We start from the raw sequence: 55,421 nt of genomic DNA, 5'->3' as shown, positions 1-55,421 counted from the left end.
GCTACGCCCAGCGCCGCGAGATCCGGAACGGGCAGTTCTACGCCGAGGGCGAGGCGGCCTGGGAGACCGAGGCGGTCACCGCGCAGGCGAGCTACGATCCCGCCGACCCGCGGCGGCTTACCGGCGTGACGAACGCCGCCAACGTGCCCGTGGGCGCGCTGGTGGAGGGCGCGGGCGTGGGGCGCGAGATCTACGTGGTCTCGAAGAACGTGGCGGCGCAGGAACTCACGATCACCGATCCGCTCTGGGGCGCGGCCGGAACGCAGACCTACACCTTCCGCCGCTTCCGCTACCTGCTCGATTTCAGCGGGTTCGGCCGGCTCGACAAGTTCGGGATGACCGACATCGAATTCCAGTGCAACGGCGTGGCGAGCGGGATCCTGCTGGCGCCGACGGGGGTGGGGTTCCGGCTCGAGAACTGCTTCTTCACGCGCCCGAAGCACCGCGGCATCACCTCTGCCGGGCAGGGCTGCCAGGGGATGCTGGTGGATCGCTGCCAGTTCCTGACGGACGAGAACGACAGGCCCGCGCAGGACCGCGTGTCGATCGCGCTCAACGCCAACGCCAACGACGTGAAGCTTCGCAACAACCGCTCGACGCAGTTTCGCCATTTCGCGGTGCTCGCCGGGGCCAACAACGTCATCTCCGGCAACCATTTCTTCCAGGGCGATTCGGTCTCGGGCGGGCTGCGGATGGCGGGGCTCGCTCTGTTGCGGCCGAACGTCACCACGACGATCGTGGGCAACTACGTGGACAACTGCTTCATCGAGTGGACCAACGAGCGCGACCCGGAGCCCGCCTTCACCGGGGGTTTCGGCTTCTCCGCGCTCAGCATCACCAACAACATCTTCCTGTCGGGCGACGTGGCGCCCTGGTTTTCCTACCTGGTGCTCCGGCCGCACGGGCCGGGGCACTTCGTCCATGGTCTCAACGTCACCGGCAACCTCTTCCGCTCGCTCAACGGGCGGATCGATCGGGTGGACCGGATCGACACGAGTTTCGCGGAGATGGACATGGGGCGGATGCGTAACGTCACCGTGGCCGCCAATGCCTTCAACAACGTGGACGTGGCGATCGAGAATCCGCTGCGCCTTACCCATGCGGAGAACAGCGCCTCGGACACCTGGACGATCGACGGCGCGCCGCGCCTGCCCTTCGGCGGCTGGGCGCGTGCCGTGGAGTCCGTGATCCCGCGCGGTTCCATCACGAACGCATCGGGCAGCGAGGTCTTCGCCCTGCCGCATGTCGAGGTGGAGGAGGGGCCGAGTCGCGATCAGGTTCGCCTTGGCTGGCCGGAGCCGGTGCAGGGGGCGGTCACGCTCCTGATGCGGATGGACAACGAGACCTGAGCGGTTTCAGCCCCGGGCCAGGTCTTCTGGGCGGAGCAGGAAGGCTTTTCCGAAGCCGCCGTTCAGATGCGCGGCGGTGATCTCGTAAAGAAGGAACGAGAAGTCGGCGAAGCCGATGTAGAGTTGCGCCTTCGGGCGCAACTCCAGATATCGCCGGGCCATCTCCGGGTGCCCGTCTTCGCCGTGGCACAGGAACCGCGCCTGCGCGATCAGGGTGACCCGCGGATGCGTGAGCGGGTCCCCCTTCGGCCCGGGTTCGCCCAGAAGCAGCGAACAGGCCGGGTTCGCGGCAAGGGCGCGCGTGTGGTGCGCGAGGTCGGAGACGAGGCTTACCGGACGGCCGCTCGCGTCGGTGGCGACCGCCACGCGGCTGACCATCGGCGCGCCGGTTTCGGGATCGACGACGCCGAGCGCACCGTGTTGCGCAGTATCGACAAGGTGCCGCGCGAGCGCGCGGGCCTCGTCGTCGGCGGGGCGGAACGGATCGGTCATGGCCCCGGTATAGCTTCGACGCCGCGCCCGGGGTAGCGAAACGCGCCGGAAGATCCGCCCTGCCGAACGATTTTCGAGGGATCCGCGCGTCGAGCATGTATCAATTACGTGACGCAGCAGCCCCGGCTTGCCGCAAGGGCATGGTATCCCGTGGCCGGGACGTGGTATGCTGCAGTGCAGCATGATCGAAGGGCAAGGGGGACGCATGGCAAGGGGCCGCATCATCACCGTCGCGCAGCAGAAAGGCGGCGCGGGCAAGACCACGCTTGCGGCCAATCTCGCCGTGACCTGGGCGCGCGCCGGGCGGCGCGTGGCGCTGATCGACACCGATCCGCAAGGCAGCCTCGGGCGCTGGTTCATCACGCGGCTGGAATGGTTGGATCCTCCGGGGCTGGAATTCGCCACCGCCTCGGCCTGGGGCGTGGGCTACGAGTGCCGGAAATACGCCGACAGCCATGACATCGTCATCGTCGACACGCCGCCCAAGGCCGACAGCGACCTGCGCCCCAGCCTGCGCGCGGCAGACCTCGTGCTGGTGCCGGTCGCATCGAGCCATGTCGATCTCTGGGCGACCGAGGGTGTCCTCGATCTGGCCCGGCGCGAGGATCGCCCGGCGCTCGTGGTGATGACGCGGGCCCGGGCCAACACGCGCCTCGGCGCCGAGGTCGCCGAGGCCGCGGCGGCGCTCGAGGCGACGCTGGCCGAAACGCCGATCGCGAACCGGGTCGTTTACGCGCAGACCCTGGGCCAGGGCCTCGGCGCGGCGGAGGCCGGGCGCTCGCCCGCCCGCGACGAGCTGGAGCGCCTCGCCGCAGAGGTGGATCGCCTGCTCTGATCCGTCGCATGGCGGTGGCGCGGAGCGGACAAGCGCGGTAGACGCGGTGACGATGGATGAGGATCCCGCGATGACCACTGCCGACCCGCTTGCCGCCCTCCTGCGCGCCGACGGCGCGCGCCGCGGGCAGACCGTCTCGCGGCTCGGCTATTTCTGCGCACCCTTCCGTCCCGAAAGCGGCCCCTACGCCGATCGCGTCATCAAGGTCTACCGCGCGCTCTCCGATAACGCCGCGCTCGACCGGCTGGCGGCGGCGCATGACGCCTACGTTGCGGCGCTGACGGCAACCGGCGTGCCGCTGCCGGAGACGGAGTTCCGCCTCGTGCGGACGGGCGCGGCGCTTCGGCCCGTCATCGTGCAGGAGGCGCTGCCGGCCGAAACCATGATGCGCCCGAAGCTCCGGGACGTCCCGCGCGAGGAGGCGCTCGCGCTGCTGGAGGCGGCCGGCACGGTGATCGCGCGGTTCTGGAACGCGGCGGACCGGTTCGACACGCGCATCGGCTTTCACCCGTCGATCCGCAATTTCGCGGTGCGCGACGGCGAGGCCGTGTTCTTCGACACCTTTCCCCCGCTCATCCACTACTCGCGCGAGGAGATGGGCAGGCTGCTTCTCCAGTTCTCGGAAAGCCGCCTGATGCGCTGGGCCGGGCCACTCGTGCAGCGCCGCATCACGGCGATCCAGGACGAGTGGTATTCGCCCGCCGAGACGCTGGTCGGGCTCGTGGGCTCGGCCTGCCGGCTGCGCCCCACGGATGCGGAGGCCATCCTGGACTGGGGCCGGCGCTTCGCGCCGCGCGCCATGCCGCGCTGGGCCGACGAGATCGCCGAAGGCCTCGCGCGGCCGCCTCGCCTCCCGGGCGAGTGGACGGCCGTGCGCCGCCTCCTCGGGCTGGAGGGTGAACCGAACGTCTGAGCGACGGGGCTTGGGTCCGGTGCCGGGTTCGTGCGATAGTCCCGCGGACACAAGGGAGGGAGAGCTTATGCTCACCATCGCGAGCGATGCGCCCGGGCAGACGGTCATCACCACGTTCGAAACGACGCCCGGAACCTGCCAGGACGTGCTGGACGCGCTGACCGACGCCTACCGCAGCTTCATTTCGAAGCAGCCGGGCTTCATCGCGGCCGGCCTTCACGTCAATGACGCGCAGACACGGATCGCCAACTACTCGCAATGGGAGCGGCGCGAGGATTTCCTCGCCATGCTCCGCTCGGACGAGATGCGCGCGCGCAACCGCAAGATCAACGATCTCTGCCGCAGCTTCGAGCCGGTGATGTACGAGGTGGCGGCGACCTTCGACTGACGCCGGTCAATGACGGCCGGCGCAGGATGTCGGAAAGTGCCCGAGCGAAACACGAAAAACGGACAGGAACTGCCAGACATGTATTCCCATATCCTCGTGCCCATCTCCTTCGACGAAGACCGCGATGCCGCGGGGGCGGTGCACGTCGCCCGCGTGCTCGCGGGCGCGGAAAGCAAGGTCACGCTCTTCCACGTGATGGAGCGCGTGCCATCCTATGCCATCAATTACCTGCCGCAGGATTACGTCGCCTCGGCGCGCGCCGCGATCGAGGAGGAACTGTCGAACCTGGCCGAAGACCTGCCCGGCGCCGGGGCCATGGTCGTGGAGGGTCATGCCGGGCGGACGATCCTCGACTGGGCGGAGGAGAACGATGTCGATTGCATCGTCATCGCATCGCACCGGCCGGGGATGCAGGACATGCTTCTCGGAAGCACCGCCACGCAGGTGGTGCGCCATGCGAAATGCTCGGTTCACGTGATACGATGAACCGGGCCATATAGGGAGGAAACGACATGAGATACGCATTCGCACTTGCTGCGGCGCTGGCCGCGACCACGGCCCTTGGCGAGGAGGCCCCGGTGAACATCACGCCGGAGATGGGGTCCGTGACGGTTGAGACGCGTTCGGGCCCGGTAGAGATCCGGCGCGCCCAGGATCCGCAGAACAAGCTCGAGGGCGACTGGGCGCGCACCTCGCGGCCCTGCCCGGAATTCTGCATCCAGCCGAACCAGCCCGCCCCCGGCGTGACCACCATCGGCGAGCTTGAGCTTCTGGATCTGCTGCAGGATCCCGAGGTCATCGTCGTCGATAGCCGGACGCCCGACTGGTATGCCGGCGGCACGATCCCGGGCGCGGTGAACATCCCCTACACCGAGGCCGTCGATCGGCTGGGCGAACTGGGCTGCGAGATCGATTTCGATGGCTGGAACTGCGAAGAGGCGCAGCCCGTGGCGCTCTTCTGCAACGGGCTGTGGTGCGGACAGTCGCCCGCGGCGATCCGGCGAATGATCGAGGCGGGCTTCCCGGCCGAGCGGATCCACTACTACCGCGGCGGGATGCAGACATGGCGTCTGCTGGGACTGACGGTCGCAGGCGGCGAGAGCTGAGGCGCCGGGATCGGGCTTGCGCCGCATCCTGCGGCGCCCCAATTCCTGCCGGAAGCAACAGGAGGTGCCCGACCATGCAATGCCCGATCGATGGAACCCAGCTCGTGATGACCGAACGCGCCGGCGTCGAGATAGACTACTGCCCGCAATGCCGCGGCGTCTGGCTGGACCGTGGCGAACTCGACAAGATCGTCGAGCGCAGCGCGCCCGCCGCCGCGCCGATGGGCGCCGGTGACCGGGACCGCGGTTTCGACGAAGACGATTACGACCGGGCGAAAGGCCGCAAGAAACGGCGCGGCGGCTTCCTGGAAGAGCTGTTCGACTTCTGAGCCGGACAGCCGCGGGGGAGTACGGATACACTCACCGCGCGCCCACGGCACCCCGCATCCGCGCGGTGGGGACGTCGTGCGCGACGCAAGAACTTGTGCGCCCTGAACGCCCGTCCTCGGCGACCGGGCGGGCCCGCCTGTCGGGCGGGTCCGTCAACATATGGCGTGCCGTACCCGGGGGCGGGCACGTGCGCTGCGTCAGCCGTGCCCGCGCAGGAACTCCTTGCAATCGAGTCCGAGCGCGTCCAGCCCCGCCATGAGATAATCCGCGGCGAGCGGCGTGCCACAGATGTAGCCCGGCGTCTCGTCCGTGTGCTCCGTGACGGCCGTGCGGCGCAAGTCCGCCCAGTCGCCGCCGTCGCGGCCGAACCACATCAGCGTCACAAGGTCGATCTGCTGTTCGAACGGAAGATCGGACAGGATCGATGTAAGCTCCTGCTCCACCGGATCGGAAGGCCGGTCCTCGAGCACCGCGGATTCGATATCGTCGTCGTCGAGCCGTGAGGCGGACGGGTCGGTCGATCCCTGCTTCGCCTGCCGCTCGTGCAGTTTCGCCACGATGAAACAGACGGTATCGAGCGGGACCGAAATCTCGATGTCCTCTCCCGGGCTCTGCGGCGGGGGCGTTTCGCGGTCGGCCGGCGTCATCGGTCGGGCTCCTTTCTTACGGGAAAGATTTTGCTGGCGGGAAGTCTCGCGCGGCGGTGCCGCATGGGCAATAACCTGCGTCAACTTTGCCGGCGGGGGCGCGCGTGTCGATGCAGCGGCCGTTTCGGGCTCACCCATGCGGCGAGGCGGGCGACCCGGCGAGGTGACGGTCGAACCACGACGCGGTCTTTTCCATCACGGTCCGAAGCGTGCCCGGCTCCTCGAAGAGATGCGTGGCGCCCGGCACGATCGCGAGCCGCTTTTCGCAGGGCAGTTCGGTCAGCGCCTCCTCGTTCAACGCGATGACATCCGTGTCGCGCCCGCCGACGACCAGCAGAGTGGGCGCATGCACGCGCTGAAGCGACGCCCCGGCCAGGTCGGGCCGCCCCCCGCGCGAGACCACGGCCGATACGGCCTCCGGCCGCTCCGCCGCCGCCGCCAGCGCCGCGGCGGCCCCGGTGCTCGCGCCGAAGAGACCGATCCTCAACCCGCGCACGGCAGGTTCCTGGCCGAGGCAGGAAAGCGCGTCGCCCACCCGGCCCGCGAGCAGGGGAATGTCGAAGACGTGGGAGCGATCCCGCGCCTCGCCGGGGGTCAGAAGGTCGAAGAGGAGCGTGGCGTAGTCCCGCCCTCCGAGCCACTCCGCCACCGCAAGGTTGCGTGGGCTGAAGCGGCTGCTGCCGCTGCCATGGGCGAAGACGACAAGCCCGCGCGGCGCATCGGGCAGGGCGAGGTCGCCCTCCAGGCGGCCGCGGCCGGACGAGACGGGGATGTCCAGTTCGATATCGCGAGGGCCGGTCATGCCGCCACTGTGGCGTCCCGCGCCGGGGCCGCAATGACGCCCGTCAATCCTCGGCTGCGCGCAGCGCCTGCCGGGCCAGGGCGAGGTACCGGCGCGCCGCCGGCGCCCATTTTCCGGGCGTGCGCGGGTCCGGGTCGAGCAGATGGTCCATCGAAAGCCGCGCCCGCGTCAGGCAGCGCAGCACGCGGTAAAGCGCGGCCAGGCCCGGCGATGGCGGGGCGATGCCCTCCTTCTCGAGACGCGCGGTCAGCGCCGGTCCGAGATCCGCGTCGCCGAGGATCTCGCTTTCGAGGCCGAGATAGGCGGCCTCGTCGAAGGGATCGACGATGCGCAGGTCGATGCAGAATTCCACGCGGTCGAAAACGGTGACCGGATCGGTGAAGCACACATGCTCTGGCCTGAGATCGCCGTGACCCTCCACGACGAGGCGATCGGCGACGCGCCCCATCACCTCGCGCCGGCGATAGGCAAGCGCGGCGACGGCGCCGCGGCCCACCTCCGCCGCCTCGGGGCCGAGATCGGCGTCCCATTGGGCGAGCGCGTCGCGGCTGCGCCGCGCCTCGGCGAACATGAAGGACCAGTGCCGCGCGGCCCGTTCCGGCGGAAGGGGCGGCGCCGCGCGAAGGAATTGCGCCATGCGCTCGCCCAGCGCATCGCGCCACAGGGGCGGGCAGGGGCGCCCGGATTTCAGGATGGTCTCGAGATTTCGCGCCTCGGGCAGGCGGCGCATGACGACCACCCTGTCGATCACCTCTCCGGGGGTGTCGAGCCCAATCCGACCGGACGGCGCCCGGCGCACCGGCGCGACCCCCAGATAGGTCTCTGCCGCGAGGGGGCGGTTGAGCCGCAGTTCCGACAGGCAGGCCATGAGCCGCCGCGGCGCGGTCGAGAAGTCGAGGTGGCTGCGGGTGACCGGCTTTTTAAGCTTGAACGCGCGGTCGGCGGTCAGGAACACGAGGGCGGCATGGGTCTCGACCACCCGTTCCGGGGCCAGCTCGCGCTCCAGCGCGGCCCGCGTCAGGTCGTGGAGCGCCCGGGCCTGATCTGGCATCAGCGCGCGCGCGCTCGCGCCCGTCTGCGCGCCGCGACGTGCGCGCAAGGGGTCGGGTCTCCGGTTCGCCTCATCGCGCCTGCCTCCGTTCGCGCGGGACCTTGCGGGGCGGCGGTGGCACGGACATTGACCGGGGTCAATGCGTGCCCTCCACGGGCGCGGTTGGCTCTCGCCATGCGATTCTTCGCCCTCGACACGGAAGACAGCCTTGCACAGGCCGTGGCGGATGCGGGCGGCTTTGCCATCGATCCCCATGAAATCCGCGATTTCGAGGAGGGCGAGCACAAGGGCCGCCCGCTGGTCGACGTGCAGGGCGAGGACGTGTTCGTGCTGGCCGGGCTGCGCGGGAGCGGAGCGTTATCGACCAACGACCGGCTGATCCGGACGCTCTTCTTCATCGGCGCGTGCCGCGATCACGGCGCCGCTTCGGTGACGGCGATCTGCCCGCTTCTGCCTTACGCGCGGAAGGACCGGCGGACCAAGCCCCACGATCCGCTCGGCGCGCGCTACGTCGCCCAGCTGCTGGAAGCGGTGGGCACGAGCGCCGTCGTCACCGTGGAGGCCCACAACCCCGCGGCGTTCGACAACGCGTTCCGTATCCCCGCCCTGCACCTCGACGCGCGGCGGCTTTTCATGCGCCATGTCCGGGCCCGCGCGGGCGATGCGCCCTTCGCGCTCGTCTCTCCCGACATCGGCGGGTTCAAGCGCGTGCAGCTTCTGGCCGAGAGCTTCGACGAGGCGGAGCGCGCGCGCCTGTCGCTGGGGCTTTGCGAGAAACGCCGGTCCGGGGGCGTGGTGTCGGGCGGGTTCTTCGCGGGCGACGTCAGGGATCGCCCGGTCTGGATTCTCGACGACATGATCGTGGGCGGGGGCACGATGCGCCGGGCGATCCGCGCGAGCCTCGAGGCCGGCGCGTCCGAGGTGCGCCTCGCCGCGACGCATGCGCTTTTCGATGCCGAAACGCTGGACGGGCTGATCGCGGAAGGCGCGCGGGAGGTGGTGGTGACCGATACCGCGGCGCCGCTGGATGACGGGCTGTGCAAAACGGCCGGCCTCGAGGTGCTTGCCATCGCACCCGAGATCGCGGCGTGCGTCGCGCGCCTGCGGGGCGGAACGGCCGCAGGGGACTAAGTCTTCCGGGCACGTTGAACGCACGGTTCCGCATGCTACCTTCCCCAACGTAAGCTAGAACAGGGAGGAGACCATGTTTCTTGCATCTGTCGGCCGCGGCCTCGCGGCGGTGTTCATTCTGGCGGTCCCGGCGCTCGCGCAGGACCGCACGCCCGCGCCGGAGGACGCGCGCGCCTACATCATCTCGCCCGGCGACGGCGCGACGGTGTCAAACCCGGTCACGATCCGGTTCGGCCTCGATGGGATGGGCGTCGCGCCGGCCGGAACCGAGGTGGAGGGAGCCGGGCATCACCATCTTCTCATCAACGTCGATCCGGCGAGTTACGACTTCAGCCAGCCCGTTCCGGCCGATGACCGGCACGTCCATTTCGGCGGCGGCCAGACGGAGGTGACCAAGGACCTGCCCGCCGGCACGCACGAGGTCTGGATCCTTCTGGGCGATGCGTTCCACATGCCCCATGACCCGCCGGTCATGTCCGAGCCGATCACCATCACCGTGGAGTAATCCGCGCAAAGGCGGACTTTCCGCGCCTTTGCCCGTTGCCGCATGGCCCTTGGCGCCGAGGCGAGCGTTTCAAGACTTGCGGATGACCCTCCCCCTCTTTGGACGAGGCGCGCGGCCCCCGGCTTGCGCGCTCCTCCTCGCGAGGACAAGCATCGCCCGGGGCTGGGAAAACCGGTGCTCCCCGCCTTATCATCCCGGCCATGACGATCCGACGGGAGGGAGATCGAGGATGACAGGGGTCAGGACCGAACGGCGGGGCCGGGTGCTGGAGGTCACGCTGGACCGGCCGAAGGCCAACGCCATAGATGCCGCCACGAGCCGCGCCCTGGGCGAGGCGTTCCGCGAGCTGGCCGAGGATGATGCATTGTCGGTTGGAATCGTGACCGGCGCGGGAGAGCGGTTCTTTTCGGCCGGGTGGGACCTCAAGGCCGCGGCGGCGGGGGAGGCGGCCGACGCCGATCAGGGCGTGGGCGGCTTCGCGGGGCTGACCGAGTACTGGGATCTCGACAAGCCGGTCATCGCGGCGCTGAACGGGCTCGCGCTGGGAGGCGGTTTCGAACTAGCGCTCGCGGCCGACATGATCGTGGCGGCGGAGCACGCGGAGGTCGCGCTGACGGAAGCCGCGCTGGGGATCGTGGCGGACTCCGGCGGCGCGATCCGGCTGCCCCGGCGCCTTCCCCGCGCCGTGGCCATGGAGATGATGATGACCGGCCGGCGCGTCGGCGCACCGGAACTCGCGCGATGGGGCCTCGTCAACGAGGTCGTTCCCGGCGCGGATCTCATGGCGGCCGCGCACGCGTTGGCGGACCGGGTGGCCGCGGCCGCACCGCTTTCGCTTCGGGCGATCAAGCAGATCGTGCGCGCCACCGAAGGCGCCACCGAACGCGCGGCGTTCGGGATCATGCGCGACGCGGATCTGCCGGCCTATCGCGGCCTCTACGCGAGCGAGGACGCCGCCGAAGGCATGGCCGCCTTCGCCGAGAAGCGCGCGCCCGTCTGGAAGGGACGCTGACAGTGGCCGAGACCTACGACCCGCCGCTGCCCTGGACGGGCGAGATCGCCGCGCCGCTCACTTTGTTCCGGACGCGCGTCCGGCCCGAGTGGCTGGACGAGTACGACCACGTCAACACCGCCCATTACGTCACGATCTGCGACCATGCGAACTGGGCCTTCTGGAACTGGATCAATGCCCCCGAGGCCACGATCGAGGCGCGCGGCGGCCAGGAATACGTGATCGTAGAGACCCATGTGCATTACCTCGACGAGCTTGCGCTGGACACGCCGATCCATGTCACCACGCGGCTTCTCGCGCACGATGCGCGGCGTTTCCTGCTTTTCCACGAGGTATGGAAGAGCACGAGCGGGACGCTCGCCGCGACGAACGAGGTGAAATGCCTGGCCTTCGACCTCGACGCGCGACGGGCCGGAAGCTGGCGGCCCGTTGTCGCCCGCAGGCTCGGCGCCGTCTCGGCCGCCCACGCCGGGCTCGAAAGGCCGGTGCAGGCGGGCGCGGGGATCGCGCTCAGGAACCGCTGAGGCCAGCCCGCGCTTCCGGCGCCCGAACCCTTTCGGCCTTTTCGCGGGCGCCGCCTGCCGCAATTCCGTGTTCCCGGACCGGAGATGACGACACCGCCCGCTTCATGCGAAGACCGTCCCGCGCCCGAGGGCGTGGCTCGGGTCTGCGCGCCGACACGCCAACGCCGGCCCGCGGCCGACTCTCTACTTTCGCGCGTAGGCGTCCTCGTAGCGGACGATATCGTCCTCGCCGAGATAGCTTCCGGTCTGCACCTCGATGAGCACCATCGGCATCTTGCCGGGATTTTCCATCCTGTGCACGGCCCCGAGCGGCACATAGACGGACTGGTTCTCGCCAAGCAGCCGCTCCTCGCCGTTCACGGTGACCCTGGCGGTGCCCTGCACCACGATCCAGTGTTCGGAGCGGTGCACGTGGCTCTGCAGCGATAGCGTTGCGCCGGGGTTCACGTGAATGCGCTTCACCTGGAAGCGGTCGCCGCGCACCAGCGTCTCGAACCAGCCCCAGGGGCGGTAGTCCACGGGCAGCTGCACGGCCTGCGCCGCGCCGCGCGCCTTGAGCCGGCCGACGGCCTCCTTCACGTCCTGCACGCGGGACATGTCGGCCACCATCACCGCGTCGCGCATGGCCACGGCCACCACGTCGCGCAGGCCGATGCCCACCACCTCGATGTCGGCGCTCTCGGAGCGCAGGAGCGTGTTCTCGCAGTCGAGCGCGGTGGCGGGGCCGGAGAGCGCGTTGCCGGACCCGTCCCGCCCGCTTTCCTGCCAGACCGACTCCCAGCTTCCCAGATCGCTCCAGTGCCCGTCGAAGCGCACGACGCTCATGTTCGCGGCCTTCTCCATCACCGCGTAGTCGATGGACTGCTCGGGCACGCCGGCCCAGAGCGCGGCGTCGATGCGGGTGAAGCCGAGGTCGCGCTCGGCCGCGTCGAGGGCGGGCTCCACGGCGGCGAGGATCTCGGGGGCATGGGCGCGGAACCCCTCGAGGAGGGCGTCGGCGCGGGCGAGGAAGACACCGGCGTTCCAGAGATGCCGCCCGTCCGCCAAGAGACCCTCGGCGGTGGCGGCGTCGGGCTTTTCCACGAAGCGGGCGAGGGCGGCGACGCCCGGATGGGTCTCCTCGGCGCCCACCTCCAGCCAGCCATAGCCCGTCTCGGGCCGGGTGGGGGCGATGCCGAAGGTGACGATCCGCCCGGCCTCGGCGGCGGGCAGGCCACGCGCCACCGCGGCGCGGAACGCCTCCGGATCGGCCACGGCGTGGTCGGAGGGGACGAGCAGGATCACGGCCTCCGGATCGGCGCGATGGGCGATGAGCGCGGCGGCGGCGGCGGCGGGGGCGGTGTTGCGCCCCTCGGGCTCGATCACGACGGCGGCCGGCGAGACGCCCACCTCGGCGAGCTGCTCGCCCACGATGAAGCGGAAGGGCTCGCCGGTGATCACCACAGGATTGCCGAACCCCTCGCCGGTGAAGCGCCGGGCGGAGGCCTGGAAGAGGCTTTCCTCGCCCAGGATGTCGGCGAACTGCTTGGGATAGCTCTTGCGCGAGAGCGGCCAGAGCCGCGTCCCGGACCCGCCGCAGAGGAGGATGGGAGTGATCATGGGTGGGTTTGCCCTTCCTTCCTCGGGCGGTACTGAAAAGCCTCGGAGAACTTGGTGAAGGCCGTCTCCCAAGCGATGGACAACTCCTGCAGAGTACATCGTTCTGCCGACAGGTCGACAGGCGCCCTTTCCGTCGACTGCCCATTCGTGGAGAGGTTGGCTCGGAGGGTGCCTAGAGTTCGCATGATGCCGTTCCGGTACAGAGTGTTCAAGAAATCCATGAAGCGCTCGGTGAAGCCGAAGAGCGATCCAGGCAAGAGGGAGCTCAAGAGAGCAAGCTGCAATCTGACCTTCTCCTGCGCGATAGGGCGCGTGGCTGGCATTCCCGCGAAGCTGCCGCGCGAGACACGATGCCGACTGAGGTACGTGTCCTAAAGGTTTCGGAGCAATCCAAGGTGATGTGGTGGCCGCACAGTCAGGCGTCGCCATTGGGCAAGCGCGGGATGAAACCGGGTCGACGCGTCCTTGAAGAAGTGAACCGCCCCGGGTTTACGGGAGAGTTTCTGGTTCAACGATTAGGCTGTATTTTCAGCAGCGTTCAAGTTTGCGTAGAATGCCTCCTCTGCTTCGTGCGGCGTGATGTAGCCGATGGCGCTATGCAGGCGGGTGTTGTTGTACCAGTCGACCCATTTCAGGGTTTCCCATTCGACCTGACCAACGGACTTCCAGGGTCCGAGGGGCTTGATGAACTCGGTCTTGAACAGGCCGATGATGCTTTCGGCGAGGGCGTTGTCATAGGAATCCCCGACGCTCCCGACCGAGGTGTCGATGCGGGCCTCGGCGAGCCGCTCGGTGTATCGGATCGACAGGTATTGGCTGCCGCGGTCGCTGTGGTGGATCAGCTTGTCAGCCTCGGACGGCGCCCGCTGGCAGATGGCCTGGTTCAGGGCCTCGAGGACGGAAACCGGTCGTCATCGAGGTCGAGACGGGCCAGCCGACGATCTTGCGGGCGAAGACGTCGATGATGAAGGCCACGTAGACCATGCCCTGCCAGCTTGAGACATAGGTGAAATCGCTGACCCAGAGCTGGTTGGGCATGTCTGCCACGAAGGAGCGGTTCACCTTGTCGTCCGGGCAAGGCTGGGCCGCATCGGGGTTGGTCGTGATGACCTTCTTGCCCCGCACGACGCCTTGTAATCCCATCACCTTCATCAGCCTCTCGACCGTGCAGCGAGCGATGTCGCGCCCTTCGCGGCGCAACTGATGCCAGACCTTGCGCGCGCCATATCGTCCCCGGCTGCCATCGAAGACCTGCTTGATCGCTGCCATGTCCCGCCGATCCTGCCTGGCCCGGTCCGATGCCGGGTCCGGATCGCGCTCCACAGCCTTGAAGGCATAATACGTCGATGGTGCGATCTCCAGAACCCGGCAGATCGGGTTCGCCATTGTGCTTGAACCAATGCCGCATCAATGGCTCACCCTACCACTTTTTTTGAAACCAGATCCTTCATTGCTGCCAGATCCAGCATTTGCTCGGCCAGAAGCTTCTTCAGCTTGGCGTTCTCATCCTCCAGCGCCTTCAGCCGCTTGGCCTCCGACACCGTCATGCCGCCGAACTTGGCCTTCCAGTTGTAGAAGATGCCTTACGACATGCCGTGCTTGCGGCACAGGTCAGCGCACTTCGCCCCTACCTCGTGCTCGGCAAGGATGCCGATGATCTGCTCCTCCGTGAATCTCGTTCGCTTCTTGTCCGTCCTCAGGTTGGGCCGGACTCCAATCAGCGGTGGAGGAAAAATCCCGTGGCAGGTCAAAGCAGACCGGCTTTGGGTGAGCATATCATCCGAGCCTCATGGAGCTCGATGCGAGGAAAGGGGCTTCGAACGTGCTTGCCTGGATGAGCCGCATCGCCACACGGTCCACGTGCACGCAGAGGGCGCCATAGCAGGCTGCTGAAAAACCCTGCCTCGACAGCGGTTTGAGAACATGATTCACCCACGGCACGGAAACGGCGGGGCGATCATGCGGGGTGTGGACGAGACGAGCGGGTCGCTGTTCAGCTATGTCGATCTGGAAGAGCGCATCCCGCCTCGACACCCGCTGCGCAAGATCAGGCAGGTAGTCAACGACGCACTCGCCAGTCTCGATGCCGATTTCGAGGCGCTCTACATTGTTTTTGGCCGCCCCTCGATCCCGCCGGAGCGGCTGATCCGGGCGGGTATTCTGCAGATCCTGTTCTCGATTCGCTCCGAGCGGCAGTTGATGGAGCAAATGGATTACAACCTGATGTTCCGCTGGTTTGTCGGCCTCGGGATCGACGATCCGGTCTGGGTCCCGACGGTCTTCACGAAGAACCGCGACCGGCTGCTGACGACGGACATGTCGCGAAAGGTGATGGCAGCGATCCTGGCGCATCGCGAGCTCGTGCCGCTTCTGTTGGACGAGCATTTCTCCGTCGATGGGACGCTCATCAAAGCTTGGGCATCGATGAAGAGTTTCCAGCCGAAGGCCGAGGCCACCCCGCCTGACGATGAGGGGCCGGGCGATCCGCCCGCCCCGGATACCACCCTTGAGCCCGCGCATTCCGAGACCCCAGCCGAGACCGACCCGATGCCCCGCAACAGCCGCTACCGCAATGCCGAGGTCGACTTCAGGGGCGAGAAGCGTTCCAATGCCACCCATGCCTCGACCACCGATCCGGATGCGCGCCTTTACAAGAAATCCCCCGACACGGGTGCGGTGCTTTGCTTAATGGGCCATGCGTTGATGGAGAACAGGCACGGGTTTGTCGTGCAGGGTGATTTGACCCAGGCCGACGGTCATGCCGAGCGGCGCGCGGCGCTGGACATGGTCCATCGCCATTCCCCCGGATCGACCCGGCGACTGACGCTGGGTGCCGACAAGGGGTATGACGCGGCTGGGTTCGTCTCCGACATGCGCCAAGCCTGCGTCACGCCCCATGTCGCCCAGAAATCGAGATATTCAGCGATCGACCGGCGCACGACCCGGCACGAGGGATATGCGCTGTCCCAGAAGCACCGAAAGAAGATCGAAGAGCCGTTCGGCTGAGCCAAGAAAGTCGGCGGCATGGCACAGACCGTGTATCGGGGCACTGAACGCGTCCGATCCCGCTTCATCCTGACCATGGCCGCCAACAACCTTGCCCGGCTACCGCGGTTGCTGGGGGCATGACGGGAAAGACGGACCAAGGTGCGAGCCACGGACGCGCCAACAGGCATGACCGTCAGTCGAACCGGCCATGATGACGGGACAGCGTTCCGGTTCGAGAACTATTTCAGCGACCTGCTAGACCGTTGGAACTTTCGCCGGCCCGGCACGCGTGGCTCGACGCCTTGCAAGTCGCCAGGCGCGAGGTGACGCGCTTGCCCGAGCGTTCCGTGACGGGATGGCTGAACTCCGCGGCCTCGATGTCCGCGCCGTGCCGGGCGATCACGAGTGCGCTCTGTGCCGAGAAGTCGGGCACGCGCCGTCCGCTGGTGGATCCTGGATCAGCACGACACCGCCCATGGCTGACGCCCGGCCCGGTCGCGCCGACGGCTCAGGGCGCGAAGCGCAGCGTCACGGTGAAGGGGTAGCTTTCGGAGGAGAGCCCGTTCGGGGCGCGGGGCAGGCGCGCGCGCTGGACCGCGGCCACCGCGGCCCGGTCGAGTTGCGCGTTGCCCGAGGAGCCCCGAACCGAAACCCCGGCGAGGCGGCCGGCGGGGGCCACCAGGATGGCGAGGCGCACGCGCCCCGCGGCGCGCGTGCCCGATGGGTAGCGTTTCTGGCGTTCGATCGCGGCGACGATCTGCCCGCCCCAGCGCGCCACGAGCTTCTGCCCCGACGCGCCCTGGGCGACCTGTTCCGTCGCGCGTGTCCGGCCCGCGCTTGCGCCGCCGCCCGCGCCTTCGGCCTGCTGGGACTGGGGCGCGGCGCCGCGGCCACCGGTCGGCGCTTCGGGCGGTGCGGGCCGCGCGGCAGGTGCGGGTGACGGCCGCGCGGCGCTGCGTGCGGGTGCGGTCTCCAGCGTTTCGGGTCTCGGTGCCGGGCGGCGGGACAGCCCGGGCGCATGTGGCGAGGACGGGATCGCCGCGCGGGTGTCCGGGCGGGGTGCGGCCTCGGCCGCGGGCCTTGCGGGCGCCGCGGCGGCCGCGCGCGGCGCCTCGGGGGCCTCGCGTCTCGGCAGCGCGGCGCCATGGCCGGTGTCGGGCGCGGGCCGGGGCAGGGCCGGGGCTTCGGCAAGCGGCGGCGCGGGGAGGTGGGCGACCGCGGCGGGCCGCTTCGGCGCGGGGCCGTCCGGCGCGGGCGGCGCGGCCGCCTGCGGGGCGGTCCGGGGCAGCGTCTCCGCCGCCGGCCCGGACGCGGTGTCGGGCCGGGGCAGGGCGGCGGAAAGCGGCGCCGGACGGTCGGGCGGGGATGGCATCGCCGCCTCGGTCTGGGCGGCGGGCGGGGCGCGCCAGGCCGTGACGAGGGCCGTTAGACCCGCGCCTCCCGCCTCGAGCGAGACCGTGGCCGCACCGCCCGCGCCGGCGGCGGGCGCCGCGCCGCCCGACCATTGCGCGAAGGCGCCCACGTGCAGCGCCAGCGCCACGCCCGTGAAGGCGGCGAATTCGAGCCCTCCCTTCATCGCGGCCGTACCGCCAGTTCGATCTCTGCCGCGCCCGTCTCTGCGAGACGCCGCAGCAGCGCGGCGAACTCCGCCGCCGGGAGCGTCGCGTCCGCACGAACGGTGAGCGGGCCGGCCCCGGCGTCGCGCGCGGCGAGCGCCTCCCACGCCGCCACGCCGTCCGCGCCGCCGAAGGCCACCCGCCCGGCCGCCGAGACGTGCAGGACCGCGCCGGCCTCGGCGCCCGTCTCCGCGCCCGCCTGGGGCGGGGTCACGTCGAAGGGGGCGGGCGGGGCGATCTCGGCCGTCATCAGGAAGAAGATGAGCAGCAGGAAGACGACGTTGATCATCGGCACGATGGCCTCGGGACGGGTGCGCGCAGGGGGGCGGGGAAACTCCATCGCGTCTACTCCACCAGCAGGAGTTGGCTGTGTCCCGCGGCGCGGAGCGTCTCGGCCACGTCGGCGAGGCGCTGCAGGTCCGCGCCCGCGACCGGGCGCAGGACCAGCGGGTCGGCCGGCGTCTCGGTCAGCGGGGCGAGGGCGGCGGCAAGGCCGGTCTCGTCCACGGCGCGGCCGTTGAGCGTGACGCGGTCGGGGAAGATCTCCACCAGCCGGGGCGGGCCGCTCCAGCCCGCGCCCCCGCCTGCCGTGGCGAGGGGCAGCGCGGCGTCGCGCCCGAACTGCGCCACCAGCATGAAGAAGACCAGAAGCAGGAACACCACGTCGATCATCGGCGTCAGGCTCGGGCGGCGGCGCGGACGGGCGGCGGCGAAATCGAACATCAGGCCGCCTCCGCCGCGCGGGGGGGCAGGTGCGTGAAGACGCGGGTGGCCAGATCTTCCATCTCGCCCTGGACCGCCTCGGCCACGCTCTCGAACCAGGTGAGCGCGGCGGCGGCGGGGATCGCCACCGCCATGCCGGCGGCGGTCGTCAGGAGCGCCTCCCAGATCCCGCCCGCGAGGACCGAGGGGTCGGCCCGCGCGCCGCTGGCCTGAAGCGCCTGGAAGGCGTCGATCATGCCGAGGACGGTGCCCAGAAGCCCGATCAGCGGTGCGATGGTGGCGATGAGTTCGAGCGCGCGCAGCCCTTCCCGGAGCCGGGCGAGTTCGGCCCGCGCGATGCGCGTCGTCTCTTCGCGGGCGGCGGGCTCGGCCATGGCCGGATCCTCCGCCGCGCCCATGGCGGCGGCCGCGAGCCGGGCGCGCACGCCGCTGCCGCGCGCGGCCTCGGCGCGGGCCTGCGCCGCGCGGCCTTCGGTCCAGAGCGCCACGGCGGCGCGCGCCCGCGCCCCGCCCCAGGCGCCGAGCCGGGCCAGCCGCCAGAGTTTCCAGAGAATGAGCGCCAGGGTGAGGACCGAAAGCGCCGCGATGACCCAGAGCGCCGGGCCGCCACGGGCGAGGAACTCGCCGATCCCGCCGAACGCCGCGTTGCCCGCCATGCGCCTCTCCTCCCGCCGCCGGGCCGGGCCCGGTCTGCGCTTCGTGTCTTGTCCGGGAAGGGGCGGCCTGCCCGGACCGGTGATCGGGTTCACCACGCCGGAAGGCTCCGTCGCCCCGGCGCGCCCCGCGCCCGGACAGGGTGATCGCTCCGGCAGGTCTCCTGACTCGCGGGTCGCTGCTCGGCCGGGCCTTCCCGCGGGCCGCGCCCGCAGTGGCATCTTCCGGCTCCGCTCGCCGCTTACAGTTGCGGGGGCAGTCGCGGGTTTGGCCCTCAGGCCGCACCGCGTTCCCATTTTCACCGGGCGCGCGAACGCCCGGACCGGAGCACCCCGACCCTTACGCCGAATCGCGCTTTCGGAAAAGCAGAACCTCGTGCGTGCCACGCAGTTGCACGCCGCCCTGCGGGGCTGTACCCGTGCCGGGAGTGGGGAAGATCCGCCTATGCTGGAGCGCCGGAGCGCGAAGATACGTCTGACGAGGGCGTTCCAGGGACAAGCGCAGCGTCTCTACCCGTTCTTCCGGCAGCACACCTATCGCGGACCGCTTCTGCCTTCGGAGGTCGAGAGTCGGGTCGCCGTTTCGCTGCGGGACGGGTTTCTTTACAACCGGATCCCCAAGACCGCGAACTCGCTCATGACCTGGATGCTCGCCAGGGCCTCGGCAGACGCCGCGGGCGAGCCTGCGCCCGAACGGCCGAAGAGCTATTTCCCGACGCCGCGGCGACTGTCATCGGGCGAGGCCGCCCGTGTCGAGCACGAGATCTTCAAGTTCGCGATCGTGCGGAACCCCTATTCGCGCACGCTTTCGGCGTATCTGGACAAGATCGCCGCGGGAAAACAGCAGGCGCGCACCTTCGAGAAATGGCGCGGCGCCCCGGTTCAGCGGGAAGAACCGAGCTTCGGCGAGTTCTGTCGCTATCTGGACGCGGTCGGGCTGCGGGACGACGTGCACTGGGTGCCGCAGACGGAGCTGCTTTGCGAGGTGCCGGGCTGGTTCGACCGGATCTACCGGCAGGAAAGGCTGGGCGAGGCCGCCGAGGAAATCATGGGGCGGATCTTCGGCGTGGCGCCGGAGTTCCCGGCGCGGGTGGGGCCGCGCCCGACCGGGGCGTCGAAGCTCATCGCCCGCCACTACGACGACGAGACGCGCCGGATCGTGGCGCGGCTCTTTGCGGCGGATTTCGATGCCCTGGGCTACGCCCCGGATCTTCCGGGCGCGGCCTGATCCGTCAGCCGATCTCGGCCAGACGTTCGAGCGCCGCGCGCAGGCGCTGCGCCTCGTCCTCTTTCAGGGCGAGGGTCGCGCGGGTTTCGTCCACCACCTCCTCGGGGGCGCTTTCGACGAATTTCGGGTTGGAAAGCCGCCCCGAAAGCCCGCCCATCTCCTTCTCGAGCTTGCCGAGCGTCTTCTCGAGCCGCGCCTTCTCCTCGGCGACGTCGATGACGCCGGCGAGCGGCAGGCCGAGGCTCGCGCCCTCCACGGCCACGGTGACCGTGCCCTTCGGGAAGCCGTCGACCTCCTCGAGGCTCTCGATCCGGGCGAGCCGCTTGATCAGCGCCTCGTTCCGGCCCCAGGCGGCGCGGCCGGTCTCGCCGATCTCGGTGGCGAGCATCGGCACGTAGAGCCCCGCGGGGACGTGCATCTGCGCCCGCGCGCTGCGCACCTCCTCGATGACGGAGACGACCCAGCCCATCTCCCGGTCGGCGGCCTCGTCCGCAAGCTCCGCGGCGGTGTAGCCGGGCCAGTCGGCGTGAACGAGCATCTTCGACCGCTCGGCCAGCGTGCCCCAGAGCTCCTCGGTGAGGAAGGGCATGATCGGATGCAGAAGGATGAGGCACTGGTCGATCACCCAGGCCATCACCGCCTGCGTCTCGGCCCGAAGCTCCTCGTCCTCGCCCTGCAGGAGCGGCTTGGAGAATTCCACGTACCAGTCGCAGACCTTGCCCCAGACGAAGCCGTAGAGCGCGTCCGCCGCCTCGTTGAAGCGGAAGGCGTCGAGCGCGGCGTCCACCTTCTCGCGCACGCGGCCGGTCTCTCCGAGGATCCAGCGGTTGACGGCGGCGGTGGCCGCGGGGACGTCGGCGCCGCCGCCCACCGCGCCGTTCATCTCGGCGAAGCGCGCGGCGTTCCAGAGCTTGGTGCCGAAGTTCCGGTAGCCCGCGATCCGCTCCTTCGAGAGGCGCAGGTCCCGGCCCATCGCCGCCATGGCGGTGAGCGTGAAGCGCACCGCGTCGGCGCCGTACTCCTCGATGAGCTCCAGCGGGTCGAGCACGTTGCCGAGCGACTTCGACATCTTCTTGCCCTTCTCGTCACGGACGAGGGCGTGGACGTAGACGGTGTCGAAGGGGCGTTCCCCCACCACGGCGTATTGCATCATCATCATCCGGGCGACCCAGAAGAAGATGATGTCGAAGCCAGTGATGAGCACGTCTGTCGGGAAATAGCGGCGAAGCTCCGGCGTGTCCTCGGGCCAGCCCAGCGTGCCGATGGGCCAGAGCCCCGAGGAGAACCAGGTGTCGAGCACGTCGGTCTCGCGCGCCAGCGTGACCTCGGCGAAGCGCGCCACGCCGTCGCCCGCGGCCTCGCGCAGGCCGCCCCATTCCGCGCCCTGGCCGCCGAAGCGGATCTCGGGCCCGGGCCCGTAATATTCCCGCGCGAGGTCGAACGCCTCGGCCTCGGTGGCGGCGCAGAATTCGCGCGGGCCGCCGGCCGGGTCGTCGCGGTCCGGCCCGTACCAGACCGGGATCTGGTGGCCCCACCAGAGCTGGCGCGAGATGCACCAGGGCTCGATGTTCTCCAACCAGTGGAAATAGACCTTGCGGTCGGCCTCGGGCAGGATCGTGGTGCGCCCGTCGCGCACCGCGTCGATCGCGGGGCCCACGATCTTTTCGGCGTCCACGAACCACTGGTCGGTGAGGTAGGGCTCGATCGCCACCTTGGAGCGGTCGCCGTGGGGCACCATGTGCCGGTCGGCGTCGATGCCGTCGAGCCAGCCCTCCTCCTCGGCGGTGCGCACGATCCAGTCGCGCGCCTCGTAGCGGTCGAGCCCGTCGAGCGCCTCGATCACGCGCGCGAGCCCGTCCGCGTCGCAGCCCTCGGCGAAGTCCGGGTTGTCGCGCAGCCACATGCCCGCGCGCGGCGTCATCACGTTGATCGCCCGAAGGCCGGTCCGCTGGCCCACCGCCCAGTCGTTGAAATCATGCGCGGGCGTCATCTTCACCGCGCCGGTGCCCTTCTCGGGATCGGCGTAGTCGTCCGCGACGATCCGCAGCCGCCGGCCCACCAGCGGCAGGATCGCCTCCTTGCCCACGAGATGGGCGTAGCGCCGGTCGTCGGGATGGACGGCGATGCCGGTGTCGCCCAGCATCGTTTCGGGGCGCGTGGTGGCGACGGTCAGGTAGTCCCGCGTCTCGGTGGCGGTGACGTTGCCGTCCTCGTCGAACTCGACCGGGTGCTCGTAGGTCTCGCCGTCGGCTAGCGGATAGCGCAGGCGCCACATGTGGCCGTCGGTCTCGACCTGCTCGACCTCCAGATCCGAGATCGCGGTTTCGAAATGCGGATCCCAGTTCACCAGCCGCTTGCCGCGGTAGATGAAGCCCTTGCGGTACATGTCCACGAAGACGCGCATCACCGCGTTGTGGAAGTCGGGGCTGTTCTCGTGGCCCACCCGCGTGTCGCCGGGCGCGCCGGCCATGGTGAAGGCGTTGCGTGACCAATCGCAGGAGGCGCCGAGGCGCTTGAGCTGGCCGATGATCGTACCGCCGGAGCGTTCCTTCTGCTTCCAGACGAGATCGATGAAATCCTCGCGGCTGAAATCGGTGCGGCGCTTGCCGTCCCGGGCGAGTTCGCGCTCCACCACCATCTGGGTCGCGATCCCGGCATGGTCCTGGCCGGGCTGCCAGAGCGTGTCGAAACCGCGCATCCGGTGCCAGCGCACCAGCACGTCCTGCAGCGTGTTGTTGAAGGCGTGGCCCATGTGCAGCGAGCCCGTCACGTTGGGCGGCGGGATCATGATGCAGAAGCTTTCCTCGCGCGAGGCGTTGGCGCCGGCGGCGAAGGCGCCGGCCTCTTCCCAAGCGGCGTAGATCCGGCGCTCGGCCTCTTGGGCGTCGAAGGTCTTCGAAAGCGGCATCGCGTGCATCCCGTCTTGAGCGGCGTCGGCCCGCTCCTTACCCGAGCGCCGGGCCGAGGAAAAGCCGCCCGGCGCCCGCCGCGGGCCGGCGCCTCTCAGCGCGTCCGGTCGAGCTTCGTGGCGAGGTGGATCAGGCTTTCCGAACCCTTCACGCCGCGGGTCTCGCCGATCCGGTCGAGCGTGTCGTCGAGCGCCTCGGTGCTGTCGGCCGAAAGCTGCACGATGAGATCCACCCGCCCCGAGGTGGTGTGCACCGCCTCCACCCCCGGCAGCGACTTGAGCCGGGCGAGAACGGCGGGCCCCGAGCGCGGTTCGATCGACACGAGCACCGTGGCGCGCAGCGGCGGCCGAAGCGCGGGGCCCGCGCGCAGCGTGTAGCCCGCGATGGCGCCGCTGCGCTCCAGCCGCTCCAGCCGCGCCTGCACCGTGGTCCGGGCGAGGCCGAGCCTGCGGGCGAGCGTCGCCGTGGGCAGGCGGGCGTTCTCGGCCAGAAGCGAAAGGAGGGCGCGGTCAGTTTCGTCCATCTGTCGGCAAATTTCGTCGTTTCGACGTCATAATGAACGGATTCGGCGAAAAAGACACTCCAAACCGACGGCGCGTCGCCCGAAGATTCCGTAAAACGCGAGCAGTGAGGTTCCCATGCAATCCGGCGCGACGCTCTGGCCTTCCCCCGAAACGCACCTGTCGCGGGCGCATCCGCGGGGTCCGGTGCTCTATTTCTGCCCCGACACGTTGCAGCGGACGGCCCGGCGTTTCCTCGACGGCTTTCCGGGGCTCGTCACCTACGCGGTGAAGGCGAACGATGGCCCGGAGGTGCTGGAAAACCTCGTGGCTGCCGGGATCGCGGCGTTCGACGTGGCCTCGCCCGCCGAGATGGCGCAGGTGCGCGCGGCCTTTCCGGGCGCGGTGCTACACTACCACAACCCCGTGCGCGCCCCCGAGGAGGTGGCGGCGGGCAAGACGCATGGCGTCGTCTCCTGGTCTGTGGACTGCGCCGCGGAACTCGACAAGCTCATGCCGCTGCCGGACGGTGCGGAGGTCGCGGTGCGGCTTCGCCTGCCGGTCGCCGGGGCGGCCTATGATTTCGGCGCGAAGTTCGGCGCCGATCCGGAGGTGGCGGCCGCGCTTCTGGCCGAGGTGGCGCGGCGCGGGCTCACGCCGTCGCTCACCTTCCATCCGGGCACGCAATGCGCCGATCCCGAGGCCTGGGCGGCCTATATCTTCTCCGCGGCGGAGGTGGCGCGCCGCGCCGGCGTCACGCTGCATCGTCTGAACGTCGGCGGGGGATTCGCCGCGCACAGGGACGCCGCGGCGCCCGACCTGGAGGCGATCTTCGCCCGGATCGGCGCCGCGGCCCGCGCGGCCTTCGGCGCGGATGTCCCGGCGCTCGTCTGCGAGCCGGGTCGCGCCGTGGCCGCCGAGGCGTTCACCCTCGCGCTGCCAGTGAAGGCGGTCCGGCCGGACGGGGCGCTGTTTCTCGGCGACGGGATCTACGGTGCGCTCGCCGAGCTGCGCGACATCGCCGCGCCGGGGCGCTTCCGGCTCCTCGACGCCGCCGCGCGGCCGCGCACCGGCGCGCCGGTGCCGCGCGTGGTGTTCGGCCCCACCTGCGACAGCCTCGACCGGCTGCCCGAGCCGCTGCCGCTGCCGGGCGACGTGGCCGAGGGCGACTGGCTGGTGCTGCCGGCCATGGGCGCCTATTCCGCGGCGCTTTCGACGCGGTTCAACGGCTATGGCGCGCTCGACCGGGTCACCGTGGCCGCACCCGCCCGCCAGGGGTAGACACCGCCACGCCGCGGCGTAGGTTCCGCGGGAGACGCAGCGGCGGACAAGGGATGAGCATGGAAAAGTTCGGGCGGAGCCAGCCGGTCACGCGGATCGAGGATCAGCGCTTTCTCACCGGCGAGGGCCGGTATGTCGACGACATCGTGCCCGAGGGCGCGCTCGTGGCCCATGTCCTGCGCGCGCCCATGGCGCATGGCTGGATCGAAACGCTCGACGTGAGCGCGGCGCGCGAAGCGGAGGGCGTGCATGCCGTACTCACGGCCGCCGACCTCGAGGCGGCCGGTCTCGACCTGCGGATGCAGGCCGTGCGCGTGCCGAACCGCGACGGCACGAAGGGCGCGGCCACCGAGCGGCTTCTGCTCGCCCGCGACCGCGTGCGATTCGTGGGCGAGCCCGTGGCGATGATCGTGGCCGAGACGCGCCAGCAGGCGCGCGACGCGGCGGAGCTCGTCGAGCTGGAGATCGAGGAGCTGCCCGCCAAGCTCGATCTCGCGCCGGGGGGCGAGCCGCTTCACGAAAACGCGCCGGACAACCGCGCCTTCGACTGGGTGCTGGGCGACGCGGCGGCCACCGAGGCGGCCTTCGAGACGGCGGCCCATGTCGTGCGCCTCGAGGTCGGCGACAACCGCGTCATCGTGAACTCCCTCGAGCCGCGCGGCGCCTATGCCGAATGGGTGGACGGGCGCGTGCACGTCGCCATCAACGGGCAGGGGGTCTGGAGCCAGAAGGCGGCGCTCGTCCAGGCGCTCCGCCTGCCCGAGGACGCCGTGCGTGTGACCAACCCCGACGTGGGCGGCGGCTTCGGCATGAAGGGGGCGCCCTACCCGGAATATCCCGTTCTGGCCCATGCCGCGCGGGTGACGGGACGCCCCGTGCACTGGATGGCCGAGCGCACGGAATCGATGCTGTCCGACCATGCCGGGCGCGACCTCGTCACCACCGCCGAGCTCGCCTTCGACGCGGATCTGCGGATCACCGCCTACCGCGTCCACACGCTGAGCAATCTCGGCGCCTACAACTCCAATTTCGGCCAGATCATCCAGAGCACGCTCTTCTCCAAGGTTCTGACGGGCGTCTACGACATTCCCGCGGCGTGGCTGCACGTCGAAGGCATCTATACCAACACCACGCAGGTGGACGCCTATCGCGGCGCCGGCCGGCCCGAAGCGATCTATGTGCTGGAACGCGCGATGGATCGCGCCGCGCGCGAACTGGGCGTGGACCCGTGGGAACTGCGCCGGCGCAACTTCATCCCGAAGGAGAAATTCCCCTACACCACGCCCTCGGGCGAGACCTACGACGTGGGCGATTTCCACCGCCTGCTCGACCGGGTGGAACGGGAGTGCGACCGGGCCGGGTTCCCCGCACGGCGCGAGGAGAGCGCGGCGCGCGGCAGGCTCCGCGGCCTCGGGCTCTGCTACTACATCGAGAGCATCCTCGGCGATCCCTCGGAAGGCGCGAAGGTGACGTTCGAGGAGGACGGGACCGTCAGCCTCTTCGTGGGCACCCAGTCGAACGGGCAGGGGCACGAGACGGTCTACGCGCAATTCCTGTCGGACCAGACCGGCATCCCGGTAGAGCGCATCCGCGTCGTGCAGGGGGATTCCGACCTCATCGCGCAGGGTGGCGGCACGGGCGGCTCGCGCTCCGTCACCGTGCAGAACACCGCGACGCTGGGCGCTGTCGAGAAGATGGTCGCCGCCTTCACGCCCTACCTCGCCGGGAAGATGGACGTGCCGGAAGCGGAAATCCGCTTCGATGACGACACGTTCCGCGCGCCCGGCTCCAACCGGACGCCGAGCCTTCTGGAGGCGGCGGAAATGGCGCGCGCCGACGGGCGCTCCGACCTCTTGACGCACGAGGCGCGCACCAAACTGCCCGGCCGCTCCTTCCCTAACGGCGCCCATGCTGCGGAGGTGGAAATCGACCCCGACACCGGCCGCGTCCGCGTGCTGCGCTACACGGTGGTCGACGATTTCGGCAACCTCATCAACCCGCTTCTGGCCGAGGGACAGGTCCATGGCGGCGTGGCGCAGGGCATCGGGCAGGCCCTCTGCGAGCGGACGGTCTTCGACGAGGACGGCCAGCTTCTCACGGCAACCTTCATGGACTACGCGATGCCGCGCGCGGACGATCTGCCCATGTATGATTTCACCTCCGAGCCGGTGCCTTCGGTGAACAACGTGCTCGGCATGAAGGGATGCGGCGAGGCGGGCACGGTGGGCGCGCTCGCCGCCGTGGCCAACGCCGTTCAGGACGCGGTGTGGGAGGCCGGTGTGCGCCAGGCCGACATGCCCTTCACCCCGCATCGCATGTGGGACATGCTGCGCCACGCCCACGCGGCGGAATGAGCGCCGCCTGAGGCAGAGCCGGCGGCGCCTGCCGCTTCGGGCCCTCGCGGTCCGTGCGCGCGGCGTGGTCCCCGCCGTCTCGGCACGGCCCGGCGCGGCGAGTCTTGCCATGGCGATCGGACGCGCGGTAAGAGCGCGCGGCGTGGGTGATTAGCTCAGCTGGTAGAGCGCCTCGTTTACACCGAGGATGTCGGGAGTTCGAGTCTCTCATCACCCACCAGCGCGCCGGCCCGGCGTCCCGATCCTTCCCGAGGGGCGGGACATGTTCGCGGCCTCCGCCGCAGCCCGACGCACTGCGGCACCGGGATCGCGCGGGCCGCGCAACTCGTCCGTTACAACGACGCCGGGCGCGGGCAGCCATGCGGCGACCTCGTCGACGGGCCTCGTCCGCCCGGGACCGGACCCCGAAAAAATCATCCCCGAGTCATCTTAACCCACTTGATCCATCGGTATGCCGAGGTATCCTTTCCGCATGGGAGGCGTTGCCGATGGGAAAGCCCGAGGTCACTTTCGACGAGGAAATCTTCTCGCGCACGGCATCTCTCTTCGCGACGAAACGCGATACCTTCGCCCCGGATGCGGTCGAGGCGCTGGCAGGCGACATCGTGCGACGCCTTGCACGCTCCGCCGGCACGGGCCCCGCCTTCGACGCCCCGGACATCAGCGACGACAGCATCGCCGCGTTCTGCGACGCGCTGGTCCAGCCTGATCCCGACGCGGCCTTGCGTTTCATAGAGGAGCGTCGTGCCGAAGGTGTGACGCGCCAGGGTGTCTACCTGGGATACATCACCGCCGCGGCGCGCTGTCTTGGCGAAGGCTGGGACGAGGATCGGCTGTCCTTTCTTCAGGTCACCTACGGCACCGGGCATCTCTACGCCCTGATGCGGGCCCTGAGGGCCGAGAGCGCCGCCGCACGGCCGACATTCGACGGTGATCGCTGCGCGCTCTTCGCCACGGTGCCGGGCGAGGATCACGGCATCGGCATAACCGTCGCGGCCGACCTCTTCCGGGAGGCGGGCTGGGAGATCGATCTTCAGATCGGCGCCGATCACGACGAACTCGTTGTCCATGTCGAGCGAACCCAGCCGCACATAATCGGACTGTCGCTCAGCACCGAGCACAGGCTCGACGCGCTGGTGCGCCTGGTCGTGGCGATGCGGATCGTCAAGCCGCATGCGATCATCGGCGTTGCGCCGGCGTGGAGTGTCGACGCGGAACGGCTTCACGAACTCCTCGATATCGATATTGTCTTCGGCGATGCGAAGTCGGCCTTCCTGGAGCTGGATCGCCTGATACGACTGCGCGGCTGACCGGACCGGTCCTGCGAAACGCCCCGATGTCGGGGCGCGGGGCCGCATGCGAGAATCCCGGAGACGAGGCCGGTTGTCTTGCACAACGCGCCACCTTTCACGGCAGTGGGGCAGGTTCGGCACGCTCCGGATCCGGGGCGCGTCGGTGCTTTCGCGGTGCGGTTCGACGGGGACGCCCGAGGTGCTGCCGCCGCTCGGTGTGCTTTCCACCTTTCCGCCGTGAGCGCCCCGCCAGTCGCAGACGATACCAGGAAAGGCGATTGGCATGAAAAAGGCCAAGGTCTACGGTTTCGCCGGCAAGCGTCTCGATACGGGCGAGACGACGGTCAGGGAAGCGGCCCGGAAACCCTGCGCCGAGGTGGAGGACTGGAAAATGGCAAGGCAGAAACTCATCGCCATGGAGGGCATCATGCCCAGGCGCGCGGATCGCGGCGGACCGCAGGATCATCCATGCGGGCGGCGTCCCCGACCTGGCGAAGCCCGAACCCGGGCCGCACGCATGATCCTCAGGCTCGCCACCGCCGCCATGGTTGCCGCGCCCGCCCTCGCCCATGCCGACATCCTGGAGGTGCAGCCCGTCACGGACGATGTCTGGGCCATCGTCGGCCCCACCGAGCAACGCAGCCCGGAGAATCTGGGCAACAACGCGACCTTCGGCCTGATCGAGACGGGGGCGGGCGCGGTGCTGATGGATCCGGGCGGCTCCTGGAAAGGCGCGGAGATGCTGCACGCGGTCATCCGCGGCCTCACCGATCAGCCGGTTGTCCATGTCATCAACACCGGCGGGCAGGACCACCGCTGGCTCGGCAACGGCTACTGGCAGGCGCAGGGGGCAACAGTGATCGCGTCCGAGGCGGCGGTGGCGGACCAGCGGGCCCGCGCCTCGATGCAGATGACGGCGCTGGCGCAGCTCATCGGCGACGCGCTGGAGGGGACGGAGCCGAGCTTCGCGGACGTGACCTTCACGGATGCCTACACGCTCGAGCTCGGCGGGCTGCGCTTCGAGATCGTCCATCCCGGACCGGCGCACACGCCGGGCGACAGCTTCGTCCTGGTGCCGGCGCGCGACACGGTCTTCACCGGCGACATCGTCTATGTCGCGCGTCTGCTCGGCGTGGGTGCGCAGAGCTCCATCAGCGGATGGCCGTCCGCGTTCGAGGCGGTGGAGGCGACGGGCGCGGCGCATGTCGTGCCGGGCCACGGCCCCGCGACCACGATGGAGAAGGCGCGCGCCGACACCTACGACTATCTGATGCACCTTCGCGCCGAGATCGGCGCGCTGATCGACGAGGGCGGGGACATCATGGAGGCGCCGCAGGTGGACCAGTCGGACTTCGCCTATCTCGAGCAGTTCGAGGCGCTCGCCGGCCGCAACGCGCAGATGGCATTCCAGCAGATGGAATGGGAATGAGGGCGCAGTGAACTTCGCCGCGGTCTGTCGGCGCCCGCCTCCGGCGCGCGCGAGAAATGCCGCCCTCAGAGCAGGGCCGAAGCGGCGTCCACGCCGTGCATGGGACCGGAAACGCTTGACAGCGCAGCGCGGATGCCCCACTTGATCCCCAGCGCCGCGCTGCCGCGTGAGCAGATCTGGCCGCCCAAGAGGCCAACGGCGCACCGAATTCAGTTCCCCATCACGCAGGGTTCCTGACGCGACGACCGGACGGATGGGGACTCTCCCCTTCGTCGACTGGCCCGCGAACCCTCATCGGCTGCCTTTCGGCGGCCATTCAGCACGGTTGTGCCGGCTCAAGGTCCGTGCGCGGCCCAAGAAGGATACGATTTGTTCGATTTCGACATGCTCGGCCTCGCGCCGACCCTCAACACCGCGCTGAGCCGCGCGGGATTCTCGCAACCGACCCCGATCCAGGCGCAGGCGATCCCGCTCGCGATGGAGGGGCACGACATCATGGGCCTCGCCCAGACCGGCACCGGCAAGACGCTGGCCTTCGGCCTGCCGCTTGTCGATCATCTTCTCGCGGAGCCGGGCAAGCCCGCGCCGAAAACCGCGAAGGCGCTCATCCTCGCGCCGACGCGTGAGCTGGCGAACCAGATCGCGGAAAGCCTGCGCACGCTGACCGACGGAACCAGACTGCGCGTGGCGACGGTCGTCGGCGGGCAGTCGCTGGGCCGGCAGATCTCGCTTCTGTCGCGCGGCACGGATATCCTCGTCGCCACGCCGGGGCGGCTTATCGACCTGATGGAGCGGGGCGCCGTCGATCTCGGCCAGGTGCGCCATCTCGTGCTCGACGAGGCCGACCAGATGCTCGACCTCGGCTTCATCCACGCCCTGCGCAAGATCGCGCCGCGGCTTGGCACGCCGCGCCAGACCATGCTCTTTTCGGCGACCATGTCGAAGCAGATGGAAGAACTGTCGCGCGCCTACCTCACGACTCCCCGCCGCGTTCAGGTCTCGCCGCCGGGCAAGGCCGCCGACAAGGTCACGCAATCGGTGCATTTCCTCGACAAGGCCGAGAAGCCGGGCCGCCTGCGAGAGATCCTCTTGCGGGACGAGGCGGCGCTGACGCTGGTCTTCGCCCGCACCAAGCACGGGGCGGAAAAGCTCATGAAGGGGCTGGTGGCGGACGGCTTCAACGCCGCCTCGATCCACGGCAACAAGAGCCAGGGCCAGCGCGACCGCGCGATCAAGGCGTTCCGCTCGGGCGCGATCAACACGCTCGTGGCGACCGACGTGGCCGCGCGCGGTATCGACATTCCCGGCGTGACCTATGTCATCAACTACGACCTGCCCGATGTTCCGGACAATTACGTGCACCGGATCGGGCGCACCGCGCGCGCCGGGCGCGAGGGTGAGGCGATCGCGTTCTGCGCGCCCGACGAGGCCGATCTGCTGCGCCAGATCCAGAAGCTGATGAAGATCGAGGTGCCCGTGGCCCGGGGCAACAGCCCGCTTGCGGAAGGCGACGATGCTGCCGGCGGCCGCCGGAACGGCGCGCGGCGCCATCGCGGCAAGCCGGCCGGCGGTGCCGGTGGCGCGCCGAAACCGGCGAAGCGGCGGCGTCCGCGCCGCCCGCAGGCGGCCTGAAAACGGCGGCGCGCCGGTCCCCCGGCGCGCCCTTGACGTCCCCGCCTGAGCGCCGTTCCGGCCCGCCGCGGCGACAGCGCTTGCTCGGTGAGGGCCGCCTCCTTCGGTCTTCACCTGGTCCACATGCGGATGAACGACGGTCCGCCCGCGTGCGGGGCGTCAGCCACTGCGAGGCCGCTGCGCCATTCGCACTCGCGCGACAAGTCTTCAATCGGCACTTCGGGTTTTCATGCAGCGCATCGGCGTGACGTGCAGCCCGGCGGCCGGTGCGTCCGGACCCGCGGCGATCGTGGCCAGCGATATCAGCGAAGAGAACGGCGCGTCGAGCGCGCCGGGTCAGCCGCGACGGAGCCGGATCACCACGTCGATCTTGGCGATTTCCGCGCCCTCGGGGGCGGTGGGCAGCCGGGTGATCTCGAGTTCCTCCGATGGCGCGTCGGAGAGACGCCCCTCGTCTTCCCAGAAGAAATGCGGATGATCGTGGATGTTGGTGTCGAAATAGCTTTTCGACCCGTCCACCGTGATCTCCTGCATCAGCCCCGCGTCACAGAACGCCTTGAGCGTGTTGTAGACGGTGGCGAGCGACACGCTTTCGCCGCGCTCCCGCACCGCGGCGAACAGGCTTTCGGCCGTCACGTGACGGTTGTGGCCGTCGCCGACGAGAAGCGCGGCCAGCGTCAACCGCTGCCGCGTCGGCCGGAGCCCGGCCTCGGACAGCCATTCGGATCCGCGATCGAGAGCCTGTTGATCCATGACGGTCATCTTCCTTACGTTCCAGCGGGAATATAGAGCTTCAAGCGGCGATGTTTCAATGCAAATCGGGGAATTTTCGCCGGCGCAAGGCTCTGTGTCGCCGGCCGCGCGCAGTCTTGCAAGCGCCTTTCGCGGGGTGCTAGAGGGAGCGCGGTAAACCGCAGTGTCCCGAGGAGCGCGCCCTGAATGGCCGATCATCCCACCAGCTTCGACAAGGACGATCTCCTGCGCTGCGCGCGCGGCGAGCTCTTCGGACCGGGCAACGCCCAGCTTCCCGAGCCGCCGATGCTGATGATGGACCGGGTCACGGAGATCTCCTCGGACGGGGGCGCGCATGGCAAGGGGCATGTGGTGGCCGAACTCGACATCACGCCCGACCTGTGGTTTTTCAAGTGCCATTTCCCGGGCGACCCGGTGATGCCGGGCTGCCTCGGCCTCGATGCGCTCTGGCAGCTCACGGGCTTCAACCTCGGCTGGCGGGGCATGCCGGGCCGGGGCCGCGCGCTGGGCGTCGGCGAGGTGAAATTCACCGATATGGTGACGCCCGCGACAAAGCTGGTGACCTATATCGTCGACTTCACGCGGGTGATCGACCGCAAGCTGAAGCTGGGCCTCGCCGACGGGCGCATGCTGGCGGACGGGAAGGACATCTACACCGCAACGGACATGAAGGTCGGGCTGTTCACCGACTAGGGAGGAAGCGCCGATGCGCCGCGTCGTCGTCACCGGACTCGGCATCGTCTCGTCCATCGGGACCGATGCCGAGGAGGTTCTTGCATCGCTCCGGGCCGGCCGCTCGGGGATCACCGCGAACGAGGACATGAAGGAGCACGGGTTCCGCAGCCAGATCGCGGGCGCCGTCGACATCGACGTGTCCGAGCACGTGGACAAGCGCACGCTGCGGTTCATGGGGCCCGGCGCCGCCTACGCCCATATCGCGATGAGCCAGGCCATCGCCGACGCGGGGCTCGAGGACAGCGACGTGGTGAACGAGCGGACGGGGCTCGTCGCCGGGTCTGGCGGGCCGTCCACCTCGGCCATGCTCGCCGCGCACCAGACCGTGCTGGAAAAGGGCAGCCCGAAGCGGATCGGCCCCTTCGCCGTGCCCAAATGCATGTCGTCCACGGTGAGCGCGAACCTCGCCACGGCGTTCCATATCAAGGGGATCAACTACTCGATCACCTCCGCCTGTTCGACCTCGCTGCACTGCATCGGCAACGCGGCGGAGCAGATCATGATGGGCAAACAGGACGTGATGTTCGCCGGCGGCGGCGAAGAGCTCGACTGGACGCTGTCGTGTCTCTTCGACGCGATGGGCGCGATGAGCGCGAAATACAACGACGCGCCGGAAAAGGCGTCCCGCGCCTTCGATGCCGGCCGCGACGGGTTCGTGATCTCGGGCGGCGGCGGCATCGTGGTGCTGGAAGAGCTCGAGCACGCGAAGGCCCGCGGGGCCCGCATCTACGCGGAGGTCACCGGCTACGGCGCCACCTCGGACGGGCACGACATGGTCGCACCGTCCGGAGAGGGCGGCGAGCGGGCGATGCGTCTTGCGCTCGCGACGCTGCCGGCGGACCGCAAGGTGGGCTACATCAACGCGCACGGCACCTCCACGCCCGTCGGCGATGTGGGCGAGGTGGAGGCGGTGCGCCGCGTCTGGGGCAGGGGCGCGACGCCGCCCATCAGTTCCACGAAATCCATGACCGGCCACAGCCAGGGGGCGACCGGCGCGCAGGAGGCGATCTACTGCCTGCTGATGCTGCAGCACGATTTCATCGCGCCCTCGATCAACGTCGAGACGCTGGACCCCGCGATCGATCCGGCCGAGATCGCCTTGACGCGGGTGGACGGCGCCGGCCTCGACACGGTGATGACCAACAGCTTCGGCTTCGGCGGCACCAACGGGTCAATGCTTCTGAGCAGATATCACGGGTGACAGCACCGATGTCGGATCTTCTGAAGGGCAAGCGCGGCCTCATCATGGGCGTGGCCAACGAGCGCTCCATCGCGTGGGGCATCGCGAAGGCCATGCATGGCGCGGGCGCCGAGCTTGCCTTCACCTACCAGGGGGAGGCCTTCGGCAGGCGGGTCGAGCCGCTGGCGGCCTCGCTCGGATCCGACATCCTCGTCGACGCCGACGTCACCGACGACGCCGCGATGGACGCCGCGTTCGAGGCCCTGGGCGCGCGCTGGCCCGCCATCGACTTCGTGGTGCACGCCATCGCCTATTCCGACAAGTCGGAGCTGACGGGGCGCTTCATCAACACCACCCGGAAGAACTTCAAGCACTCGCTCGACATCTCGGCCTACTCCTTCATCGACGTGGCCCGGCGGGCGCAGCCGCTGATGCGGGAGAATGGCGGCGCGCTGATGACGCTGACCTACCAGGGCTCCATGCGCGTGGTGCCGAACTACAACGTCATGGGCGTGGCGAAGGCCGCGCTCGAGGCCGCGACGCGCTACCTCGCGAACGATCTGGGGCCCGAGCGCATCCGCGTGAACGCGATCTCTCCGGGCCCGATGAAGACGCTCGCGGGCGCGGCCATCGGCGGCGCGCGGCGCACCTACAAGCATTCCGAGGCGAACGCGCCGCTGCGCGCCAACGCCACGCTGGAGGCGGTGGGCGGCACGGCGGTCTGGCTCGCCTCCGACGCCGGCGCCTTCACGACCGGCGAGGTCGTGCATGTGGACGGCGGCTATCACATCGTCGGAATGCCGCAGATCGAGAACCTCTGAACCGCGCGCCGGGCGGTGGGGTCGCCATGTCCCGCGGGCGTCCGGCGGCTCAGAACCACTGGCCCGGCTCCATCAGGCCGAGGTCCAGCAGCTGGCGGGAGTGCCACTCGAACGGCACGGAATTGTGCCAGCGGAACGTGTCTATCCCGTCGCGCGAGCCCGGGTTGGTGCGCAGCGCCTTCGCCGTGCGGAACGAGACCACCGCCGCCGTCAGGTTGTGGTGCCACGGGCAGGCATAGGTGTTGTATTCCTCGTCGTTGAAAGTGTGATCGCCGCGCAGTGCGAGCCCGGGCCTGGCCCGGAAAAGCGAGATGCGATCGATCTTGCGCCGCGCGGGCGGCACGTGCTCCTCGAAGCGCCAGCGCAACCCGCCATGGAAATCGAGCTGGCGTTCCCTGGGGTGGTCGTGATGCGCCGGATCCTTCCGGGCGAGCGCGTAGTAGCCCGTCCTGTCGATCTGCGCCGTGTCAAGGCAGACCGCGTTCGGCGCGGTGTCCAGATCGGCGGCGTAAAGGTCGATGACGTAGGTCAGCATCGCCGAGCGCCGCTCTTCGGCATGAAAGGCGAGCATCTCGCCCACCGTGCGCGTCTCGCAGAACGGGTAGAACAGGAACTCGGCATTGTAGCAGTAGAAGAACCACGTACCCGGCGCGGCGGCGGCGATGCGGTTGACGGCCGCCTGCAGCGCGCCTTCCGCATAGGGATCGCAGGCGATGCGATGCACCGTGTCCACAAGGTCGGGGGCGAGGGGGACGACATCGGGCATCAGCGCCAGAACGGCGCGGAAGCCCGACTGCATGTGGTGGCGCAGCGTGGTGTCCACCTCGGCGTCGTCCTCGACCATAACGATCGCGACGGGCCCCTCGGCCAGTGCCGCGCGCCCGCGCGTCAGAAAGTCGTCCAGGCCCCGGTAATACATCGCGCCTCACTGGCCTCCCGGCGTGAAACTCCGGCAAATGGCGCCGCATTGCAAGGCGGGCCCGATCCGGTGTAGGCAGCGGGCTGGAACGCGCGAGGCACGATCATGACCCAGCCCCGGAAGCTCTATATCAGGACCTACGGCTGTCAGATGAACGTCTATGACAGCGAGCGGATGGCCGAGGCGCTGGGCGGGCAGGGCTACGTCGAGACCGACAGCCCGGACGACGCGGACATGATCCTGTTGAACACCTGCCATATCCGGGAGAAGGCCGCCGAGAAGGTCTATTCCGAGCTCGGGCGCTTCAAGGGCCTGAAAGCCGCGAAACCGGATCTGAAGATCGGCGTGGCAGGCTGCGTGGCGCAGGCCGAGGGCGAGGAGATCATGCGCCGCCAGCCCATGGTGGATCTCGTGGTCGGTCCCCAGAGCTATCACCGCCTTCCCGACCTCGAGGCGCGCGCCCGCGCCGGCGAGAAGGCGCTCGATACCGACTTCCCCGAGGAGGACAAGTTCGCGCATCTGAAGTCGCGGCCCAAGGCCGCGCGCGGGCCGACGGCCTTCCTGACCGTGCAGGAAGGCTGCGACAAGTTCTGCGCCTTCTGCGTCGTGCCCTACACGCGCGGCGCCGAAGTCTCGCGCCCGGTGGAGCGGGTGATGGCGGAGGCGCGCGACCTCGTGGAGCGGGGCGTGCGCGAGATCACGCTTCTCGGCCAGAACGTGAATGCCTATCACGGCGCCGGGCCGGACGGCGCGGACTGGTCGCTCGCACGGCTGATCCACGAACTGGCAGAGATCGACGGGCTCGCGCGGATCCGCTTCACCACGTCACACCCCAACGACATGGGCGAGGACCTAATCGCGGCGCACGGCACCTGCGAAAAGCTGATGCCCTACCTGCATCTGCCCGTGCAGTCGGGCAGCGACCGCATCCTGAAGCGGATGAACCGCAGGCACACCGCCGAAGGCTACATCCGGCTGATCGAGCGCATCCGCGCCGCGCGTCCCGACATCCTGCTCTCGGGCGATTTCATCGTGGGCTTTCCCGAGGAGACCGAGGCGGATTTCCAGGCGACCCTCGATCTGGTCGAGGCGGTCGGCTATGGTTCCGCCTTCTCGTTCAAGTATTCGCCGCGGCCGGGCACACCCGCCGCCGAGCGCCCGCAGGTCGATGCCGATGTGGCGTCGGACCGTCTGCAGCGGCTTCAGGCGCTTCTCACGCGCCAGCAGCGGGCCGCGCAGGACGCGATGGTCGGGCGCGATATCAGCGTGCTGTTCGAAAAACCCGGCCGGCTCGAGGGTCAGATGGTCGGCAAGTCGGAGTATCTGCACGCCGTCCATGTCGCCGATCCCGCGGCCCGGGCCGGACGGATCGCGACGGTGCGTGTCGTCGAAAGCGGGCCGAACTCCTTGTCCGGACGGTTGGCCTGACGGCCGCCTTTATCCGCGACAGGCTGCATGTGATTGAAAGAAGTTTGAAATCCGCTTTCCCACAAGGGCGGCGGATCGTTCGCGTTACCGAAACCGATTGACCATCGGATCGGACTCGCTTCCCCAGCGTAAGCCGTTGTATCTTCGGGGGGTGACGAGTTGGCCGGGGCGCTGTCGCGTTCTGGTCGGGGGTGTGGACAAACGCGTGGAAATCCCGGGTTTGTCCAGTTTTTCCGGCGGGTTTCAGGGACGTCCTGGAGTCGCCGGCGAAAAAATTGTTCATGTGTCTTGCTGGTTCCGGGCGCCGCGGGTCTGTTCCGCCTCGCGGCGTCCTGCGTCGTCCCGTTCCGACCCGGCGCTCCCGCCGGCGCGCGCGCCCGCGCGGTTGCAATGGCGCGCCGGACGGGGCACCCTTATGGTGTCCATCCGCGGCAGGAGACATGCGTGAGCACAGGCACTTTGACCGAGGCGCTTATCGAGTTCCCCGACAACCGGCTCCTGATCGACCTTTGCGGCGAACATGATCGCCATCTCGCGGACATAGAGCACAAGCTTCACGTTCAGATCCTGCGCCGGGGCAACCAGCTTGCCGTGATCGGCGAGGAGGCGCCGCGGCAGGAGGCGGTCGAGGTTCTCGAATCGCTCTACCAGCGTCTCGAGCAGGGCAGGCCGGTCAGCGCGGACGATGTGGACCGGGAACTGCGCATGGGCGCGGCGCCGGGCGACCAGCTCGAGATGTTCGGCTCAGGCCCGGTGGAGATCAAGACGCGGAAGAAGCTCGTCGAGCCGCGCACCGACGCGCAGCGCACCTATGTCCGGGCGCTTTTCGGGCACGAACTCTGCTTCGGCATCGGCCCGGCCGGCACCGGCAAGACCTATCTCGCCGTGGCGGTGGGCGTCTCGATGTATCTGGCCGGCCACGTCGACCGCATCATCCTGTCGCGTCCGGCGGTGGAGGCGGGCGAGCGGCTGGGCTTTCTGCCGGGCGACATGAAGGAGAAGGTCGATCCCTACATGCAGCCGCTCTACGATGCGCTGAACGATTTCCTGCCCGCCAAGCAGCTGGCGCGCCTGATGGAGGAGAAGACGATCGAGATCGCGCCGCTGGCCTTCATGCGCGGGCGCACGCTGTCGAACGCCTTCGTCGTGCTCGACGAGGCGCAGAACGCGACCTCGATGCAGATGAAGATGTTCCTCACCCGTCTCGGGGAAGGCTCGCGCATGGTCGTCACCGGCGACCGCAGCCAGGTGGACCTGCCGCGCGGCGTCACCTCCGGGCTCGCGGACGCGGAGCGGCTGCTCTCGCCGGTGACGGGGATCTCCTTCAGCTACTTCACGGCGCGCGACGTGGTGCGCCACCCGCTCGTGGCCGCGATCATCGAGGCTTACGACGCCGACGCGCCGGCCTGACCGGCCGGCCGGGAAAAATCGCAAGGGAGCGGGGCCGCCCCCCTGGTATCGAGGCCGTGGTCACGGAAACCGTCATCGAGGATCCGCGATGGGCAGAGGCGGGGCTTGCCGCCATCGCCGAACGCGCGGTCGGCGCCGCGCTCGCGCATCTCGGTCTCGGCGCCGAGACGTGGGAGGTGGTCGTGCTGGGATGCGACGACGCGCGCATCGCGGCGCTCAACGCCCAGTTCCGCGGCAAGGCGGTGCCCACCAACGTGCTGAGCTGGCCCGCGGCCGAGCGCGGCGCGGCGCGGGCCGGAGAGCGCCCCTCGCCGCCCGATCCCGCCGACCCCGAGATCGGCGATATCGCGCTGGCCTTCGAGACCTGCGCCCGCGAGGCGCAGGCGTCCGCCATCCCGTTCGAGCGTCACGTCGCCCATCTGGTGGTGCACGGACTGCTGCACTGCCTGGGCTACGACCACGAAACCGATGCGGATGCGACACTCATGGAGAGCGAGGAGGCCGAAATCCTTGGCAATCTGGGCCTTCCTGACCCATATACCGCATTGCGGCCCGACCTGCCGCGCTCTGGATGAAAGATGATGGACGATACCGACGGGTCCTCTAGCGCAGCGCAGAGCGCGCAGACCCAGACAGACGACGACTCGGGGGGCGGCCTGATCCGCCGCGTTCTGGGGATATTCTCCCCTTCGGACGAGGAAGAGACGGAGGCCGGAACCGAGGAGATGGCCAGCGCGAAGCCGCAAACGCACGGGATGGTGAACCTGCGCCGCCTGCGGGTAGAGGACGTCGCGATCCCCAAGGCCGAAATCATCGCCGTGCCGGACACGATCTCGCGCGAGGAACTCGTGGACGTCTTTCGCGAGACGGGCATGTCGCGCCTTCCGGTCTACTCCGGCACGCTCGACAACCCCGTCGGCATGGCGCACCTGAAGGACTTCGCGCTCAGCCACGGCTTCAACGGCGGGCAGGAGACGTTCGATCTCGAGGCGCTGCTCCGGCCGCTGCTCTTCGTGCCGCCCTCGATGCCCATCGGCGTGCTCCTGACCAAGATGCAGACGGAGCGGCGCCACATGGCGCTCGTGATCGACGAGTATGGCGGGGTGGACGGGCTGGTCACGATCGAGGACCTGATCGAACAGGTCATCGGCGAGATCGAGGACGAGCACGACGTCGACGAGGACAGCTGGTGGCACGAGGAGCAGCCCGGCTGCTATTCGGTGCAGGCCAAGACACCGCTCGAGGATTTCGAGGCGGAGATCGGGCGCTCCCTGTCCGACGTGGCCGAGGTGGACCCCGAAGAGATCGACACGCTGGGCGGGCTCGTCTTCATGCTGGCCGGCAGGGTGCCCGCCCGAGGCGAGGTGATCCCGCACCCGGCCGGGCCCGAATTCGAGGTGGTGGACGCCGACCCGCGCCGGATCAAGCGGTTGCGCGTGCGCCTGCGCGAGGCGCGCGATGGCTGAAGGCGCGCGCCCGCGGCCCGGGGCCGCGGCGCTCTCCTTCCGGCCGCGGCTGGGGCTCGGGCTGGTCGCGGGCGCGGGCGCGGCGCTCGGGCAGGCGCCCTTCGGGCTCTGGCCCCTCACGCTACTGGGCTTCGCGGCACTTGCCCTCTTGTGGTCGCGCGCGGGCGCGCCGCGGCGCGCGGCCCTCGTGGCGTGGGTCTTCGGGCTTGGGCATTTCGCGCTCGCGCTGCACTGGATCGTGGAGCCCTTCTTCGTGGACGCGGCGCGGGACGGCTGGATGGCGCCTTTCGCGCTGGCATTTCTCGCAGGCGGGCTCGCGCTTTTCTGGGGCGCGGCGGGGTGGATCGCGGCGCGCCTCCGGGCGGGGGCGGTCGGGCTTGTCGCCGCGCTCTGCCTTTCGGAGCTTGCCCGCGCCTATCTTCTGACCGGGTTCCCGTGGGCCATGCCGGGCCATGCCTTCATCGGCACGCCCGTGATGCAATGGGCGGCGTGGATCGGACCGCACGGGCTGACCCTCGCCACGCTCGCGCTGGCCATGCTGCCAGCGGCGCTTTTCGGCGCGGGGCGCCGGGCGTCCGCCCTTGTGGTGGCGGCGGGCGCGCTCGCGGTCCTGTGGGGGGGCGGGCTGGCCCGGCTGTCCCAGCCCCTGCCGGAGCCAACGCCCCACACCGTCCGGCTGATCCAGCCCAATGCGCCCCAGCGCCAGAAATGGGACCCCGAGCATATTCCCGTCTTCTACGCGCGGCAGGTGAGCTTCACCATGGCCGCGCCGCGTCCCGACCTCGTGGTGTGGCCCGAGACCGCGCTGCCGGACCTGCTCGAGCGCGCAGAGGCGCCGCTTGCCCATATCGCCGAGGCCGCGGGCGGCGCCGGCGTCGTTCTGGGCATCCAGCGGAGCGAGGCGGGCCGCTACTACAACTCCGCCGTCTTCCTCGATGCCGGGGGCCGGACGGCCGATGTCTACGACAAGCACCATCTCGTGCCCTTCGGCGAATACATGCCCTGGCCGGCCTTCTGGCGGCGTCTCGGCATCCACGGCCTCGCCGCGCGCGCCGACGGCGGCTACACGCCGGGGCCCGGGCCGCGGCTTCTCGACACCGGCCCGCTCGGCTCCGCGCTGCCGCTCATCTGCTACGAGGCCGTCTTTCCGCAGGACGTCGGGGGCGCGCCGGAACGGCCCGACTACCTGCTGCACCTGACCAACGATGCGTGGTTCGGCACCTTCTCGGGACCCTATCAGCACCTGGCGCAGGCGCGGCTGCGCGCGGTCGAGCAGGGGCTGCCGCTGATGCGTGCGGCCAATACCGGCGTCTCGGCCGCGATCGACGCGCGCGGCGCCGTGCTGTCCGAGATCGCGCTCGGGCAGGCGGGCTACATCGATGTCGCGCTGCCCGAGGCCCTGCCGCCAACGCCTTACGCGCGCCTCGGGGACTGGCCGGCGGCGCCCGCGCTTTTCGCCCTTTTCGCCATCGCGGCCCGGCGCGCGCGCGGAAAAACCGATTGACCTTTGGCGGGCGGCTGCATACCCCGATCCGGATATAGCGAAACGACCGTCACAACGGCTTCCTGGCGTGGCGGGACAACCCCAATGGAGCATCCCCCGATGGCGCGCGACAACTACATCTTCACCTCGGAGTCCGTTTCCGAGGGCCACCCCGACAAGGTCTGCGACCGGATTTCGGACGCCATTCTCGACACGCTGTTGGCCGAGGAGCAGAACGCCCGCGTGGCCTGCGAAACCTTCGCGACCACCGGGCTCGTCGTCATCGGCGGCGAGGTGGGCCTGTCGGACCCGGAGCTTCTTAAGAACTACATGGGCCGGTTCGGGCAGATCGCGCGCGACTGCATCAAGGATATCGGCTACGAGCAGGAGCAGTTCCACTGGAACACCTGCCATGTCCTCAACTTCCTGCACGAACAGTCCGCGCACATCGCGCAGGGCGTCGACCGGGACGGGGCCGGCGATCAGGGCATCATGTTCGGCTACGCGGTCGACGAGACGCCGGAGCTCATGCCCGCGCCGATCCAGTATGCCCACAAGATCCTGCGCCGTCTTGCCGAGGCGCGGAAATCGGGGCAGGAGCCGGAGCTGCGCCCCGACGCCAAGAGCCAGCTCACGGTGCGCTACGAGGGTGGAAAGCCGGTGGAGGTCACGCAGATCGTGCTCTCGACCCAGCACGCCCATGACGGCCAGAGCTCGCGGGACATCCGCGACATCGTGGAGCCCTACATCCGCGAGGTGCTGCCGTCCGACTGGATCACCGACGCCACCGAATGGTGGGTCAACCCGACCGGCACCTTCGTGATCGGCGGCCCGGACGGCGATGCCGGGCTGACCGGCCGGAAGATCATCGTGGACACCTATGGCGGGGCGGCGCCCCATGGCGGCGGCGCCTTCTCGGGCAAGGATCCGACCAAGGTCGACCGCTCGGCTGCCTACGCCGCGCGCTACGTGGCCAAGAACATCGTGGCGTCGGGGCTGGCGCGGCGCTGCACGCTTCAGCTGTCCTACGCGATCGGCGTGGCGAAACCGCTTTCGATCTACGTGGACACCCATGGCACGGGGCAGGTGGACGACGAGGCGATCGAGGCGGTCATCCCGAAGGTGATGGACCTCACGCCGCGCGGCATTCGCGAGCATCTGATGCTCAACCGCCCGATCTACGCGCGCACGGCCGCCTACGGCCATTTCGGGCGCGAGCCCGATGCGGACGGCGGGTTTTCGTGGGAGCGCACGGATCTCGTGGACGCGCTGAAGAAGATGGTGTGACCCGCCTTCGCCATCGCGCAAGAAATCTTGTAAAAATCCGCTGTTTTTGAAACACTCGTCCCCGGGTCGATCTTGCGCCCCGGGAGCGCAACCATGGGTGTCCGAAAAATCGTCGTCGTCGGCGCGTGCCTCATCCTGGCAGGCTGCAGCCCGGACGTTCTGCAACCCTCCAGGGCGGATGGCGTGCTGTCGACGCGGGTGTGCCCGGCCGACGCCCCCGAAACCTGCCTGTTCTTCAATTCCCCCGTCCGCCTGGAACCGCGCGAGGTCCCGGTGCCGTTCCGGTTCGGCCGCTTCTTTCCCATGGCGGAGGCCCTCACTTTCGTCGATTCAGGCGGCAAACGCTGGGTCGCGCCGCGGGGCACCCTGACCGACGGTGCGTCGATTCCGCGTGTCTTCGTGCCGATCGTGGGTCAACCGAGAAGCCCGGAATTCGTCAACGCGGCGGCCATCCACGACGCGTATTGCGGCATCGGTAACGAGAACCTTCCGCAATGGCGCAAGGATGAGTGGCGAAGCGTCCACAGGATGTTCTACGACGCGCTGCGCGCCAGCGGGACGGACGAAATCCGGGCGAAGGTCATGTTCGCCGCTGTCTATCTGGCCGGACCGCGATGGGGCGAGCCGCGCGGCGGGGTGCAGACGCTGCCACCGCCGCGCCAGCGCCAGGTGATGCGGCGGTTGCAAGAGAGCATCGAGGACGAGAACCCGCCTTTCGCGGAGTTGCTGATCGCGCTGGAGGAACTCGATGCCGAGGCCTCCGTCGAAATCGCCCGCAGCCGCGAGGGCCGCGGCCTTGAAAGCGTCCTCTCCCCGGGGAACGGTGGTGACGCGGGAGGTGAGAACGGCCAGACCCCCGGCAACGGCGACCAAGACGGCCAGAACCCCGGTAACGATATGCCGGTTGGCAACGCGCCGGTCGATGACTTGCCCGGTGGGCAAGGTAACGGCGGCCAGGCTCAGGACAGCGTGGGCGCGCTCTGACATTACGCATTGCCCGCAAGCGCCCCGCCACCCACGAACCGGTGGGGCCGCCCGCCCTGTCGCGGCGCCGCGCGCCCGGTGATTGCGCCCCCGCTGCGGCCTGCGCTATGTCCCCGCCCCATGAGCGACCGACGCACGACAACGCATTCTTCCGGCGCGCCCTGGCGGAATTTCTACGGCCGGATCCGCGGCAAGGGTCTGCGCGAGAGCCAGCGAGCCTATCTCGAAGAGGATCTGGACAAGCTCTCGCCCGGCCCGGTGGGCTGGCACGAGAACCCCGGACGCAGGCCTCTCGACCTCGATGCGCTGTTCGGCGGCGCGCCGGTCTGGCTCGAGGTGGGGTTCGGCGGCGGCGAGCACATGATCCATCAGGCGCGCGCCCACCCCGGGATCGGGATCCTTGGCTGCGAGCCTTACGTCAACGGCGTCGCCATGCTGCTCGGCAAGATCCGCGAGGCGGGCGTGTCCAACCTGAGGGTCCATCCCGGCGACGTGCGCGACCTCTTCGACGTGCTGCCCGATGCCACGCTCGACCGCGTGTTCGTGCTCTACCCCGATCCCTGGCCCAAGAAGAAGCATCACCGCCGCCGCTTCGTGACCCCGGAATACCTGGCCCCGCTCGCCCGCGCGATGCGGCCGGGCGCGGAACTCCGTATCGCGACGGACATTCCCGACTACGTGCGCCAGGCACTCCAGGAGGTGCCCCGCCACGGCTTCGCGTGGCTGGCCGAGCGTCCGGACGACTGGCGCAGGCCGTGGGCCGACTGGATGTCCACCCGCTACGAGCAGAAGGCACTGCGCGAGGGCCGGGTGCCGCACTACCTGACCTTCCGCCGCCGCTGACGCGCCGCCTGCACAGGCTGGACGGCCCGGACGGGCTGCGCTACTCCGCCCGGGTGCAGCACACGAGAGGCCCATGTCCGCCCACGGCACCCCCGTTCCGATGACCGCGCGCCGCGCGGGGCCGCTCGCCGGAGAGGCGGTCGTGCCCGGCGACAAGTCGGTCAGCCACCGCGCGCTGATCCTGGGCGCGCTCGCCGTGGGCGAGACGCGGATCACCGGGCTTCTGGAAGGCCAGGACGTGCTCGACACCGCCAAGGCGATGGCCGCCTTCGGCGCCGAGGTGACGCGGCAGGGCGAGGGCGCCTGGAGCGTTCACGGCGTCGGCACCGGCGGCTTCGCCGAGCCCGGGCAGGTGATCGATTGCGGGAATTCGGGGACGGGCGTGCGCCTTGTCATGGGCGCCATGGCCACGACGCCGATCACCGCCACCTTCACCGGCGATGCGAGCCTGAACCGGCGCCCGATGGCACGCGTGACCGATCCGCTGGCGCTTTTCGGCGCGCGCGCCGTGGGCCGCTCGGGCGGACGGCTGCCGATGACGCTCGTGGGGGCCGACGACCCGTTGCCGGTGCGCTACGAGGTGCCCGTTCCCTCGGCGCAGGTGAAGTCGGCGGTGCTTCTTGCCGGGCTGAACGCGCCGGGCGAGACGGTGGTGATCGAGCGCGAGGCGACCCGCGATCATACGGAGCGGATGCTCGCGGGCTTCGGCGCGCGCATCGCCACCAAGCAGACCGGCGAGGGCCGTGTCATCACGCTCGCCGGCCAGCCCGAGCTGCGCCCGCAGGCGATCGCCGTGCCGCGCGATCCGTCCTCCGCCGCCTTTCCGGTCGCGGCGGCGCTGATCGTCGAGGGCTCGGACGTGCGCGTGCCGGGGATCGGCCTCAACCCCACGCGCGCGGGTCTCTTCGAGACGCTGCGCGAGATGGGCGCGGAGCTGGCCTTCGAAGCCCCGCGCGACGAGGGCGGCGAGCCGGTGGCGGACCTTCGCGCGCGGTTCTCGGGCGGCATGACGGGAATAGAGGTGCCGCCCGAGCGCGCGGCCTCCATGATCGACGAATACCCGATCCTGTCGGTGGTGGCGGCCTTTGCCGAGGGACCGACCGTGATGCGCGGGGTGCGCGAGCTGCGCGTGAAGGAAAGCGACCGGATCGACGCGATGGCGGCGGGGCTGCGCGCCGCGGGCGTCGAGGTCGAGGAGGGCGAGGACTGGTGGATCGTCCACGGCCGGGGGCCGGGTGGCGTGCCGGGCGGCGCGACGGTGGAAAGCCGTCTCGACCATCGCATCGCCATGTCGTTCCTCGTTCTCGGGCTGGCGTCGCAGGCGCCCGTGACCGTCGACGACGGCGGTCCCATCGCCACCTCCTTTCCGGTCTTCGAGCCGCTGATGGCCGCGCTCGGCGCGGATATCAGGCGGGAGGAGGAGTGACGCCATGGGGCTGACCATCGCCGTCGACGGGCCTGCGGCCAGCGGCAAGGGCACGATCAGCCGCGCGATCGCCGCGCGTTTCGGCCTTGCCCATCTCGACACCGGGCTGCTTTACCGCGCGGTGGGGCGGCGCATGCTCGACGGCGAGGAGCCGCTGGTCGCCGCGCGGGCGCTCAGGGCGGAGGATCTCGACGCCGAGGATCTGCGCGGCCCCGACGTGGCCGAGGCGGCAAGCAAGGTGGCGGCGCTGGGCGAGGTGCGCGCCGCGCTCGTGGATTTCCAGCGCGCCTTCGCCGCGCGGGCCGGGGGCGCGGTGCTGGACGGGCGCGACATCGGCACGGTGATCTGCCCGGACGCGCCGGTAAAGCTCTTCGTGACCGCCTCCGCCGAGGTGCGGGCGGAGCGGCGGCACAAGGAACTTCTGGCGCGCGGCCACGACACGCGCCTCGAGGAGGTGCTGGCCGACATCCGCGCCCGCGACGCCCGCGACGCGGGCCGCGCCGACGCGCCGATGCGGGCGGCGGCGGATGCGGTGCTCATCGACACCAGCGGGCTGGGCATCGACGAGGCCGTGGCGCGCGCGATCTCCGAGGTGGAGGCGCGGCGCCCCGAACCGGACGACGCGTGACAGGGTCCGGGCACGCCGCCTGACCCGCGCTTTTGCGGCCGCGCCGGGGCCCTCGCCCCGCCGCTGCCGGCGCGATCCCTCCCTGTGCCCGCACTGCCAGCGGATTCCCGCGCACAGGGTTGCGAGGGCTGCCATGTCCATTAGCTGTAAGTGGCAGCAATCGACTGCACCGAATTCACGTTCAACGGAGATCACATGCCCTTCGGAAAGACCCTGACAGCGACAACCATGGCCCTCGGCCTTGCGATGACAGGCGCATCGGTGACGGCCCTGACCGCCCAGAGCGCGGCGGCCCAGGAGGCGGCAGATTACAGCGGCGAGCAGCTCGACGCCTTCACCGTCGCGTATCTGCAGGTGATCGACCTGCGCGAGAAATACGTCCCGGTCCTTCAGGCGGCGGAGAGCCAGGACCAGCAGCAGGCGATCATCGAGGAGGCGAACGCCGAGATGGTCGAGGCCATCGAAAGCACCGATGGCATGACGCTCGACGATTACGAGTCGATCGCGCAGGCGGCCGCCGAGGATCAGGACCTGAACGCGCGGATCATGGCGCGGATCGAGGACATGGCCCAGCCCGTCGAGTGACGGGCGGCCGGTATCGTGGCGGGGCGGCCCTGCAGGCTTGATTCCCCGCCGCGATGCCGCTATGAGCGGCCCGTCACCTGGTCGGGGCGCCGATGACAACGCAGGGGAAACGGGCAGGGTCGGGTCCATCCGGCCCTATTTCGTTTTTTGGCCCGTGCTGCCAGGACCAATGTCAAGACCGGCGGAGACAACCGCGCGGCCAGTCAAATTAAACCGAAGGAAACCAAAAGCCACATGGCTCAGAACGCATCCATGGAGGAATTCGAGGCCCTCCTGAACGAAAGCCTCGAAATGGACACGCCCGACGAGGGCACTGTCGTCAAGGGCCGGGTCCTCGCCATCGAGGCCGGGCAGGCCATCATCGATGTCGGCTACAAGATGGAAGGCCGCGTCGACCTCAAGGAATTCGCGATGCCCGGCGAGACGCCGGAGATCAGCGTCGGCGACGAGGTGGAGGTCTACCTGCGCGCGGCCGAGAACGCGCGCGGCGAGGCCGTGATCTCGCGCGAGATGGCGCGGCGCGAAGCCGCCTGGGATCGCCTCGAGAAGGCCTATGCCGACGACCAGCGCGTCGAGGGCGCGATCTTCGGCCGCGTGAAGGGCGGGTTCACCGTGGATCTCGGCGGGGCGGTCGCGTTCCTGCCGGGCAGCCAGGTCGACGTGCGCCCGGTGCGCGACGCGGGTCCCCTCATGGGCCTGAAGCAGCCCTTCCAGATCCTCAAGATGGATCGCCGCCGCGGCAACATCGTGGTGTCGCGCCGGGCCATCCTCGAGGAGAGCCGCGCCGAACAGCGCGCCGAGGTGATCGCCAAGCTCAAGGAAGGCGACGTCGTCGACGGCGTGGTGAAGAACATCACCGAATACGGCGCCTTCGTGGACCTGGGCGGCGTCGACGGCCTGCTGCACGTCACCGACATGGCATGGCGCCGGGTGAACCACCCCTCCGAGATCCTCTCGATCGGCGAGACGGTGAAGGTGCAGGTCATCAAGATCAATAAGGAGACCCACCGCATCAGCCTCGGCATGAAGCAGCTGCAGGAGGATCCGTGGGACCTCGTGGCCGCGAAATACCCGCTGGGCTCGGTGCATGCCGGCCGCGTCACCAACATCACCGATTACGGCGCCTTCGTGGAGCTGGAGCCGGGGGTCGAGGGGCTTGTCCACGTCTCCGAGATGAGCTGGACGAAGAAGAACATCCACCCCGGCAAGATCGTCTCCACCTCCCAGGAGGTCGAGGTGATGGTGCTCGAGATCGACCAGGCCAAGCGCCGCGTCTCGCTCGGGCTCAAGCAGACCCAGCGCAACCCGTGGGAAGTCTTCGCCGAGACGCACCCGCCGGGCACCGAGGTCGAGGGCGAGGTCAAGAACATCACCGAGTTCGGCCTCTTCGTCGGCCTGCCGGGCGACATCGACGGGATGGTGCACCTCTCCGATCTCAGCTGGGACCAGCGTGGCGAGGAGGCGATCCAGGAGTACCGCAAGGGCGACGTCGTCCAGGCGGTCGTGCAGGAGGTCGACACCGACAAGGAGCGGATCTCCCTCTCGATCAAGGCGCTGGGCGGTGACAAGTTCGCCGAGGCGATGGGCGGCGTGAAGCGCGGCTCCATCATCACGGTGACCGTTTCGGCCATCGAGGATGGCGGGATCGAGGTCGAGTATGACGGCCTGAAATCGTTCATCCGTCGCTCCGACCTCAGCCGCGAGCGGTCCGAACAGCGCCCCGAGCGTTTCAGCGTGGGCGACAAGGTCGATGTGCGCGTGACCAACGTGGACCCGAAGACCCGCCGCCTCGGCCTGTCGATCAAGGCCCGCGAGATCGCGGAAGAGAAGGAAGCCGTGCAGCAGTATGGCAGCTCCGACTCCGGCGCGTCGCTCGGCGACATCCTTGGCGCCGCCCTCAAGGGCGACGAAAAGTAAGCGCGGCGCCCCTCGGGCCTGACCGCTTTACGGCGAAAATGACCCCCGCGGCCGGCAGGCCGCGGGGGTTTTCATGTGCGAATCGGCGCATCCCGCGCGCGGCCATGGCCGCATGGACGCGCCCGCGACCGGCATCACGCCCCCCGCTGACGGCCGAAGCCGCTGTCATGGATGGAAAAATGGCCTCGTCGCGGTGTTGCGAGGTTTCCGTCCGCGGCCTTTTCGGCCTATAGTTGCCTCTGAACGAACAGGCCGGTCCAAATCCGGCGGGGGGCTTCCGGCATGATCCGATCGGAACTGATTCAGAAGATCGCGGACGAGAACCCGCATCTCTACCAGCGCGACGTGGAGCGGATCGTGAACACGATCTTCGAAGAGATCACCAACGCGATGGCGCGCGGCGACAGGGTGGAACTGCGCGGGTTCGGCGCGTTCACCGTCAAGAAACGCGACGCCCGGGTCGGTCGCAACCCGCGCACGGGTGAGGCCGTGCAGGTGGACGAGAAGTGCGTGCCCTTCTTCAAGACCGGCAAGCTCCTGCGCGAGCGTCTTAACCAACATCAGGACTGACCATGCGCTACATCCGTTATCTCTTCTTCGCGGTGCTCGCGGTGGCGCTCGTTTCCGTGGCGGTGGCGAACCGTGACAGCGTGACGCTTCAGCTTCTGCCCGAGGCCCTGTCGCGTCTTGCCGGGTTGAACCGCACGATCGAGCTTCCGCTTTACGCCGTGATCTTCGGCGGCATCGCGGCCGGTCTGCTCATCGGCTTCGTCTGGGAATGGATGCGCGAGGGCAAGTACCGGGCCGAGGCCGCCCGCCGCGCCACCGAGGTCAGGCGCCTCAACCGGGAACTGCGCCGGGTGAAGGGCCAGCGCGACGAGGGCAAGGACGACGTGCTGGCACTGCTTGACGAGGCGAGTTGAGCGGCCCGATGGAAGAGCGTGTCAGGGTCAAGGTCTGCGGGCTGACCCGGGCGGCCGATGTCGCGGCGGCCGCGGGGGCGGGCGCGGCCTATGTGGGCTTCGTGTTCTTCGCCCGGAGCCCGCGCAACCTCGACCCCGCGGCGGCGCGCGCGCTGGCGCTCGAGGTGCCGCCCGGCATCGTGAAGGTCGCCCTCACTGTGAACGCGGAGGATGCGGCGCTCGACGCGATCCTCGACGAGGTTCCGGTGGACATGCTCCAGCTGCACGGTGCCGAAAGCCCCGAGCGCGTGGCGGCGCTGCGGGCGCGCTACGGCCTGCCGGTGATGAAGGCGGTGGGGGTCGCGCAGGCCGCGGACCTCGCCGCGCTCGACCGCTACGCCGAGGTGGCCGACCAGATTCTCGTGGACGCGAAGCCGCCCGCGGGCGCCACGCTGCCCGGCGGCAACGGGCTCGCCTTCGACTGGCGCCTTCTTTCCGGGCGGCGCTGGACGCGTCCGTGGATGCTCGCGGGCGGGCTGACCCCCGAGAACGTGGGCGAGGCGATTTCGCGCACCGGCGCGCGGCAGGTGGACGTATCGTCGGGCGTGGAGCGTGCGCCGGGAGAGAAAGACCCCGCTCGCATCGCGGCGTTTCTGCGTGCCACGGCAAGGCGCGCGGAGAAAGCCTCATAGTCACGTCCTCTTAACCTTCCTGCGCGAGGCTCGCGGCATGTCCACCTTGCCACCCCACCTCACGCCCGACCTCTGGCTCTCCCAGATCTTCGCGTCGCGCGAGGCGCGGACGGGTGGCGTGGTGAAACGGCAGGTGCGCGACGTGGAACGCCTCGTGGGGCGCCGCGCCTTCGCGAGGGAAGTGGCGCGCCGCGGGTTCCAGGCGGTGGAGAACGGACGCCACTTCGTCGTCTTCTGCAACGACGCGCCGGTTCGCCCGCTCCGCTGAAGGGCCTTCGAAGGCCCTTCGCGGAAGCCGCTTGAAAGCGGCTTCCACGCGGTTTCGAAACCGCGTGGGCAAGGCCTTTCGAAAGGCCTTGCCCTTGCCCCGGGCGCGGTGCGGGCTTACTCAGTCCAGAGCACGAGCGCAGGAGGGATCGCGATGCCCGAGGATCTGATCAACAGCTTCATGACCGGCCCCAACGAAAAGGGCCGCTTCGGGGACTATGGCGGCCGCTTCGTTTCGGAAACGCTGATGCCCCTGATCCTCGAGCTCGAGGCGGAATACGAACGCGCCAAGGCCGACGACGATTTCTGGGCGGAGATGGAGCATCTCTGGACGCATTATGTCGGTCGGCCCTCGCCGCTCTACTTCGCCGAGCGGATGACCGAGCGGCTGGGCGGCGCGAAGATCTACCTCAAGCGCGACGAGCTCAACCATACCGGCGCGCACAAGATCAACAACGTGCTGGGCCAGATCCTGCTCGCCCGGCGCATGGGCAAGACGCGCATCATCGCCGAGACCGGTGCCGGCCAGCACGGCGTCGCCACAGCGACCGTCTGCGCCAAGTTCGGGCTCGACTGCATCGTCTACATGGGCGCGCATGACGTGGAGCGGCAGGCGCCCAACGTCTTCCGGATGAAACTCCTCGGCGCGAAGGTCGTGCCGGTGACGTCCGGGCGCGGCACGCTGAAGGACGCGATGAACGACGCGCTGCGCGACTGGGTCACCAATGTGCACGACACGTTCTACTGCATCGGGACGGTCGCGGGGCCGCACCCCTACCCGGCGATGGTGCGCGACTTCCAGTCGATCATCGGGCGCGAGGCGCGCGAGCAGATGATGGCCGCCGAAGGGCGTCTGCCCGACACCCTGGTGGCGGCGATCGGGGGCGGCTCGAACGCCATGGGGCTCTTCCATCCGTTCCTCGACGAGAAGGAGGTCGCGATCATCGGGGTCGAGGCCGGCGGCAAGGGCGTGGATGACAAGATGGAGCATTGCGCCTCGCTGACCGGCGGGCGTCCGGGCGTCCTGCACGGCAACCGCACCTACCTGCTGCAGGACGAGGACGGCCAGATCCTCGAGGGCCACTCGATCTCGGCCGGGCTCGACTATCCCGGCATCGGGCCCGAGCATGCCTGGCTGCATGACGTCGGCCGCGCCACCTATGTCTCCATCACCGACAAGGAGGCGCTCGAGGCGTTCCAGTTCTGCTGCGAGACGGAGGGCATCATCCCCGCGCTGGAGCCGTCGCACGCGCTGGCCCATGTCATGCAGATCGCGCCGGAGCTGCCGCAGGATCACCTGATCTGCATGAACATGTGCGGCCGGGGCGACAAGGATATCTTCACCGTCGCCCGGGCGCTCGGTTTCGATATGGACGACTGACGCGGCGGGGGCGCGGGCCCCCGCCCGGTTTCAGCCCGCCTCCAGCGCGTGCCGGCGCAGCACGTCGAGGGGCACGATCTCGAGGGCGCGGGCGTGGGTCGCCGCAAGATTGACCCGCGGGGCGCAGCCCTCGTCGTGGGCCTGCAGGAAACGGCCCGCGCAGACGCACCACTGGTCGCCGGGATTCAGGCCGGGAAAACCGAACTCGGGGCGCGGGCTCGACAGGTCGTTGCCGACATATTTCGAGTAGGCGAGGAACTCGGCGGTCATCACGGCACAGACCGTGTGGCTGCCGTGATCCGACGCGCAGGTGTTGCAGTGGCCGTCCCGGAAAAATCCCGTCAGCGGATCACGGGAGCAGGGCGCGAGCGCCTCTCCCAGCACGTTCTCGGACGGGTCCATTTCCATCATGCGCCTCCATTCCTTGCTTTGGGGCCAGTCTAGCGGCCGCGCGCGCCACGTCCAGCCGGCCCGGCGTCACAGGGCCGCGGCGATGGCGCGGAACATGGCGACATTGCTTTCGTGCACGCCGGGATCGCGGAAGTGCCGGTCGGCGGCGTTCACCGCGACGACGACGCCGCGCGTCCGGTCGACCCAGACATACTGGCCGTAGATGCCGCGGGCCATGAACTCGCCCTCGGCCGCGCCCACGGGCACCCACCAGTGGAACCCGTAGCCGATCTCACCCGGATCGGTCGGGGCGGAGGCCGCGGTGGAAGCGCGGACCCAGCCCTCAGGCACGATCTGCCGCCCGCCGAGCCGGCCGTCCCGCGCGTAAAGCAGCCCGAGGCGGGCATAGTCGCGCGTCGTCATGTTGAGCCCGCCCAGCACGAAGGCCGTGCCCTCGCCGTCGGTCAGGTAATAGGGTTCGGAGTCGAGACCCATCGGCGCCACGATCTTTTCGGACAAAAGCTCGGGGATCGAGCGGCCCGTCGCCCCCCTAATCACCATTCCGATCACATGGGTGTCGATGGAGACGTAGCGCCACTCCGTACCGGGGGCCGCGAAGCTGTCCCGCAGCGCCGCGGCGAACCCGTCCATCGAACCGCCGAGCGCGAGCACGCGCCCCATGCGGTTGATGTCGGAGTCGGGGTCTAGGTAATCCTCGTCGAAGACCACGCCCGACGCCATCTGGAGCACGTCGCGGAGGCGCGCGCCGTCATAGGCCGTGCCCGCGAGCCCGGGCGCGTAGTCGGTCACCGGGGCGTCGAGCGAGGCGATCGCGCCCTCTTCGAGCAGCACGCCGAGAAGCGCCGAGAGGAAGCTCTTGGCGATCGACCAGGAAATGCGGCGATCCTCGGCCCGGGTGCCGAGGCGATAGTCCTCATGGACGACCGTGCCGTCCTTCAGAACGACGATGCCGGTCACGTTCCGCGCGTCGAGCCAGGCGTCGAACCCGTCCGGCATGTCGGCCGGCCGGCCCGGGGGCAGGGGGGTCACCGGGCCGTCGCCGCGCGGCACCGGCACCGACAGGAAGGCCCGGTCCATCGCGCTGAAATTCCCCACGATCCGGGACTCGTCGAAAAGCGTGTTCACGGCCCAGAGCCGCGCGATCGCCTCGCGTTTCCAGAGACCGACCAGAAGCGCGGCGAGGGCGAGCCCCGCGACGATCCGTCCGCCCCAGATCAGGATTCTGCGCATCCACCTTCCCCGTTTCGCGCGAAAGGAAGCACGCGGCGCAGCCTTTGGCAAACGCGATCCTCAGGCAAGCCGGGCAGGCCCGTCCCAGCGCACCCATCGGCCGTGGAAATCCGCCCGGCCGAGCGCCTGGCGGCGATCTCCGGGCCAGAGGCGGAGCGCGAGCGCGGCGCCGTCGGGCCGGCCATCGGTCTCCATCGAGAGCCATGCGAGGGGCGCGTCCTCGCCGGCCCGTGCGCCCGCGGCCTCCAGCACCGCTGTGGCCCGCGCCTGCGTGGCGCGGGGAAAATACTGCCAGGCGATGGTGTGGTAAACGAGGTGAAGCCGTCCGGGCCGCGCCCGTGCGAGCCGCGCCTCCAGCCAGTCGGCCGCGTCGGCCGCATCCACGGTCGCGTCATGGGCGGCGATGGCCGCGCGGGTGCGCGCGAGGCGCTCTGGCTGGTCCGGCCAGAGATAGGCGAGAAGCCGAAGCGCATCGCCGGCGCGGCCGGGATCGAGGGGTGCCACGTCCACGCCGCGGCGCTCTGACACGCGTATCGGCGCGTCGGGTGGCGGCGGACCGTCCCAGTCGGGCGCGAGGGTGAGCACCGGCCCCGCCGGCTCGTACCGCCGCGTCCCGAGATCGAGCGCGAAGCGGTCGAAGTTGAGATTGAGTCCGCCGCTCGCGCCGAGTTCGGACAGGACGAGGGGCAGCGGGTGGCGCTCGGCTAGCCAATGCGCCGCCGCGATCAGCACCGCGCTGCGGCGGATCTCGTTCGTCTGGGGCGCGCGGTCGATCCAGTCGAGGAGAAATGGCTCGTGCGTGGCGAGCGTCTCCGCCAGGGCGCGCGCCAGCGCGGCCTCGCCCGCCTGTGCCGGAGGATAGACGGCGGCAAGCGACGGCGCGCGGGCGGAGAGGCAAAGCGCGTGCAGCCCGCCCGCAAGGCGCAGCGGCAGCGAGGCGCCCGCCGGGCCGATATCGCCCTCCCATGCCGCGAAGCGCCGCCCGAGGGCGCTGGTTTCGTCCCAGCCTTCCGCCAGCGTGTCGAGCAGCCGCGCCATGAACGGAGAGCCGAGCCGGTCGCAGGCCCGCCCCTGCGACCGGAAGGCGCCCGGCACGCTCACCGGAAGCGGTCGGCAAGCTTTTGCAGGGGGGAGCGGCGGTCGAGCGGGTCCGCCGTGTCTGCCTCGGGCTCGGGGTCTGCCGGCGCCGACTGCTTCGCCCCTTCCTCCTTTTCCTTGCCCTTCGCGCCCCCCGAAGAGCGCGGCGGGGCGACGCGCTGCGCCACCGCGTTCAGGAAGCGCCCGGTGTCGCCGCGGGCGAGGGCGGGCGCGCCGTCGGCGATGCCGCGAAGAAGATCGTCGAGCCAGTCCTCGTCGGCCTTGGCGAAGTCGTGCAGGACGTATT

At 69.6% G+C, this 55,421-nt stretch carries 55 protein-coding genes, 1 tRNA gene, 3 pseudogenes and 2 riboswitches (2 of these 61 running past the window's edge); of the genes and pseudogenes, 39 read left to right on the top strand and 20 right to left on the bottom strand.

Going from position 1 to position 55,421, the window contains the following annotated elements; all coding sequences use genetic code 11:
* Positions 1–1,349, top strand: partial view of a glycosyl hydrolase family 28-related protein gene (locus tag AB6A69_RS15780; protein ID WP_371061487.1) — the 3' portion only. 943 nt of this gene lie to the left of the window's left edge; only the last 1,349 of its 2,292 coding nucleotides appear in the window; the start codon falls outside the window, past its left edge; the stop codon is at positions 1,347–1,349.
* Between the two features lie 6 nt (positions 1,350–1,355).
* On the opposite strand, the gene AB6A69_RS15775 is transcribed toward AB6A69_RS15780, so the two are convergent.
* Positions 1,356–1,841, bottom strand: a complete 486-nt coding sequence (locus tag AB6A69_RS15775; protein ID WP_371061486.1) for a HugZ family protein — start codon at positions 1,839–1,841, stop codon at positions 1,356–1,358.
* 205 nt (positions 1,842–2,046) lie between these two features.
* Between AB6A69_RS15775 and parA the strand changes: the two genes are divergently transcribed.
* From parA to AB6A69_RS15745, 6 genes are all read left to right on the top strand, one after another.
* The gene (gene parA / locus AB6A69_RS15770; RefSeq protein ID WP_371061485.1) at positions 2,047–2,676 is read left to right on the top strand and encodes a ParA family partition ATPase; all 630 of its coding nucleotides are present in this window, start codon (positions 2,047–2,049) and stop codon (positions 2,674–2,676) included.
* Positions 2,677–2,746: 70 nt separating this feature from the next.
* Positions 2,747–3,589 carry a DUF6206 family protein gene (locus tag AB6A69_RS15765; RefSeq protein ID WP_371061484.1) on the top strand — a complete coding sequence of 281 codons (843 nt, stop codon included), beginning with the start codon at positions 2,747–2,749 and terminating at the stop codon, positions 3,587–3,589.
* 67 nt (positions 3,590–3,656) lie between these two features.
* Positions 3,657–3,977, top strand: a complete 321-nt coding sequence (locus AB6A69_RS15760) for an antibiotic biosynthesis monooxygenase (protein ID WP_371037331.1) — start codon at positions 3,657–3,659, stop codon at positions 3,975–3,977.
* A gap of 78 nt (positions 3,978–4,055) precedes the next feature.
* The gene (locus tag AB6A69_RS15755) at positions 4,056–4,463 is read left to right on the top strand and encodes a universal stress protein (protein ID WP_371061483.1); all 408 of its coding nucleotides are present in this window, start codon (positions 4,056–4,058) and stop codon (positions 4,461–4,463) included.
* Between the two features lie 26 nt (positions 4,464–4,489).
* A complete protein-coding gene (locus AB6A69_RS15750; RefSeq protein WP_371037329.1) occupies positions 4,490–5,083 on the top strand; it encodes a rhodanese-like domain-containing protein in 594 nt (197 codons plus the stop codon).
* 74 nt (positions 5,084–5,157) lie between these two features.
* The gene (locus AB6A69_RS15745; RefSeq protein WP_371037328.1) at positions 5,158–5,412 is read left to right on the top strand and encodes a zf-TFIIB domain-containing protein; all 255 of its coding nucleotides are present in this window, start codon (positions 5,158–5,160) and stop codon (positions 5,410–5,412) included.
* A gap of 198 nt (positions 5,413–5,610) precedes the next feature.
* Here AB6A69_RS15745 and AB6A69_RS15740 read toward each other — a convergent pair whose 3' ends face one another.
* From AB6A69_RS15740 to AB6A69_RS15730, 3 genes are all read right to left on the bottom strand, one after another.
* On the bottom strand, positions 5,611–6,060 hold the full coding sequence (locus AB6A69_RS15740) for a DUF3775 domain-containing protein (protein WP_371061482.1): 450 nt from the start codon (positions 6,058–6,060) through the stop codon (positions 5,611–5,613).
* 130 nt (positions 6,061–6,190) lie between these two features.
* Positions 6,191–6,862, bottom strand: a complete 672-nt coding sequence (locus AB6A69_RS15735; protein ID WP_371061481.1) for a dienelactone hydrolase family protein — start codon at positions 6,860–6,862, stop codon at positions 6,191–6,193.
* A gap of 43 nt (positions 6,863–6,905) precedes the next feature.
* On the bottom strand, positions 6,906–7,913 hold the full coding sequence (locus AB6A69_RS15730) for a hypothetical protein (protein WP_371061480.1): 1,008 nt from the start codon (positions 7,911–7,913) through the stop codon (positions 6,906–6,908).
* A gap of 174 nt (positions 7,914–8,087) precedes the next feature.
* On the opposite strand from AB6A69_RS15730, the gene AB6A69_RS15725 reads away from it, so the two are divergent.
* The 4 genes from AB6A69_RS15725 (at position 8,088) to AB6A69_RS15710 (ending at position 11,085) form a co-directional block, all read left to right on the top strand.
* On the top strand, positions 8,088–9,044 hold the full coding sequence (locus tag AB6A69_RS15725; RefSeq protein WP_371061479.1) for a ribose-phosphate diphosphokinase: 957 nt from the start codon (positions 8,088–8,090) through the stop codon (positions 9,042–9,044).
* 73 nt (positions 9,045–9,117) lie between these two features.
* On the top strand, positions 9,118–9,549 hold the full coding sequence (locus tag AB6A69_RS15720) for a DUF4399 domain-containing protein (protein WP_371061478.1): 432 nt from the start codon (positions 9,118–9,120) through the stop codon (positions 9,547–9,549).
* Between the two features lie 229 nt (positions 9,550–9,778).
* Positions 9,779–10,561, top strand: coding sequence for an enoyl-CoA hydratase-related protein (locus AB6A69_RS15715; RefSeq protein WP_371061477.1), 783 nt, complete (start codon positions 9,779–9,781; stop codon positions 10,559–10,561).
* Positions 10,562–10,563: 2 nt separating this feature from the next.
* On the top strand, positions 10,564–11,085 hold the full coding sequence (locus AB6A69_RS15710; protein WP_371061476.1) for a thioesterase family protein: 522 nt from the start codon (positions 10,564–10,566) through the stop codon (positions 11,083–11,085).
* A gap of 183 nt (positions 11,086–11,268) precedes the next feature.
* Here the strand turns inward: AB6A69_RS15710 and AB6A69_RS15705 are convergent, their stop codons facing one another.
* The 3 genes and pseudogenes from AB6A69_RS15705 to AB6A69_RS15695 form a co-directional block, all read right to left on the bottom strand.
* A complete protein-coding gene (locus AB6A69_RS15705; RefSeq protein WP_371061475.1) occupies positions 11,269–12,684 on the bottom strand; it encodes a mannose-1-phosphate guanylyltransferase/mannose-6-phosphate isomerase in 1,416 nt (471 codons plus the stop codon).
* A gap of 515 nt (positions 12,685–13,199) precedes the next feature.
* A pseudogene (locus AB6A69_RS15700) lies at positions 13,200–14,061 on the bottom strand (IS3 family transposase); the annotation flags it as partial.
* 44 nt (positions 14,062–14,105) lie between these two features.
* Positions 14,106–14,384 (bottom strand): annotated as a pseudogene (locus AB6A69_RS15695) (transposase); the annotation flags it as partial.
* Between the two features lie 259 nt (positions 14,385–14,643).
* Here AB6A69_RS15695 and AB6A69_RS15690 point away from each other — a divergent pair.
* Positions 14,644–15,813: pseudogene (locus AB6A69_RS15690) on the top strand (IS5 family transposase).
* A 103-nt stretch (positions 15,814–15,916) separates the two neighbouring features.
* On the opposite strand, the gene AB6A69_RS15685 reads toward AB6A69_RS15690, so the two are convergent.
* The 5 genes from AB6A69_RS15685 to AB6A69_RS15665 form a co-directional block, all read right to left on the bottom strand.
* Positions 15,917–16,105: a hypothetical protein gene (locus AB6A69_RS15685; RefSeq protein WP_371061474.1), complete on the bottom strand. Its 189-nt coding sequence runs from the start codon at positions 16,103–16,105 to the stop codon at positions 15,917–15,919.
* A gap of 75 nt (positions 16,106–16,180) precedes the next feature.
* Positions 16,181–17,248: a TonB family protein gene (locus AB6A69_RS15680; RefSeq protein WP_371061473.1), complete on the bottom strand. Its 1,068-nt coding sequence runs from the start codon at positions 17,246–17,248 to the stop codon at positions 16,181–16,183.
* Entirely contained in the window at positions 17,245–17,628 is a 384-nt protein-coding gene (locus tag AB6A69_RS15675; RefSeq protein ID WP_371061472.1) for an ExbD/TolR family protein, read from the bottom strand. The genes AB6A69_RS15680 and AB6A69_RS15675 overlap by 4 nt, the downstream gene beginning before the upstream one ends.
* A 5-nt stretch (positions 17,629–17,633) precedes the next feature.
* Positions 17,634–18,011, bottom strand: a complete 378-nt coding sequence (locus tag AB6A69_RS15670; RefSeq protein ID WP_371061471.1) for an ExbD/TolR family protein — start codon at positions 18,009–18,011, stop codon at positions 17,634–17,636.
* Entirely contained in the window at positions 18,011–18,667 is a 657-nt protein-coding gene (locus AB6A69_RS15665; protein WP_371061470.1) for a MotA/TolQ/ExbB proton channel family protein, read from the bottom strand. Before AB6A69_RS15665 ends, AB6A69_RS15670 begins: the two co-directional genes overlap by 1 nt.
* 133 nt (positions 18,668–18,800) lie before the next feature.
* Positions 18,801–19,007: riboswitch (cobalamin riboswitch) on the bottom strand.
* Positions 19,008–19,109: 102 nt separating this feature from the next.
* Between AB6A69_RS15665 and AB6A69_RS15660 the strand changes: the two genes are divergently transcribed.
* Positions 19,110–19,892 carry a sulfotransferase family protein gene (locus AB6A69_RS15660; protein WP_371061469.1) on the top strand — a complete coding sequence of 261 codons (783 nt, stop codon included), beginning with the start codon at positions 19,110–19,112 and terminating at the stop codon, positions 19,890–19,892.
* Positions 19,893–19,896: 4 nt separating this feature from the next.
* Here the strand turns inward: AB6A69_RS15660 and AB6A69_RS15655 are convergent, their stop codons facing one another.
* Both AB6A69_RS15655 and AB6A69_RS15650 read right to left on the bottom strand, forming a co-directional pair.
* Complete coding sequence (locus AB6A69_RS15655; protein ID WP_371061468.1) at positions 19,897–22,800, bottom strand: valine--tRNA ligase; 2,904 nt, start codon at positions 22,798–22,800, stop codon at positions 19,897–19,899.
* Positions 22,801–22,895: 95 nt separating this feature from the next.
* A complete protein-coding gene (locus AB6A69_RS15650; protein WP_371037293.1) occupies positions 22,896–23,324 on the bottom strand; it encodes an Lrp/AsnC family transcriptional regulator in 429 nt (142 codons plus the stop codon).
* A gap of 115 nt (positions 23,325–23,439) precedes the next feature.
* Here AB6A69_RS15650 and AB6A69_RS15645 point away from each other — a divergent pair, with 115 nt between their 5' ends.
* From AB6A69_RS15645 to AB6A69_RS15620, 6 genes are all read left to right on the top strand, one after another.
* Entirely contained in the window at positions 23,440–24,582 is a 1,143-nt protein-coding gene (locus AB6A69_RS15645) for a type III PLP-dependent enzyme (RefSeq protein ID WP_371061467.1), read from the top strand.
* Between the two features lie 59 nt (positions 24,583–24,641).
* Positions 24,642–26,936 (top strand): xanthine dehydrogenase family protein molybdopterin-binding subunit, encoded by a 2,295-nt coding sequence (locus AB6A69_RS15640; protein WP_371061466.1) that lies wholly within the window; start codon positions 24,642–24,644, stop codon positions 26,934–26,936.
* Positions 26,937–27,080: 144 nt separating this feature from the next.
* Positions 27,081–27,156: transfer RNA gene (locus AB6A69_RS15635), tRNA-Val, on the top strand.
* Positions 27,157–27,424: 268 nt separating this feature from the next.
* Positions 27,425–28,246 carry a B12-binding domain-containing protein gene (locus tag AB6A69_RS15630; protein ID WP_371061465.1) on the top strand — a complete coding sequence of 274 codons (822 nt, stop codon included), beginning with the start codon at positions 27,425–27,427 and terminating at the stop codon, positions 28,244–28,246.
* Positions 28,247–28,511: 265 nt separating this feature from the next.
* A complete protein-coding gene (locus tag AB6A69_RS15625) occupies positions 28,512–29,657 on the top strand; it encodes an MBL fold metallo-hydrolase (protein WP_371061464.1) in 1,146 nt (381 codons plus the stop codon).
* 369 nt (positions 29,658–30,026) lie between these two features.
* The gene (locus AB6A69_RS15620) at positions 30,027–31,289 is read left to right on the top strand and encodes a DEAD/DEAH box helicase (RefSeq protein WP_371056656.1); all 1,263 of its coding nucleotides are present in this window, start codon (positions 30,027–30,029) and stop codon (positions 31,287–31,289) included.
* Between the two features lie 336 nt (positions 31,290–31,625).
* Here AB6A69_RS15620 and irrA read toward each other — a convergent pair whose 3' ends face one another.
* A complete protein-coding gene (irrA, locus tag AB6A69_RS15615) occupies positions 31,626–32,042 on the bottom strand; it encodes an iron response transcriptional regulator IrrA (protein WP_371056655.1) in 417 nt (138 codons plus the stop codon).
* A gap of 186 nt (positions 32,043–32,228) precedes the next feature.
* Here irrA and fabA point away from each other — a divergent pair, with 186 nt between their 5' ends.
* The 3 genes from fabA to AB6A69_RS15600 are packed head-to-tail and all read left to right on the top strand — an operon-like array spanning position 32,229 to position 34,778.
* Positions 32,229–32,735, top strand: coding sequence for a bifunctional 3-hydroxydecanoyl-ACP dehydratase/trans-2-decenoyl-ACP isomerase (gene fabA / locus AB6A69_RS15610; RefSeq protein WP_371037287.1), 507 nt, complete (start codon positions 32,229–32,231; stop codon positions 32,733–32,735).
* 13 nt (positions 32,736–32,748) lie between these two features.
* Positions 32,749–33,978 (top strand): beta-ketoacyl-ACP synthase I, encoded by a 1,230-nt coding sequence (fabB, locus tag AB6A69_RS15605; RefSeq protein WP_371056654.1) that lies wholly within the window; start codon positions 32,749–32,751, stop codon positions 33,976–33,978.
* 8 nt (positions 33,979–33,986) lie between these two features.
* Positions 33,987–34,778 (top strand): enoyl-ACP reductase, encoded by a 792-nt coding sequence (locus tag AB6A69_RS15600; protein WP_371061463.1) that lies wholly within the window; start codon positions 33,987–33,989, stop codon positions 34,776–34,778.
* Between the two features lie 49 nt (positions 34,779–34,827).
* Here the strand turns inward: AB6A69_RS15600 and AB6A69_RS15595 are convergent, their stop codons facing one another.
* The gene (locus tag AB6A69_RS15595) at positions 34,828–35,697 is read right to left on the bottom strand and encodes a hypothetical protein (RefSeq protein ID WP_371061462.1); all 870 of its coding nucleotides are present in this window, start codon (positions 35,695–35,697) and stop codon (positions 34,828–34,830) included.
* 105 nt (positions 35,698–35,802) lie between these two features.
* Between AB6A69_RS15595 and miaB the strand changes: the two genes are divergently transcribed.
* From miaB to trpB, 17 genes are all read left to right on the top strand, one after another.
* On the top strand, positions 35,803–37,125 hold the full coding sequence (gene miaB / locus AB6A69_RS15590) for a tRNA (N6-isopentenyl adenosine(37)-C2)-methylthiotransferase MiaB (protein ID WP_371061461.1): 1,323 nt from the start codon (positions 35,803–35,805) through the stop codon (positions 37,123–37,125).
* A 444-nt stretch (positions 37,126–37,569) separates the two neighbouring features.
* On the top strand, positions 37,570–38,535 hold the full coding sequence (locus tag AB6A69_RS15585) for a PhoH family protein (protein ID WP_371037283.1): 966 nt from the start codon (positions 37,570–37,572) through the stop codon (positions 38,533–38,535).
* A gap of 56 nt (positions 38,536–38,591) precedes the next feature.
* Complete coding sequence (gene ybeY / locus AB6A69_RS15580) at positions 38,592–39,110, top strand: rRNA maturation RNase YbeY (protein WP_371061460.1); 519 nt, start codon at positions 38,592–38,594, stop codon at positions 39,108–39,110.
* A gap of 6 nt (positions 39,111–39,116) precedes the next feature.
* Positions 39,117–40,001, top strand: coding sequence for a hemolysin family protein (locus AB6A69_RS15575; protein ID WP_371037639.1), 885 nt, complete (start codon positions 39,117–39,119; stop codon positions 39,999–40,001).
* A complete protein-coding gene (gene lnt / locus AB6A69_RS15570) occupies positions 39,994–41,505 on the top strand; it encodes an apolipoprotein N-acyltransferase (protein ID WP_371061459.1) in 1,512 nt (503 codons plus the stop codon). Before AB6A69_RS15575 ends, lnt begins: the two co-directional genes overlap by 8 nt.
* A 43-nt stretch (positions 41,506–41,548) precedes the next feature.
* A riboswitch (SAM-SAH riboswitch) is annotated at positions 41,549–41,597 on the top strand.
* A gap of 7 nt (positions 41,598–41,604) precedes the next feature.
* Entirely contained in the window at positions 41,605–42,771 is a 1,167-nt protein-coding gene (gene metK, locus AB6A69_RS15565) for a methionine adenosyltransferase (RefSeq protein ID WP_371061497.1), read from the top strand.
* Between the two features lie 93 nt (positions 42,772–42,864).
* The gene (locus tag AB6A69_RS15560; protein WP_371061458.1) at positions 42,865–43,755 is read left to right on the top strand and encodes a DUF1353 domain-containing protein; all 891 of its coding nucleotides are present in this window, start codon (positions 42,865–42,867) and stop codon (positions 43,753–43,755) included.
* A gap of 120 nt (positions 43,756–43,875) precedes the next feature.
* The gene (locus tag AB6A69_RS15555; protein ID WP_371061457.1) at positions 43,876–44,598 is read left to right on the top strand and encodes a tRNA (guanosine(46)-N(7))-methyltransferase TrmB; all 723 of its coding nucleotides are present in this window, start codon (positions 43,876–43,878) and stop codon (positions 44,596–44,598) included.
* 73 nt (positions 44,599–44,671) lie between these two features.
* Positions 44,672–46,024: a 3-phosphoshikimate 1-carboxyvinyltransferase gene (gene aroA / locus AB6A69_RS15550; RefSeq protein ID WP_371061456.1), complete on the top strand. Its 1,353-nt coding sequence runs from the start codon at positions 44,672–44,674 to the stop codon at positions 46,022–46,024.
* 4 nt (positions 46,025–46,028) lie between these two features.
* Positions 46,029–46,652 (top strand): d(CMP) kinase, encoded by a 624-nt coding sequence (locus AB6A69_RS15545; protein WP_371061455.1) that lies wholly within the window; start codon positions 46,029–46,031, stop codon positions 46,650–46,652.
* Positions 46,653–46,898: 246 nt separating this feature from the next.
* The gene (locus AB6A69_RS15540) at positions 46,899–47,237 is read left to right on the top strand and encodes a DUF4168 domain-containing protein (RefSeq protein WP_371061454.1); all 339 of its coding nucleotides are present in this window, start codon (positions 46,899–46,901) and stop codon (positions 47,235–47,237) included.
* Positions 47,238–47,444: 207 nt separating this feature from the next.
* Positions 47,445–49,154, top strand: a complete 1,710-nt coding sequence (gene rpsA, locus AB6A69_RS15535; protein WP_371061496.1) for a 30S ribosomal protein S1 — start codon at positions 47,445–47,447, stop codon at positions 49,152–49,154.
* 282 nt (positions 49,155–49,436) lie between these two features.
* Positions 49,437–49,724, top strand: a complete 288-nt coding sequence (gene ihfB / locus AB6A69_RS15530) for an integration host factor subunit beta (RefSeq protein WP_371061453.1) — start codon at positions 49,437–49,439, stop codon at positions 49,722–49,724.
* 2 nt (positions 49,725–49,726) lie between these two features.
* Complete coding sequence (locus tag AB6A69_RS15525; protein WP_371061452.1) at positions 49,727–50,077, top strand: LapA family protein; 351 nt, start codon at positions 49,727–49,729, stop codon at positions 50,075–50,077.
* 8 nt (positions 50,078–50,085) lie between these two features.
* Positions 50,086–50,748 (top strand): phosphoribosylanthranilate isomerase, encoded by a 663-nt coding sequence (locus AB6A69_RS15520; protein ID WP_371061495.1) that lies wholly within the window; start codon positions 50,086–50,088, stop codon positions 50,746–50,748.
* Between the two features lie 37 nt (positions 50,749–50,785).
* Positions 50,786–51,016 (top strand): N-(5'-phosphoribosyl)anthranilate isomerase, encoded by a 231-nt coding sequence (locus AB6A69_RS15515; protein WP_371061451.1) that lies wholly within the window; start codon positions 50,786–50,788, stop codon positions 51,014–51,016.
* A gap of 153 nt (positions 51,017–51,169) precedes the next feature.
* Entirely contained in the window at positions 51,170–52,396 is a 1,227-nt protein-coding gene (gene trpB, locus AB6A69_RS15510) for a tryptophan synthase subunit beta (RefSeq protein WP_371061450.1), read from the top strand.
* A 30-nt stretch (positions 52,397–52,426) separates the two neighbouring features.
* Here trpB and AB6A69_RS15505 read toward each other — a convergent pair whose 3' ends face one another.
* The 4 genes from AB6A69_RS15505 to pth form a co-directional block, all read right to left on the bottom strand.
* Positions 52,427–52,804, bottom strand: coding sequence for a DUF2237 family protein (locus AB6A69_RS15505; protein ID WP_371056663.1), 378 nt, complete (start codon positions 52,802–52,804; stop codon positions 52,427–52,429).
* Positions 52,805–52,873: 69 nt separating this feature from the next.
* The gene (locus AB6A69_RS15500) at positions 52,874–54,037 is read right to left on the bottom strand and encodes a serine hydrolase domain-containing protein (protein ID WP_371061449.1); all 1,164 of its coding nucleotides are present in this window, start codon (positions 54,035–54,037) and stop codon (positions 52,874–52,876) included.
* A 60-nt stretch (positions 54,038–54,097) separates the two neighbouring features.
* On the bottom strand, positions 54,098–55,138 hold the full coding sequence (locus AB6A69_RS15495; protein WP_371061448.1) for a DUF2332 domain-containing protein: 1,041 nt from the start codon (positions 55,136–55,138) through the stop codon (positions 54,098–54,100).
* Positions 55,135–55,421, bottom strand: the 3' end of a protein-coding gene (gene pth / locus AB6A69_RS15490) for an aminoacyl-tRNA hydrolase (protein WP_371061447.1). 427 nt of this gene lie beyond the right edge of the window; 287 of the gene's 714 nt are visible here — the last part of the coding sequence; the start codon falls outside the window, past its right edge — the gene reads right to left on this strand; its stop codon occupies positions 55,135–55,137. The genes AB6A69_RS15495 and pth overlap by 4 nt, the downstream gene beginning before the upstream one ends.

This window comes from Rhodosalinus sp. 5P4, assembly GCF_041365695.1.
GTDB lineage: Bacteria > Pseudomonadota > Alphaproteobacteria > Rhodobacterales > Rhodobacteraceae > Rhodosalinus.
Note: the sequence above shows the minus strand (reverse complement) of the source record. Positions and strands in the feature narration are given on the sequence as shown.

Coding starts and splice junctions, on each gene's coding strand:
- AB6A69_RS15775 (WP_371061486.1), bottom strand. CDS start 1,841: ATGACCGATCCGTTCCGCCCCGCCGACGACGAGGCCCGCGCGCTCGCG.
- parA (WP_371061485.1), top strand. CDS start 2,047: ATGGCAAGGGGCCGCATCATCACCGTCGCGCAGCAGAAAGGCGGCGCG.
- AB6A69_RS15765 (WP_371061484.1), top strand. CDS start 2,747: ATGACCACTGCCGACCCGCTTGCCGCCCTCCTGCGCGCCGACGGCGCG.
- AB6A69_RS15760 (WP_371037331.1), top strand. CDS start 3,657: ATGCTCACCATCGCGAGCGATGCGCCCGGGCAGACGGTCATCACCACG.
- AB6A69_RS15755 (WP_371061483.1), top strand. CDS start 4,056: ATGTATTCCCATATCCTCGTGCCCATCTCCTTCGACGAAGACCGCGAT.
- AB6A69_RS15750 (WP_371037329.1), top strand. CDS start 4,490: ATGAGATACGCATTCGCACTTGCTGCGGCGCTGGCCGCGACCACGGCC.
- AB6A69_RS15745 (WP_371037328.1), top strand. CDS start 5,158: ATGCAATGCCCGATCGATGGAACCCAGCTCGTGATGACCGAACGCGCC.
- AB6A69_RS15740 (WP_371061482.1), bottom strand. CDS start 6,060: ATGACGCCGGCCGACCGCGAAACGCCCCCGCCGCAGAGCCCGGGAGAG.
- AB6A69_RS15735 (WP_371061481.1), bottom strand. CDS start 6,862: ATGACCGGCCCTCGCGATATCGAACTGGACATCCCCGTCTCGTCCGGC.
- AB6A69_RS15730 (WP_371061480.1), bottom strand. CDS start 7,913: ATGCCAGATCAGGCCCGGGCGCTCCACGACCTGACGCGGGCCGCGCTG.
- AB6A69_RS15725 (WP_371061479.1), top strand. CDS start 8,088: ATGCGATTCTTCGCCCTCGACACGGAAGACAGCCTTGCACAGGCCGTG.
- AB6A69_RS15720 (WP_371061478.1), top strand. CDS start 9,118: ATGTTTCTTGCATCTGTCGGCCGCGGCCTCGCGGCGGTGTTCATTCTG.
- AB6A69_RS15715 (WP_371061477.1), top strand. CDS start 9,779: ATGACAGGGGTCAGGACCGAACGGCGGGGCCGGGTGCTGGAGGTCACG.
- AB6A69_RS15705 (WP_371061475.1), bottom strand. CDS start 12,684: ATGATCACTCCCATCCTCCTCTGCGGCGGGTCCGGGACGCGGCTCTGG.
- AB6A69_RS15680 (WP_371061473.1), bottom strand. CDS start 17,248: ATGAAGGGAGGGCTCGAATTCGCCGCCTTCACGGGCGTGGCGCTGGCG.
- AB6A69_RS15675 (WP_371061472.1), bottom strand. CDS start 17,628: ATGGAGTTTCCCCGCCCCCCTGCGCGCACCCGTCCCGAGGCCATCGTG.
- AB6A69_RS15670 (WP_371061471.1), bottom strand. CDS start 18,011: ATGTTCGATTTCGCCGCCGCCCGTCCGCGCCGCCGCCCGAGCCTGACG.
- AB6A69_RS15665 (WP_371061470.1), bottom strand. CDS start 18,667: ATGGCGGGCAACGCGGCGTTCGGCGGGATCGGCGAGTTCCTCGCCCGT.
- AB6A69_RS15660 (WP_371061469.1), top strand. CDS start 19,110: ATGCTGGAGCGCCGGAGCGCGAAGATACGTCTGACGAGGGCGTTCCAG.
- AB6A69_RS15655 (WP_371061468.1), bottom strand. CDS start 22,800: ATGCCGCTTTCGAAGACCTTCGACGCCCAAGAGGCCGAGCGCCGGATC.
- AB6A69_RS15650 (WP_371037293.1), bottom strand. CDS start 23,324: ATGGACGAAACTGACCGCGCCCTCCTTTCGCTTCTGGCCGAGAACGCC.
- AB6A69_RS15645 (WP_371061467.1), top strand. CDS start 23,440: ATGCAATCCGGCGCGACGCTCTGGCCTTCCCCCGAAACGCACCTGTCG.
- AB6A69_RS15640 (WP_371061466.1), top strand. CDS start 24,642: ATGGAAAAGTTCGGGCGGAGCCAGCCGGTCACGCGGATCGAGGATCAG.
- AB6A69_RS15630 (WP_371061465.1), top strand. CDS start 27,425: ATGGGAAAGCCCGAGGTCACTTTCGACGAGGAAATCTTCTCGCGCACG.
- AB6A69_RS15625 (WP_371061464.1), top strand. CDS start 28,512: ATGAAAAAGGCCAAGGTCTACGGTTTCGCCGGCAAGCGTCTCGATACG.
- irrA (WP_371056655.1), bottom strand. CDS start 32,042: ATGGATCAACAGGCTCTCGATCGCGGATCCGAATGGCTGTCCGAGGCC.
- fabA (WP_371037287.1), top strand. CDS start 32,229: ATGGCCGATCATCCCACCAGCTTCGACAAGGACGATCTCCTGCGCTGC.
- fabB (WP_371056654.1), top strand. CDS start 32,749: ATGCGCCGCGTCGTCGTCACCGGACTCGGCATCGTCTCGTCCATCGGG.
- AB6A69_RS15600 (WP_371061463.1), top strand. CDS start 33,987: ATGTCGGATCTTCTGAAGGGCAAGCGCGGCCTCATCATGGGCGTGGCC.
- AB6A69_RS15595 (WP_371061462.1), bottom strand. CDS start 35,697: ATGTATTACCGGGGCCTGGACGACTTTCTGACGCGCGGGCGCGCGGCA.
- miaB (WP_371061461.1), top strand. CDS start 35,803: ATGACCCAGCCCCGGAAGCTCTATATCAGGACCTACGGCTGTCAGATG.
- AB6A69_RS15575 (WP_371037639.1), top strand. CDS start 39,117: ATGGACGATACCGACGGGTCCTCTAGCGCAGCGCAGAGCGCGCAGACC.
- lnt (WP_371061459.1), top strand. CDS start 39,994: ATGGCTGAAGGCGCGCGCCCGCGGCCCGGGGCCGCGGCGCTCTCCTTC.
- metK (WP_371061497.1), top strand. CDS start 41,605: ATGGCGCGCGACAACTACATCTTCACCTCGGAGTCCGTTTCCGAGGGC.
- AB6A69_RS15560 (WP_371061458.1), top strand. CDS start 42,865: ATGGGTGTCCGAAAAATCGTCGTCGTCGGCGCGTGCCTCATCCTGGCA.
- AB6A69_RS15555 (WP_371061457.1), top strand. CDS start 43,876: ATGAGCGACCGACGCACGACAACGCATTCTTCCGGCGCGCCCTGGCGG.
- aroA (WP_371061456.1), top strand. CDS start 44,672: ATGTCCGCCCACGGCACCCCCGTTCCGATGACCGCGCGCCGCGCGGGG.
- AB6A69_RS15545 (WP_371061455.1), top strand. CDS start 46,029: ATGGGGCTGACCATCGCCGTCGACGGGCCTGCGGCCAGCGGCAAGGGC.
- AB6A69_RS15540 (WP_371061454.1), top strand. CDS start 46,899: ATGACAGGCGCATCGGTGACGGCCCTGACCGCCCAGAGCGCGGCGGCC.
- ihfB (WP_371061453.1), top strand. CDS start 49,437: ATGATCCGATCGGAACTGATTCAGAAGATCGCGGACGAGAACCCGCAT.
- AB6A69_RS15525 (WP_371061452.1), top strand. CDS start 49,727: ATGCGCTACATCCGTTATCTCTTCTTCGCGGTGCTCGCGGTGGCGCTC.
- AB6A69_RS15520 (WP_371061495.1), top strand. CDS start 50,086: ATGGAAGAGCGTGTCAGGGTCAAGGTCTGCGGGCTGACCCGGGCGGCC.
- AB6A69_RS15515 (WP_371061451.1), top strand. CDS start 50,786: ATGTCCACCTTGCCACCCCACCTCACGCCCGACCTCTGGCTCTCCCAG.
- trpB (WP_371061450.1), top strand. CDS start 51,170: ATGCCCGAGGATCTGATCAACAGCTTCATGACCGGCCCCAACGAAAAG.
- AB6A69_RS15505 (WP_371056663.1), bottom strand. CDS start 52,804: ATGGAAATGGACCCGTCCGAGAACGTGCTGGGAGAGGCGCTCGCGCCC.
- AB6A69_RS15500 (WP_371061449.1), bottom strand. CDS start 54,037: ATGCGCAGAATCCTGATCTGGGGCGGACGGATCGTCGCGGGGCTCGCC.